Annotated in this window: 58 protein-coding genes and 2 tRNA genes (1 of these 60 only partly in view); 27 read left to right on the top strand and 33 right to left on the bottom strand. The window is 59.9% G+C overall.

The features are described from left to right. The 3 genes from HLG82_RS00300 to HLG82_RS00290 all read right to left on the bottom strand — a co-directional run. On the bottom strand, positions 1–2,501 hold the 5' portion of the coding sequence (locus tag HLG82_RS00300; protein ID WP_216858946.1) for a CLIPPER-2 domain-containing protein. Its footprint begins 112 nt before the window's first position; 2,501 of the gene's 2,613 nt are visible here — the first part of the coding sequence; the start codon lies at positions 2,499–2,501; its stop codon lies off the left edge, out of view. A 971-nt stretch (positions 2,502–3,472) separates the two neighbouring features. Next, positions 3,473–3,844: a hypothetical protein gene (locus HLG82_RS00295; RefSeq protein WP_193326786.1), complete on the bottom strand. Its 372-nt coding sequence runs from the start codon at positions 3,842–3,844 to the stop codon at positions 3,473–3,475. 9 nt (positions 3,845–3,853) lie between these two features. Further along, complete coding sequence (locus tag HLG82_RS00290) at positions 3,854–4,609, bottom strand: FMN-binding negative transcriptional regulator (RefSeq protein WP_193326785.1); 756 nt, start codon at positions 4,607–4,609, stop codon at positions 3,854–3,856. A 1,182-nt stretch (positions 4,610–5,791) separates the two neighbouring features. Here HLG82_RS00290 and HLG82_RS00285 point away from each other — a divergent pair. Then, positions 5,792–6,076, top strand: a complete 285-nt coding sequence (locus HLG82_RS00285) for a hypothetical protein (RefSeq protein WP_193326784.1) — start codon at positions 5,792–5,794, stop codon at positions 6,074–6,076. 311 nt (positions 6,077–6,387) lie between these two features. Here HLG82_RS00285 and HLG82_RS00280 read toward each other — a convergent pair whose 3' ends face one another. After that, positions 6,388–6,549 carry a hypothetical protein gene (locus HLG82_RS00280; RefSeq protein ID WP_193326783.1) on the bottom strand — a complete coding sequence of 54 codons (162 nt, stop codon included), beginning with the start codon at positions 6,547–6,549 and terminating at the stop codon, positions 6,388–6,390. A 17-nt stretch (positions 6,550–6,566) separates the two neighbouring features. Here HLG82_RS00280 and HLG82_RS00275 point away from each other — a divergent pair, with 17 nt between their 5' ends. From HLG82_RS00275 to HLG82_RS00235, 9 genes are all read left to right on the top strand, one after another. Continuing rightward, positions 6,567–7,442 (top strand): tyrosine-type recombinase/integrase, encoded by an 876-nt coding sequence (locus HLG82_RS00275; protein WP_193326782.1) that lies wholly within the window; start codon positions 6,567–6,569, stop codon positions 7,440–7,442. Continuing rightward, the gene (locus tag HLG82_RS00270; protein WP_129288874.1) at positions 7,439–7,750 is read left to right on the top strand and encodes a hypothetical protein; all 312 of its coding nucleotides are present in this window, start codon (positions 7,439–7,441) and stop codon (positions 7,748–7,750) included. The genes HLG82_RS00275 and HLG82_RS00270 overlap by 4 nt, the downstream gene beginning before the upstream one ends. A gap of 72 nt (positions 7,751–7,822) precedes the next feature. Beyond that, on the top strand, positions 7,823–8,596 hold the full coding sequence (locus HLG82_RS00265) for a ParA family protein (RefSeq protein WP_193326781.1): 774 nt from the start codon (positions 7,823–7,825) through the stop codon (positions 8,594–8,596). Next, positions 8,593–8,928, top strand: coding sequence for a hypothetical protein (locus tag HLG82_RS00260; protein WP_129288872.1), 336 nt, complete (start codon positions 8,593–8,595; stop codon positions 8,926–8,928). The genes HLG82_RS00265 and HLG82_RS00260 overlap by 4 nt, the downstream gene beginning before the upstream one ends. A 353-nt stretch (positions 8,929–9,281) precedes the next feature. Further along, positions 9,282–9,647 (top strand): hypothetical protein, encoded by a 366-nt coding sequence (locus HLG82_RS00255; protein WP_193326780.1) that lies wholly within the window; start codon positions 9,282–9,284, stop codon positions 9,645–9,647. A 238-nt stretch (positions 9,648–9,885) separates the two neighbouring features. Next, complete coding sequence (locus HLG82_RS00250; RefSeq protein WP_129288869.1) at positions 9,886–10,074, top strand: hypothetical protein; 189 nt, start codon at positions 9,886–9,888, stop codon at positions 10,072–10,074. A 2-nt stretch (positions 10,075–10,076) separates the two neighbouring features. Next, a complete protein-coding gene (locus HLG82_RS00245; RefSeq protein WP_216858945.1) occupies positions 10,077–10,838 on the top strand; it encodes a Fic/DOC family protein in 762 nt (253 codons plus the stop codon). 68 nt (positions 10,839–10,906) lie between these two features. Further along, complete coding sequence (locus tag HLG82_RS00240; protein WP_193326469.1) at positions 10,907–11,191, top strand: transposase; 285 nt, start codon at positions 10,907–10,909, stop codon at positions 11,189–11,191. After that, positions 11,161–12,042 (top strand): IS3 family transposase, encoded by an 882-nt coding sequence (locus tag HLG82_RS00235; RefSeq protein ID WP_193326778.1) that lies wholly within the window; start codon positions 11,161–11,163, stop codon positions 12,040–12,042. The genes HLG82_RS00240 and HLG82_RS00235 overlap by 31 nt, the downstream gene beginning before the upstream one ends. A 62-nt stretch (positions 12,043–12,104) precedes the next feature. Here HLG82_RS00235 and HLG82_RS00230 read toward each other — a convergent pair whose 3' ends face one another. Then, on the bottom strand, positions 12,105–12,272 hold the full coding sequence (locus tag HLG82_RS00230; RefSeq protein ID WP_193326777.1) for a hypothetical protein: 168 nt from the start codon (positions 12,270–12,272) through the stop codon (positions 12,105–12,107). A 323-nt stretch (positions 12,273–12,595) separates the two neighbouring features. Next, a complete protein-coding gene (locus HLG82_RS00225) occupies positions 12,596–12,970 on the bottom strand; it encodes a hypothetical protein (RefSeq protein WP_193326776.1) in 375 nt (124 codons plus the stop codon). Between the two features lie 315 nt (positions 12,971–13,285). Between HLG82_RS00225 and HLG82_RS00220 the strand changes: the two genes are divergently transcribed. The 6 genes from HLG82_RS00220 to HLG82_RS00195 are packed head-to-tail and all read left to right on the top strand — an operon-like array spanning position 13,286 to position 18,384. Then, a complete protein-coding gene (locus HLG82_RS00220) occupies positions 13,286–13,672 on the top strand; it encodes a MobC family plasmid mobilization relaxosome protein (RefSeq protein ID WP_193326775.1) in 387 nt (128 codons plus the stop codon). Next, positions 13,620–15,008: a relaxase/mobilization nuclease domain-containing protein gene (locus HLG82_RS00215; protein WP_193326774.1), complete on the top strand. Its 1,389-nt coding sequence runs from the start codon at positions 13,620–13,622 to the stop codon at positions 15,006–15,008. The genes HLG82_RS00220 and HLG82_RS00215 overlap by 53 nt, the downstream gene beginning before the upstream one ends. Next, positions 15,005–16,018: a PcfB family protein gene (locus tag HLG82_RS00210; RefSeq protein ID WP_193326773.1), complete on the top strand. Its 1,014-nt coding sequence runs from the start codon at positions 15,005–15,007 to the stop codon at positions 16,016–16,018. Before HLG82_RS00215 ends, HLG82_RS00210 begins: the two co-directional genes overlap by 4 nt. Next, the gene (locus HLG82_RS00205; RefSeq protein WP_193326772.1) at positions 16,015–16,308 is read left to right on the top strand and encodes a hypothetical protein; all 294 of its coding nucleotides are present in this window, start codon (positions 16,015–16,017) and stop codon (positions 16,306–16,308) included. Before HLG82_RS00210 ends, HLG82_RS00205 begins: the two co-directional genes overlap by 4 nt. Then, positions 16,301–16,714 (top strand): hypothetical protein, encoded by a 414-nt coding sequence (locus tag HLG82_RS00200; protein WP_193326771.1) that lies wholly within the window; start codon positions 16,301–16,303, stop codon positions 16,712–16,714. Before HLG82_RS00205 ends, HLG82_RS00200 begins: the two co-directional genes overlap by 8 nt. Further along, entirely contained in the window at positions 16,711–18,384 is a 1,674-nt protein-coding gene (locus HLG82_RS00195) for a VirD4-like conjugal transfer protein, CD1115 family (RefSeq protein WP_255313902.1), read from the top strand. Before HLG82_RS00200 ends, HLG82_RS00195 begins: the two co-directional genes overlap by 4 nt. Positions 18,385–18,433: 49 nt before the next feature. On the opposite strand, the gene HLG82_RS00190 is transcribed toward HLG82_RS00195, so the two are convergent. The 8 genes from HLG82_RS00190 to HLG82_RS00155 all read right to left on the bottom strand — a co-directional run bounded on the left by HLG82_RS00190 (position 18,434) and on the right by HLG82_RS00155 (position 26,218). Further along, positions 18,434–19,267: a VirB6/TrbL-like conjugal transfer protein, CD1112 family gene (locus HLG82_RS00190; protein ID WP_129288860.1), complete on the bottom strand. Its 834-nt coding sequence runs from the start codon at positions 19,265–19,267 to the stop codon at positions 18,434–18,436. Beyond that, positions 19,264–20,397 (bottom strand): CHAP domain-containing protein, encoded by a 1,134-nt coding sequence (locus HLG82_RS00185; protein ID WP_193326770.1) that lies wholly within the window; start codon positions 20,395–20,397, stop codon positions 19,264–19,266. The genes HLG82_RS00190 and HLG82_RS00185 overlap by 4 nt, the downstream gene beginning before the upstream one ends. A 521-nt stretch (positions 20,398–20,918) precedes the next feature. Next, positions 20,919–23,288 (bottom strand): VirB4-like conjugal transfer ATPase, CD1110 family, encoded by a 2,370-nt coding sequence (locus tag HLG82_RS00180; RefSeq protein ID WP_255313901.1) that lies wholly within the window; start codon positions 23,286–23,288, stop codon positions 20,919–20,921. Next, positions 23,227–23,607 (bottom strand): PrgI family protein, encoded by a 381-nt coding sequence (locus HLG82_RS00175; RefSeq protein ID WP_129288858.1) that lies wholly within the window; start codon positions 23,605–23,607, stop codon positions 23,227–23,229. Before HLG82_RS00175 ends, HLG82_RS00180 begins: the two co-directional genes overlap by 62 nt. A 14-nt stretch (positions 23,608–23,621) precedes the next feature. Beyond that, a complete protein-coding gene (locus HLG82_RS00170; protein ID WP_193326769.1) occupies positions 23,622–23,819 on the bottom strand; it encodes a hypothetical protein in 198 nt (65 codons plus the stop codon). Next, positions 23,800–25,137 carry a hypothetical protein gene (locus HLG82_RS00165; RefSeq protein ID WP_193326768.1) on the bottom strand — a complete coding sequence of 446 codons (1,338 nt, stop codon included), beginning with the start codon at positions 25,135–25,137 and terminating at the stop codon, positions 23,800–23,802. Before HLG82_RS00165 ends, HLG82_RS00170 begins: the two co-directional genes overlap by 20 nt. Before the next feature lie 33 nt (positions 25,138–25,170). Beyond that, positions 25,171–25,944, bottom strand: a complete 774-nt coding sequence (locus tag HLG82_RS00160; RefSeq protein WP_193326767.1) for a hypothetical protein — start codon at positions 25,942–25,944, stop codon at positions 25,171–25,173. Positions 25,945–25,990: 46 nt separating this feature from the next. Then, entirely contained in the window at positions 25,991–26,218 is a 228-nt protein-coding gene (locus HLG82_RS00155) for a helix-turn-helix domain-containing protein (RefSeq protein WP_193326766.1), read from the bottom strand. A gap of 112 nt (positions 26,219–26,330) precedes the next feature. Here HLG82_RS00155 and HLG82_RS10540 point away from each other — a divergent pair, with 112 nt between their 5' ends. Further along, positions 26,331–26,684 (top strand): helix-turn-helix domain-containing protein, encoded by a 354-nt coding sequence (locus tag HLG82_RS10540; RefSeq protein ID WP_193327669.1) that lies wholly within the window; start codon positions 26,331–26,333, stop codon positions 26,682–26,684. Here HLG82_RS10540 and HLG82_RS00145 read toward each other — a convergent pair. The 6 genes from HLG82_RS00145 to HLG82_RS00120 form a co-directional block, all read right to left on the bottom strand. Then, a tRNA-Thr gene (locus HLG82_RS00145) sits at positions 26,640–26,712 on the bottom strand. The two genes, HLG82_RS10540 and HLG82_RS00145, sit on opposite strands and share 45 nt — an antisense overlap. A gap of 69 nt (positions 26,713–26,781) precedes the next feature. After that, positions 26,782–28,320, bottom strand: a complete 1,539-nt coding sequence (locus HLG82_RS00140; RefSeq protein ID WP_193326765.1) for an alpha/beta hydrolase — start codon at positions 28,318–28,320, stop codon at positions 26,782–26,784. A 130-nt stretch (positions 28,321–28,450) separates the two neighbouring features. Continuing rightward, complete coding sequence (locus HLG82_RS00135; protein ID WP_193326764.1) at positions 28,451–29,653, bottom strand: DNA polymerase III subunit delta'; 1,203 nt, start codon at positions 29,651–29,653, stop codon at positions 28,451–28,453. Beyond that, the gene (gene tmk / locus HLG82_RS00130) at positions 29,650–30,351 is read right to left on the bottom strand and encodes a dTMP kinase (RefSeq protein WP_193326763.1); all 702 of its coding nucleotides are present in this window, start codon (positions 30,349–30,351) and stop codon (positions 29,650–29,652) included. The genes HLG82_RS00135 and tmk overlap by 4 nt, the downstream gene beginning before the upstream one ends. A 14-nt stretch (positions 30,352–30,365) precedes the next feature. Beyond that, positions 30,366–33,095, bottom strand: coding sequence for a type I DNA topoisomerase (gene topA / locus HLG82_RS00125; protein WP_193326762.1), 2,730 nt, complete (start codon positions 33,093–33,095; stop codon positions 30,366–30,368). An 88-nt stretch (positions 33,096–33,183) separates the two neighbouring features. Further along, entirely contained in the window at positions 33,184–34,707 is a 1,524-nt protein-coding gene (locus tag HLG82_RS00120) for a DUF7059 domain-containing protein (RefSeq protein WP_193326761.1), read from the bottom strand. A 225-nt stretch (positions 34,708–34,932) separates the two neighbouring features. Between HLG82_RS00120 and HLG82_RS00115 the strand changes: the two genes are divergently transcribed. The 3 genes from HLG82_RS00115 (at position 34,933) to HLG82_RS00105 (ending at position 38,229) form a co-directional block, all read left to right on the top strand. After that, the gene (locus tag HLG82_RS00115) at positions 34,933–35,526 is read left to right on the top strand and encodes a DUF2975 domain-containing protein (protein ID WP_193326760.1); all 594 of its coding nucleotides are present in this window, start codon (positions 34,933–34,935) and stop codon (positions 35,524–35,526) included. After that, the gene (locus HLG82_RS00110) at positions 35,516–35,767 is read left to right on the top strand and encodes a helix-turn-helix domain-containing protein (RefSeq protein ID WP_193326759.1); all 252 of its coding nucleotides are present in this window, start codon (positions 35,516–35,518) and stop codon (positions 35,765–35,767) included. Before HLG82_RS00115 ends, HLG82_RS00110 begins: the two co-directional genes overlap by 11 nt. Before the next feature lie 119 nt (positions 35,768–35,886). Continuing rightward, positions 35,887–38,229 carry a DEAD/DEAH box helicase gene (locus HLG82_RS00105; RefSeq protein ID WP_193326758.1) on the top strand — a complete coding sequence of 781 codons (2,343 nt, stop codon included), beginning with the start codon at positions 35,887–35,889 and terminating at the stop codon, positions 38,227–38,229. Here the strand turns inward: HLG82_RS00105 and HLG82_RS00100 are convergent. From HLG82_RS00100 to HLG82_RS00070, 7 genes are all read right to left on the bottom strand, one after another. Continuing rightward, the gene (locus tag HLG82_RS00100; protein ID WP_193326757.1) at positions 38,202–38,588 is read right to left on the bottom strand and encodes a hypothetical protein; all 387 of its coding nucleotides are present in this window, start codon (positions 38,586–38,588) and stop codon (positions 38,202–38,204) included. The genes HLG82_RS00105 and HLG82_RS00100 overlap by 28 nt on opposite strands. 78 nt (positions 38,589–38,666) lie before the next feature. Then, positions 38,667–39,035, bottom strand: a complete 369-nt coding sequence (locus HLG82_RS00095; protein ID WP_193326756.1) for a hypothetical protein — start codon at positions 39,033–39,035, stop codon at positions 38,667–38,669. A gap of 203 nt (positions 39,036–39,238) precedes the next feature. Next, a complete protein-coding gene (locus HLG82_RS00090; protein ID WP_193326755.1) occupies positions 39,239–39,424 on the bottom strand; it encodes a DUF4244 domain-containing protein in 186 nt (61 codons plus the stop codon). Between the two features lie 506 nt (positions 39,425–39,930). Next, positions 39,931–40,545, bottom strand: coding sequence for a type II secretion system F family protein (locus tag HLG82_RS00085; RefSeq protein WP_193326754.1), 615 nt, complete (start codon positions 40,543–40,545; stop codon positions 39,931–39,933). 7 nt (positions 40,546–40,552) lie between these two features. Beyond that, a complete protein-coding gene (locus HLG82_RS00080; protein ID WP_193326753.1) occupies positions 40,553–41,215 on the bottom strand; it encodes a type II secretion system F family protein in 663 nt (220 codons plus the stop codon). Beyond that, the gene (locus HLG82_RS00075; protein WP_193326752.1) at positions 41,212–42,450 is read right to left on the bottom strand and encodes a TadA family conjugal transfer-associated ATPase; all 1,239 of its coding nucleotides are present in this window, start codon (positions 42,448–42,450) and stop codon (positions 41,212–41,214) included. Before HLG82_RS00075 ends, HLG82_RS00080 begins: the two co-directional genes overlap by 4 nt. Continuing rightward, positions 42,447–43,418 (bottom strand): CpaE-like family protein, encoded by a 972-nt coding sequence (locus HLG82_RS00070; protein WP_193326751.1) that lies wholly within the window; start codon positions 43,416–43,418, stop codon positions 42,447–42,449. The genes HLG82_RS00075 and HLG82_RS00070 overlap by 4 nt, the downstream gene beginning before the upstream one ends. A gap of 153 nt (positions 43,419–43,571) precedes the next feature. On the opposite strand from HLG82_RS00070, the gene HLG82_RS00065 reads away from it, so the two are divergent. Both HLG82_RS00065 and HLG82_RS00060 read left to right on the top strand, forming a co-directional pair. Then, positions 43,572–44,762 (top strand): hypothetical protein, encoded by a 1,191-nt coding sequence (locus HLG82_RS00065; protein WP_193326750.1) that lies wholly within the window; start codon positions 43,572–43,574, stop codon positions 44,760–44,762. Next, positions 44,762–45,676, top strand: a complete 915-nt coding sequence (locus HLG82_RS00060; RefSeq protein ID WP_193326749.1) for an alpha/beta fold hydrolase — start codon at positions 44,762–44,764, stop codon at positions 45,674–45,676. Before HLG82_RS00065 ends, HLG82_RS00060 begins: the two co-directional genes overlap by 1 nt. Positions 45,677–45,704: 28 nt before the next feature. Here the strand turns inward: HLG82_RS00060 and nth are convergent, their stop codons facing one another. Continuing rightward, a complete protein-coding gene (gene nth / locus HLG82_RS00055; protein WP_193326748.1) occupies positions 45,705–46,346 on the bottom strand; it encodes an endonuclease III in 642 nt (213 codons plus the stop codon). A gap of 220 nt (positions 46,347–46,566) precedes the next feature. On the opposite strand from nth, the gene HLG82_RS00050 reads away from it, so the two are divergent. Beyond that, positions 46,567–47,244: a Crp/Fnr family transcriptional regulator gene (locus tag HLG82_RS00050; RefSeq protein ID WP_193326747.1), complete on the top strand. Its 678-nt coding sequence runs from the start codon at positions 46,567–46,569 to the stop codon at positions 47,242–47,244. 457 nt (positions 47,245–47,701) lie between these two features. On the opposite strand, the gene HLG82_RS00045 is transcribed toward HLG82_RS00050, so the two are convergent. The 3 genes from HLG82_RS00045 to HLG82_RS00035 form a co-directional block, all read right to left on the bottom strand. Next, positions 47,702–48,157: a RidA family protein gene (locus tag HLG82_RS00045; protein WP_193326746.1), complete on the bottom strand. Its 456-nt coding sequence runs from the start codon at positions 48,155–48,157 to the stop codon at positions 47,702–47,704. A gap of 2 nt (positions 48,158–48,159) precedes the next feature. Next, positions 48,160–48,315: a Sp36 family protein gene (gene sp36 / locus HLG82_RS00040; protein ID WP_193326745.1), complete on the bottom strand. Its 156-nt coding sequence runs from the start codon at positions 48,313–48,315 to the stop codon at positions 48,160–48,162. A 278-nt stretch (positions 48,316–48,593) separates the two neighbouring features. Beyond that, entirely contained in the window at positions 48,594–48,932 is a 339-nt protein-coding gene (locus HLG82_RS00035) for a WhiB family transcriptional regulator (RefSeq protein WP_193326744.1), read from the bottom strand. Between the two features lie 257 nt (positions 48,933–49,189). Between HLG82_RS00035 and HLG82_RS00030 the strand changes: the two genes are divergently transcribed. From HLG82_RS00030 to HLG82_RS00015, 4 genes are all read left to right on the top strand, one after another. Then, complete coding sequence (locus HLG82_RS00030; RefSeq protein ID WP_255313900.1) at positions 49,190–51,589, top strand: penicillin-binding protein; 2,400 nt, start codon at positions 49,190–49,192, stop codon at positions 51,587–51,589. 85 nt (positions 51,590–51,674) lie between these two features. Next, complete coding sequence (locus tag HLG82_RS00025; RefSeq protein ID WP_216858944.1) at positions 51,675–52,787, top strand: metallophosphoesterase; 1,113 nt, start codon at positions 51,675–51,677, stop codon at positions 52,785–52,787. A 223-nt stretch (positions 52,788–53,010) separates the two neighbouring features. Then, positions 53,011–53,084: transfer RNA gene (locus tag HLG82_RS00020), tRNA-Pro, on the top strand. A 456-nt stretch (positions 53,085–53,540) separates the two neighbouring features. Continuing rightward, entirely contained in the window at positions 53,541–54,749 is a 1,209-nt protein-coding gene (locus HLG82_RS00015; protein ID WP_193326742.1) for an alpha-amylase family protein, read from the top strand. A gap of 135 nt (positions 54,750–54,884) precedes the next feature. On the opposite strand, the gene HLG82_RS00010 is transcribed toward HLG82_RS00015, so the two are convergent. Next, positions 54,885–55,256 (bottom strand): YccF domain-containing protein, encoded by a 372-nt coding sequence (locus HLG82_RS00010; RefSeq protein WP_193326741.1) that lies wholly within the window; start codon positions 55,254–55,256, stop codon positions 54,885–54,887. Then, positions 55,253–55,978, bottom strand: coding sequence for a helix-turn-helix transcriptional regulator (locus HLG82_RS00005; RefSeq protein WP_193326740.1), 726 nt, complete (start codon positions 55,976–55,978; stop codon positions 55,253–55,255). The genes HLG82_RS00010 and HLG82_RS00005 overlap by 4 nt, the downstream gene beginning before the upstream one ends. Positions 55,979–56,253 lie beyond the last annotated feature (275 nt).

Here is a 56,253-nt window from a genome sequence, read left to right as displayed (position 1 = left end):
GTTGGGCCGTTGCTGCCTGCTTTTGGTAGTTCGCCGGCAGTCGGGTCGGTGATGCGGAGGTGGAACGCGTTGTCGGGCGCGACGCTCGCATTCGCCGTCGTGATCAGCTTGATCCCGTCGAAGCCGAGCTCGAATTTCACTGGCTCCGCCATGAGCACGTGGCCGTTCGGGGCGGCGGTCTCGACGAGCCAGTACGTTCCCGCGATGAGTCCCTTCGAGGTGAAGCGTGCCGCGTTCTCCCCTACGGTGATGGCGTCAGCCAGCGGTTTCGCGTCAGCCGAAGTCGGGTCGGCGTCGTAGAGGGAGAAGGACGCGCCGGGCAGTTCGCAGGAGCGCTGGTCGGTGTCGCAGTTGTCGCCGAGCTTGGTCACGCTCACGGTCAGGAGCGGCGAGGTGACGGGGACGCAGGCGTCGTTGTTCTCTTCACCGTCCGCGTCGCGAGGCATGGTCACGCGGTTGAACAGGCCGAACTCGGGCTCGCCGCCCTTGTCGGTCTTGCACTGCCTGGCCTTCTCCCAGTCGACCTGCGTGGCGTCCTCGACGCTGACCTGTGCGGTGATCTCATAGGTCTTCGACGCATCCTTGGGAATGCGGACCTTCGGCAGCTCCTTGTCCTTACCGAGTGGGTTCGGCTTGCCGGCGTGGCCCGCCTCGTCGACCTCCGCCCAGCTGAGCCCCTCAAGGACGAAGCCCTTCGGCGTCGGGAAATTATCGGTGATTGCGGGCGCGAACATCTCGATCTGGCCGACGTTGGTCACCTTCACGCGGTAGGTGGCCGTCCCGCGTAGCTTTCCGTCCTCCGCTTTCTTCAGCTCAACTGGAGAGCCGGTTGGTGCCCAGGTCACGACGCCGTCAGCACCCGTGACCTTCGCGGTCTTCTCAATCTTGAAACCGGTTGGCTCGACCGTCCACGTATCCGTATCTTCTAGCGGAGTCTTGGACTGCACGGAAGTGGCGGTCACTTTAGCTTTGTTCGTCGTGACCTCGTCGAGCGGCAAAGTCTGCCGGCATCCGTATTGCCACGTCTCGTTGCTTTGCAAGATGCCGTCCGAGTTGCGGTCGCCGATGTTCTTGTCCGTACCCTCTTGGTAGATGGGTTTAAGATCGCGGCACTGATCGTCCGTGACCTGAATGTTCGTCAGGTCTTCGGTACCTACCTTCGCCTCGGGTTGCTTGACTAGGCCCTCGACAAGGAAACCATTCTCGTCGCGCTTCTCGGCCATGCCCTTCGGCTGGTTGGGGTTGACGTTCACGTAGTACAGGTATTGCACCTGGTCATCGCCTTGCGAGACCGTCGTCTTGGGTTTGAACGTCCCGCTCTCACCCTGCGTGAAGTCCGCGCCCTTCTTGTCGAGGCCGATGGCCGGGGTGTAGACGGGCGTACACGTCGGATCGTTAGGCTTGGGCGTGCTCGGGTCGTCGGTGAGGATGCCGTTTCGCGCCGGGTTACCAGTGAAATCCACGACCGCCGAATTACACACCTCGGTTTGGCCAAGGTTGTTGCGGACCTTGAACGTGATCGTGGCGGTTTCGCCAGCGGCGACCGTGCCAGGGAAGGCGGCGCTCGGCGACTTGACCAGGGCCCACCCCGTCGTGAAGTTGGCGTCCCACTTCTGGCCGTTAAGCGTGGCCGATCCGGAGATCATGGTCATCTTGTGCGTGGCGAGCTCGTCCTTGAAGTTCACACCCGTGGCCTCGAGGTTGCCCGTGTTCTTAATCGTCACCGTATATTCAATCTCACCGCCGTCGACGACGGCCTTGCTCGGCTTGGCCGTCTTCTCAATACGCAGCTCCGGCTTAGGTAACGAACAGGAACCCAGGTCTTCCGTCGAATAAGGCAAGTTTGCTAAACGTGTAGCTTTTCCTGTTTTCTTATCGATAAGGTGCAGGCCACCTTTATTTACACCCTCGTCACGAGTTGTACCATACAGTTGACCATCCGACCCGAAGGCGATTCCATTAAATCGTCCTTGACCCATGCTGCCGACCATAGTGGCGGAAATAGGCTTTTCTTTTTGTTCTAGCTCTGTACGCGGGATTGTGTAGAGGAAGGCTTTCTGAGTCTTTGCATCCGATCCGATGATCCACATGTTTCCCAAACCATCAAAGGCAAGGTCCCCAGAATCAAGGGAATTATTGCGCCCAGGTTCAAAAGTATACTCGACAGCAGTTTCGCCGGTGCCACCAATCTTACCGAGGGTAACCTTCCCCCGGTCTGTCCATGTCTTCTTCTGGGAGTCATATCGATGTAAGTGACCATTGGATGCGGCCGACCAAAGAACACCCTCCGGCGAGACTCCCAAGCGAGCAGTACCCGGAGTTCCATCCCATGTTGTCAGCTGCGTATTAGCGCCAGTTTCGGCGTTATAAACCCACAAACCACCGGGAGCATATTCGGGTTCTCCAAGCTTACGCTCGTTTTCAGCTTTCCTCAACCGTGGCACATAGTAGACGTTCTCCGGACTTTTCGGATCAACAGCCAGGGCCGCAGAACCATTCATAGAAACTGACTGTCCACCAGAAAATTTAGTAGTGGCTTTTATATTCTCAAAGTTCAACTTTGGCTCTACCGAATACCCCGATGAGTTAATCGTCCCCAACACTCCATATGACTGCATCTTTTGTTCTGGCGATCCAGAGGAGAACCACAAGCCATCGCACGATAGTCCCACCGCATCTCCTGAATATTTCACCTGAACCGCTGTGGATGCCGTCGCCTTGGAGATATTATGGTAATAATCGTAAAGCTCCACCATGAAAGTGTTCGTTGTATTCTGAGTGATCGTTGTTTTGCACGTTCCAGTGACTGTAGCACCTCTTGGAAGCAACCATTCGCCACTATCCGCTTGAACGAATCCACGCTTAAGATCCCAGTCAATGCTGTTACATACATCCGATTGCGTAAGCCGGAAATACATACCATCTGCTGCCAACCCCAGACGGCCGCGGTCTTCTTGCGAAGCTTCTTCCCTCGAATTAGTAATCTTATACGTGTATGTAATTTCGCCTCCGCCGGAGGGAACACTAGACGAACTAGCCTCAACACTGACGGAAATGCGCTCATTGGCAGAGTCGCTAATACGGGTCGCCGGGCTGAACGCGGCGTTCACTCCCGCACCCGTAGCGGACGCTGTATGCACTCCCGACATAAAACCGACGATGAGCGCAATAGATAACGTCAGCCCAAAAATAGCCTGAATGGCACGGCGTGCTGATAATGCGCGTACAGGTCGCACGTAATTCTCCTTAAGCATGAGACGGCGTGCGTGGCACCGTCCCAACAAATTTGGCAGCCCGTGATAACCGGGAAAATGCAAGTACCGTATAAAGATAACAGGTACTTTAAGTGTCACCTATACACCCCGAGCATTATGCCTCGCTTCACAAATAGGTGCACTTCATCCACCCATCGGCAATTACGCCCCAACCGTCGGCTTCACGCCTTTCGCACATATCTGAGACGCTTCTCCGACTAGCAACCTTCCCGAGGGAGTTGCTCCCACGTCACCTCAAGATCGGTGCCCTCAATAACCGCGCGGTAGGCAGCATCGGTGCCGTCATCAATTCCGTCAGCAACGTCCTCACCACCAGAGGTAATCTCGAGGACGACGCTCCGCCGCCTTCTCTCCTTCTCAACCACGACCCATCCGGCCTGCCCGTACATCCCGTCCTCGGCAGGGCCCAGGCTCGCAAGCCATGCGTCGACGGCGTCGTGCGCACGTGATCCACGGCCATCCGTCAGCGTCAAACGCACGGTGGCCGGCGTGCCGTCGTTGTGAGGGGGCCGGGTCCAGAGCCAGTCGTAGTCGACGGAGTACTTGCGAGGGTCATGAGAAGCAGTCATGCCTCCATGCTATAGCGAGCCACGCTCCGCACGTTCCATACGCGCTTCGCGACTTCGCGCCCACGGAACGGCCACCTCGTCCATCAGGTCGGCCACACGCGCCGCCGACCCATCACGCGCACGCAATCTGTCAGCCGTGTACGCGATGTTGGCCGAGGACATGTTCTGCCCCAGCTTGGCCTTCCCGACGACGTCTCGCACCTTAATCTCAACCCCGACCATCGCGGCAAACGCCGCCTCAATCAACTCCATGCGCGAATGCGTCCCCATCCGCCACTCTTCCTCGTGTTGGTCAACGAGGCGTTCGAGGTGGCGTAGCTTCCAATCGGCGTCGTCGTGGAATGTGAGCGTGCCGCGCAGATGGACCGTGACGTAGTTCCAGGTCGGCACGGTGGGAAGCTTCTGAGTGGGCTGCTCGGGCGGAAAGTCAAGACCAGATATGCGCGCATTCGGCCCATGGACGACCAGCAGTGCTTCGCCTTCATCGCGCCACTGCGGGTTGACACGATTCAGATGAGCCTGAACCACGACGCCGCCGGCCGAGTCGGCTGGGCCTGTGGGGGTCGCCGGGCCGACAGGGTTGGTAGAAGCAGCCGGACTGACGGTGGGGGCCGCTATTGGGCCTAATTCGCCGACGACGTTAAATGGCACAAACGTGGCATTGGGTCCGCCCGACCCAATCGTGATCAGCTGACCAGCGCCAATGCTCGTGGCGATTTCTAGCGCCTTGTGCGGGGCAATTTCATGTTGTTTAGCGACGTACATCTTCCCTCACTGAGTCGATACCCCACTACGCTACGCGTCGAGTCGCTGCCACACCAGCTACCCCACCGACTTGGCGGACTCCTGCCGCCTGGTCTGAGGCTCACGCCCCGTGCCGCCGAGCCTTGCTGCCGAGCCTCGCTGGCAGCCCTCGCTCCGCGCTGCACTAAGGTGTCTCGCGCTGTATTAACCTGCGCCAGATTACTACAGCGCGGATCAGCTTAATGGTGCGGGAGCAGCGGATACCGGCGCCGCAATAGCCGAAATCCCCGCGACCACTTTTCGTTGTGATCGCGGGGACTTCCCTCTGGAGCCGCCTGAGAGAATGGAACTCTCGACCTTCCATACCGCTCTCGTTCAATTGCTCCCATTTCACACGACTCGAGATCCTCATGAACGTACTGCTCACTCTCTGCCTTGTCACAGCACAGTTCAAAGCCCAGCACACTCAATAGCAACAACCTCGCCCACGAGAAAACCCCTCATCTCGCCACCAACGAGACACCCCAGACACATGTGCGGCGAACAACCAGGCCGTTACTTGCCGCACCAAAACGATGTACGACGAACACGCGGGACACCCCAAATGGGCGAACAATGCTCACAAGGATTGTAGGGACAGCTGGACTTTCGACACAATCTACCTAATAAGCCAACTACAGTAACACCGGCATACACAGACTTCTTGCATATTACTGTTATTACACACGAATACTTACTAAAGGAGTCACATATGTCCATCATCACTCTAGCTACCGTAATTGCCCTTTCTTTGACTACATCCAACGTTGGGAGTTAACCAAGACCCGTCATCTGACTGGGACCGAAGCAAGTCGAACATCGAGTTGTTCCAGGATACTTCCCTCTATTCCCAAAAACTGATTGGGGATGGCAGTAAACCAGCATGGCCAGAATCCATCAGAACATCGGCTACCGTAATGGAACCGACAACGGAGGGCGGAGGAAGAGTTATTCGAAACTATCCTCGCGTATCAACAGCCCAAGGTTGTTGGCGAGCGAGGCTAGGCGTGCTCATTTGGAGCATTGGTTGGGACGGTTTGGTATGCATCCCATTTTCTGCCGCCACAGGCGGCGTCGGCGGGTTCGCATGCGGCGCGGTCGGGAGCGTTGCCTCCACCTATATCCCGTTCAATAGCGTATGCAAATAGGTAAGGATAGAAACTCATGTCAGTCACATTGAAACGTGCAACGTACTTCCTTTTACTTGCCTTAGTTTCGCTGGCTATCGTGGTATCTAAACCATTAGCCGCCGGAGATAGCCTAGCTACCGCACTACAGGGCAAGACTTGGCTAATTGTGTGCGTCCTCTTGGGCAGTGGCCTCATTTCTGCTGCATACGATCCAGAAAGAGATGCACACAATACGCCCCATAGAAAACGGCTATTCATCTTCTCCGGGCTTTCTGCCCTACTTCTCATCGCCGCAACACTATTCATCGTTTTTGTCTAGCCGGTCTATACATAAGATCTCGCGTTGAGCCTCGCCCCGAAGCACTCCCTTATCCTAGGAGCGAGAACCGGCACACCAGCGCGGAAACCGCTCACACGCCCGGGTAAAGCCGAATGGCTGTCCTCATGGCTGTCAAATCCGCGTTTGGGCCTCGATATGAAGAAATCCCCGCGACCACTTTTCGTTGTGATCGCGGGGACTTCCCTCTGGAGCCGCCTGTGGGAATCGAACCCACGACCTTCTCATTACAAGAGCAACCCTTCGTGGGCAGTATGGGAAATCATATGGGATATCTGGATCTTTTTCGTTAGTCATGTGCCAGCACCTACGGCACCGCTGGCACTGACAGCACTGACAGCACTGACAGCACTGACAGCACTGACAGCACTGACAGCACTGACAGCACTGACAAGTGCAGCAATCATCGACATCGAAGGCAAATGCATATCTATAGCCGCCTTGGAGGCCTTCATGGGCGCAATCTTGGAACATGGAAATACACAACCAAATTCAGACCGCTCACATCTGCCGCGACTGGACAACCGCCATGCACGCACAAGCCTTGAGTCTTAAAACCATTGAGGAGCGCGTGCGCATCACGCAAAGAATCTGCGAAGCGCAGGATCGCTCCCCTTTGTCATTGACCACAAGCGAGATCGTTGAATGGATTTCTGTCCAACCCAGCGCAGAGACGAAGTGGACTTACTTTACTCATTTACGCGCGCTCTTCAGGTGGCTAGAAATCACAGGCAAACGCAAAAAGAACCCTCTTCTCGGTATGAGAGCACCAAAACGCCCTAAGTATCGTCCAAGGCCCATTGCTGCGGAGCATATTGCGAGAGTACTTGCTGGCGGACTCCGCAAAACAACACGCTGCATGATCGTCCTCGCTTTTAACTGTGGCCTTCGAGTATCGGAAATCGCTAAAGCTCGCGGTCAAGACTTCGACTTAGTCGCCAAACAATTTACCGTTGAAGGCAAAGGAGGACAGCTATCGCTCCTCCCAATCAATGATGGATTAATCCCGCTCTTCGAAACGATGCCACGATCTGGATATTGGTTCCCTTCACCAGTAGGGGGACACGTCAGGCCAGCATCAGTCGGCGCGACAATTCAGCGTGCATTTGCCAAACACGGAATTTCCATGACCGCACACCAACTCCGACACGCGTACGGTACTGAGCTACTTCGCCACGGCGCAGACATACGCGTTGTTCAAGAACTTCTTCGCCATGAATCTATTCAAACCACCGCGCTATATACCCGTGTAGCGCACAACCAGGAGGCTGAAGCAACCAACCTCCTACCAGTATTCACCACGACCGATTCAAATCCTCCAACTTCAGCTAACAGGAATCCCTCATGACATCAATAAAACAACTCATCGCTTATACCCGTGATCCCAAGCATGGAGACGTAGCTCGTAAGCTCTTGCGTGGCGATTTAACCAACACCTACTGGCAGATACCCAACGTGCTGCTCGCGGCCGAGCTCGATCTTGCTCACGACAAAACCCGTGAGCACTTCCAAGCCGTGCTTGACACCGACGACATTGAGGCAATGGTGCGCCTCGTATCCAAAGGACAGCACGTCTCAAAAGCGATCCTCGCCTACCGTAAAGAGCTCAACACAATCGCACAAAAATACTCTTTACCAACATTCCGCACCAAATAACCCGCCAGCACTGCCAGCAGTGCCGTAGGTGCTGGCACCAATTCTTTAACGAAAGGACATGGAGGCCCACAAATGATTATCGCGGTATGTAACCAAAAAGGCGGGGTTGGCAAGACCACGCTATCCACGAACCTCGCCCATCTATTATCCAACAGTGGCGAGACGACGTTACTTGTGGATGCTGATCCGCAGGGCAACGCGACAACCGTGACGAATGTACGCCTTGGCTCTAGCCAACTCACTCTCAATGATGTTTTGGCAGCTATCGCCACAGGCGCATCCGGAGACGTCGCTCGTCAAGCGATATCCCCATCCAGCGAGCATCGCACCTGGAATATTGATGTACTTCCATCGGATCGCCTTCTGGCCTCCAGAGAATCTGACACAAGTCTTGGGCGTGAATCACGGCTCGCAACTATGTCATCTGCCATGAGCACCAGCTATGACCATATTGTCATTGACTGTCCACCCTCTCTGGGAATGCTTACAACAAACGCGCTCGTCGCTGCCGACGTCGCACTGATCGTGACCACCACACGCGAAGCCTCCTTTGACGGAGTAGCAGAAATGGTCAACACCATCGCCACCGTTCGCGCACACTACAACCCGCGTCTTAGACTGTCTGGCATTGCAGTCAATGAATGGCGACCAGATCGCACCGACCGTCAAGAATGGGCACGCGCATTGCGCGAGCACTACGGTAGATACCTCATCGAGCCCTTCATTCCAGAACGCGAAGCCATCGCCCGAGCAGCCTCAGCACATGAACCTATTGCCACCACTGACGACGCTGTTATAGCCGCCCTTACAGCCATCACCACAACGCTAAAGGACAATCTCCGATGAAAAAACCAAACCCAGAATTCTTGACGACCCTGTCGAAAGCACCCGTTAACGACCCAATCATAGCCGGCACCGCCAGCACTGCCAGCACTGCCAGCATCGTTAACAAGGATGCTCGCACAAAACTAACCATCCGCCTTGACAATAACCTCCATGGAAGAATCAGGGCAGCTTTCCTCGCTGACCTATCAGCCGGTTCAGGAATAACCTCACTATCAGCCTGGGCCACACACCACCTCGAGCAGGCCGTCCTTGAAACCGAGCAACGACTCAACGATGGTGAGCAATTTACAGCCGTGAAAGCCGGAGTGGTACCAAACTTCCGCATCGTATAAGACCAAATCGGGTCTTCTCAGTGGCCGCCACCTTTGTGGCGGCCACACTTTCTTTTGCCACTATCGTGGCTACGGAATCCGCAAGCGGACCCGGTTTTCTTCTATTTGTTGTTCCTGCTGGCTTTCAAGGCTAGGGCCTGTGCCAGAACGTGCAAGCGCTACGCGCCTTCGGTTGCTAGCCATGGGCTAGTTCACGACCGTTCGCTGCGCTCTCTTGCCATGAACTAGCCCACCGCGCTCCCTTAGCCCTACGGGTTGCACAACCTGGCAACAACAGCCCTATTCCTTTCAATCGCCAGCAGGCAAAACAAAGCCTCACACAAGGCTGGCATTCACCAACTAAGGAGACAACCATGACAACCACTGTCACCCACGCTGACGCACGCCAACTCACTGCGCAGCGTCCCACGGCCGAGAGCCGTATTGGTGTCGGTACGATTTTCGTTTCTTCATGGGGATGGGAACAAACCAACGTTGACTTCTACATCGTCACCAAAGCAACCGCCAAAATGGTCACGCTGCTGCCCATTGGCAAGCGCGTACACGAGACATTAACCTGGGCATCGGAAACCGTTACTCCCGACCCCGACAACATCTTAGGCGACCCAATCCGACGCAAAATCCACACATACGCAGGCCACCCGAGTGTCAGCATTAATCAATGTGAAGAAGCGAGCATCTGGAGCGGTGAACCCGTTTTCCGCTCACAATGGGCCTAGATAGTTGGCCTCACCAAGCCCTCGTACTGGTGAGGCCAACGCCCCCGCTCGCACGTGCGACGCGATTGCCGCACGTTCTCAGGAACCTCAATGGGGAAGTCTGCGGTGGGTCCGTCTAAGCGGGCCCACCGCAGACCGTTAAATGACGTACTAACTGCTCACATCATGAGTTTTCTTCTCTATTGTGACGGGTTGGCCGCTGGTAGAATTGGTGGTGTTAGAGAGGGAGGAGATTGCTATGTCTACACCTATTGCACGTGTGCGGTTGAGTCTTGAGGCAGCCCTTGAGGAGGCTGGCGCGGCTGTGCGTATTGCTGGCGGTAATGAGCTAAGCCCTCAAGCACGTGACCGCATCCTCCGCTCTGCTCGCGGTGAGATCACCGACGAGGAGTACCTTACCGAGGTTCTTGCCGCGGTTAAGCGCTGATGATGGACTTCCAAGCATCTTCTTGGGAATCGTATTTCTACCCTGAGACTATCGGCATTGATGGGAATGGTGTTCTTATCAATCATCTTGGACTTCGTGATAGTCGGATGCTGGCTGCCGCCGAGGATGAGTTAAGCGCTTGGCGCATTCTCCAATGGATTTCCCGACCACTGGCGAGCGATTTTTCGTATGCACACTTCAAGGCTGTTCATCGTCATATTTTTCAAGACATTTACCCGTGGGCAGGCCAAGAGCGCACTGTCGGTATGCAGAAAGCTGGTCACCCCTATTATCCGCCCGGACCTGGGCTCACCGCGGCGGCCGAGGCCCAGTTCGCTAGCCTCGCACAGGCAGACTTCCTCCGCGGCTTACCCCGTGACGAATTTGTCCTCCAGCTAGCGGAGGCATGGGGCGAGATCAATGTTGTTCATTCTTTTCGTGAAGGCAACACTAGAACTCAGTCTGTTTTCTTCGCCCAGTTGGCAGAAATGGCAGGCCACCCGTTGCCACTGCACAAACTGGCTAGGCAACCACTAAGGGATAAATTTGTTCAGGCACGTTTTCATTCCCAAGTAAGCGGGTCAAACGCACATCTAGCTGACGTTCTTGATCAAGTAGTTGTTCCGGAAACAGACCCCGCACAGAAGATGAGCGCCGTCGAGGTCCGTACTTACATACAAGAACGTATTGGTGAGAAACTTTCGGCACGGTTCATTCCGAAGAATTCCTCCAAACATTTACCCAAAGGCCCTGGAGTGCCCTAGGTTTTTAGGTCCAGGTGACTTGAGTGTTGTCCGTTGATCCCCTGCCTGTGGGTGGGGAGAATGGATGAATGGTGAAGAAGTTCAGTAAGCATACTCCTGAGCAGATTGTTCGTAAGCTTGATAAGGCGCGGGAGATGAAGGAATCAGGCTCGACGACGGCTCAGATCCTGACCGAACTTGGGATTAGTGAAGCCACGTTGAATAGGTGGCAGGCAACCTATGGGTCGATGACCAAGAGCGAAGCGAAAGAGCTCCAGCGCCTGCGCGATGAGAACACGCGCCTCAAACGCCTCCTGGGTCAGGCAGAGCTGGAGAAGGCTGCGTGGAAAGAATTATCGGAGGGAAACTTCTAAGCCCAGCTCGCCGCCATGATGCCGTCTGGCATCTCGTTGGGCTGGGCTATTCCCAAAGACTTTCCTGCCAGATCGTTGGGCTCTCTCGCAGTGCTTACCGGCGCGCTAGGACCCGTGAAAGCACGCCGGATAAATACGCGGACTTGCGCGAGTGGATGCACGAGTTCGCGCGTGATCACCGCCGGTGGGGACACCGGCGTGCCTGGAGAAACGCCCTCGCCGAGGGTTATGGGGTATGCCGGGAAACTTTCCGGCGCTTGTGGCGTGAAGAAGGTCTACGCGTGTTGCCGCGCAAGAAGCGTAAACGCCTCAGTGGTCACGGCCAGCGTGATGTTCCTGCTGGCCAGTACCCGAACGACGTGTGGGCGTTGGACTTCCAGTTCGATTCAACCTGGCATGGCAAGATGATCAAGATTTGCAACATTATTGATGAATACACCCGCGAGCACGTCGCCTTCGCGGTCGATAAAAAGCTTGATGCGGGCTCGGTGATCGAACTGCTCGACGTGGCTTGTCTGGAGCGCGGAGGACGCCCTAGGGTGATTCGGATGGACAACGGGCCTGAGTTCATAGCCCACGCCCTCGAGGCCTGGGCGGCCGAGGATAAGACGATCCAAGCGCTCATTCCGCCAGGCCAGCCATGGCATAACGGGTTCGTTGAGTCGTTCCATAACCGGATGAGAGACGAACTCCTCGAGGACAACAGTATCGAGAACCTTGAGCATGCCCGCCTACTCGTGGCCCAATGGTCATCACGTTACAATAACTTCCATCCGCACTCCGCACTCGGCTACCTCAGCCCGCGGAAGTATGCGGAACAATGGAAACAAGAAAACACGGTCAACGCTTAAACCAAGTGGACCTAATTCTTAGGCCACCCCAGCCCTAAGCGAAACTGATGTTGCCGCGCTTTCTACATTCGGATCAGGCCGATGGTGATAATAACTAAGGCAAGCTTAAGGACGAACAGGCACAACCAAATGTAGAGTTTGATGGCAAACAAGATGAGGCGGCCAATAGCTTTAATCAGTTCCCACACTATTAGGCCAAACGCAGTTAGAAACGTAATGAGTGCGGCCACGATGCCTCCTTTCCTCGTCTGTGATTGTATTGGTGCCCTCCGACATTATTTGCGTGTAGGCTAAACACTACAGACTCTGGTTACCTAGCGTGCTGACATCGGTGAAGCGCGCTAGGAATGGAGAAGGGCGGGGACGCGCACAGCCTTAACCAACAAGGCTAGTTGCGCGTCCCCGTTCCATCACTAACGATTCTCTCTCGTCGTGTCCGGTAGTTTTGGCTGGTAGTTTTCTTCTGCCAACCAAACCATTTCTCTCCATCTACCCACCGCAAGTGTCCTTTAGAGCTGACACACGATGAGCGCTGGTGAGGACATGTGTGCAATCAATATTCGTGGTGCTCGTCAACGCTTTCACTACCTATACCTTCATGGGTTTCTTCATGACTGACAGATTCTTGCTTTTCATTTTGTTCTTCACCACGGCGCGATCTGCGCACAAGATCATCTGGTTTTGCGCGCAAGACTTTCTCACTAAGGGCAGAGACGTCAAGCATTTTAATAAGACGGGCGCGCGAAACTCCAAGGCTGATCAGTTCATCTCTGCGCTCACATAGTTCACTATGGAGCGGTTCGATAGTCTCAATCAATTTGATGATTTCTTGGGTCGCAACACGCTTCCGTTCTAGGCAGCCGATCTCGTCTGCGAATAGATCCTTTGTCGTCGCATCCAACGCCTTTTGACTCATCTTCGTAGCCATATAACTATCCTTCGTCATCAACGATGACGGAAACTCCATCAAAAACATTACCACGCCCCCGCGAAAAACAACGCTCTTCCCCCACCATTTTCCCGGCCGTTATTCAGTTTCCAACGCCGGAAACTGAACCATAAGAGCGGTCCAACCTCGAGGTTGGACCGCTCATTTATCAATGCCCTAAAACACAAACCCGCTGGGCTTTTAGTCCTAGGGTGATTTGGTAGCAAGCATAGCAGTTGTCTAGACACAACTGCTTGTCTTGCTCTGCGAGGCCAGATAGAATGGGTGAACCCAAACCCCTTAAGGAGACCACAAGTGTCAGCCACAAGGAGGCGGACGGTACAAAAGAATGTGTACTTTTCCGCCGTGGAGTGGGATCGGATTTTGCGCCGGATGCGCACCAACGACATCACGAATTTTTCGCAATACGCTCGTGACGTGTTATCAACTGGACGCGTCGAAGTGGTCTATCGTCCCGAGTCTGATCAAGCTCTGCTCGGGCAGATAGGCCGCGTAGGCAATAACATCAACCAGATCGCTCGATGGGCCAATACTGAACGTCACTTGACGGGAGATATGGCTTTGGAGGCTCTGGATCTCTTGCGAGAAATTCGCCGTCTCGTGGCGGAGGATAAAGCTGGGAGTATCCATGGCGATCATCAAGATTATGCAGGTGAGGACGACCCTCAAAGCGGCGATTGAGTACATCTGTAATCCCGCAAAGACTAATGGCGGGATCATGGTGTCCTCAAATTGTGCCGCACCGCAATTTCCTTCAGATATTGCTATGGCCTTCGGGTGGACGGTCGAGCTTGCGGAGCGGATGCGCCGCTCAGGCGGATCAGCCACACCCATTCTTGCTCATCACATCATCCAGTCCTTCGCCCCCGGTGAAGTCTCACCCAATGATGCTCACGATCTTGGCGTTGAGCTCATTGAGCGCATCACCGGGGGCGAACACGATTACGTTGTTGCCACCCACCAAGACCGATCCCACATCCACAACCACATCATGTTCAATCCCGTTAACAAGACAACCCTCAAGCGTTATCGCATGGGGAAGTCTCGTGTGTTCGAATTCCGAGAAATCTCCGACGAATTATGCCGGTCGGCTGGTTTATCAGTGATCGAGATTCCCCAACGCGGCGCCCGAAATCTTCATGAAATCTACGCTCGCGCACACGGAAAGTCTTCCGTGCAACTTCTTGCTTTGAAAATAGATGTTGCCGTAAGAGATACCGCGGCTTGGCCAGACATGGTCACCACGTTGTCTGAGATGGGAGTCGAGGTCGAGCTCAAAGGCGAAAACGTCCTGTTCAAAGACACGACAACCATGCAGCGCCCCATCCGCGGCCGTCGGCTGGGTCCTGCCTACACCCAGTCAGCGATCATGGCACGCCTAGGCAGAGAGACCGTGTGCGAGTTTATTGCTCAGCCCTCTCTCATCACCACGCTCGACGAGGAACGGTTGCGTATACGCCTTCCAGGTAAACGGCCGGCGACATTCTTCACCGTGCACTCTGAGCAGGTCAACTCCTTGGGCAAGACCAGCCGTATTTTCTTATCGGAAAGCTCCGAGATCACGCTGACCGACAAGCATGGAAATTATGCCGGTCAGCTCACCGCACCGGAACTCTATGAATACTTCTCCGTGCCAGACCCACTACGCAACATCAATCCCACAATGCCATCCCAACACACCGAGCGCGGCCTAACCGAACGACAGAAGAGCTACTACCGGTGGATCGATTCACGCGTGGAAAAGCTGCGTAGTGAAGCAGCAGTAGTCAATCTCCGTACCGAATATCGATCGCTCACCCCTGAGCACAAGGAGCTCTTCCGCCAGGCACTCAATCAGCGCATCGAAGTTCAAAGCCAAACCATTTCGACCATGATCTTGGACCGACAGCATCGCGAAGACCACCACCTACCCACAGGCGACCTTGACTATGACATCACCCAAGCAAGCAAAGACCTTAACCATCTGAAAACAGCTCGCAATCAGATCACACCACCAGAAAGGAAAAGACGTCGATGAGCGTTCTCGGAGGCGAACAATTCGCCCAACAAATCACTATCGCATTGACCCAAGCTGGCATTAAAGTCAGCGGAGCCCTATGGAATGGCACCGCCAGATCGACTTCCGCTGTTTTGAAAGCCAGCGGACGGGCCTTGAAGAAAGTACCCGGCATCCATACCGAGCCACAAGGGAAAATGAGCCTGAAGAAACTACAGCGCTCTTCGGGCGGTGACCTACATGCCCAAGAAATCGCCCCTGAACTTGTCTCTCGGCTCAAGAAAGACCTCAAACGACGTGGGCTGGACTTCTCCTTGGAAAAGGGCAAAGACGGGCATACATACTTCCACTTCAAGGGTGCCGACGTCGACACCGTCCGTCACGCCATCGCACAAGTAGCATCAGCAATCGACCGGCACTATCCCGACCGCGATGATCCCGACACCTCACTTAAGTCTACCGAGATTGAAAGGGCAAGCGAGATTGAGATCGAAGACCATCCTGGTACAGCATCAATCGACGTTGACGCCGTACTTGACGAGCCTAGAGAGTGGACGTTGGCTGATGATGGCATCGTGGCCGGGGAAACCGAGATCGTTGAAGAAACCGTCCTGGAATGGATCAACGACACCGACCTGGCCCCAAACGTCAGCCTCGAATCAACGATCCCTGCCCACATGATGACCTATCTTGGCCGCGACGCTCAAACCCAAGCACGCATCCTTATCGGCCAGGCAGCAGATAAAGGCTGGAAGAGTTCGCAGATTAGCCAACGGCTCTCAAGCCGGCCCCTGCCGCCAGCCGAGAAGATGTTTAATCCCGCCAAGCTTATCTTGGCCCGCCTCGATGATATAGCGTCCACGACCCCACCTGGCCTTGACCGAACTGAGAAGATCCTCCATTCCTTCGAGGGCACGATCACCCCAAAAATGATCAAAGACAGGCTCACTTCCAAGATCGAGGCCAAGGTAAAGCAGCACAATACTCGCCCTGCCCCAGCACCAGTGAAGACGAGAGGACTGAACCGATGACCTTCATCGCTGTGCACGGAGAAGTGTCCTCAGTGCCCATTGCCTCCAATGACGGCCACAGTTGCATGTTCCGAATCAAAACCACAGGCCCAGCAGAAGAGCCGATCACGACAACGGTCGCCGTGGTCGATGAGCAAGCCCAGTGGCTCCTCACCGAAGACTATCTCCATCCTGGCACGTGGATCACCGTTCATGGGCACCTTAGCCAGCAAAGCTTGACCGGCTCCTACATTATCGAGGCCAAGGTGGTGGCATTCGATGCCTACCGCAACCGGAGCGAGCATGACTAACACTCGCATCCTCGCCTTCTGCCAAGATGTGCCTGAAGCTGACAGGCTCGCGTCCTACGAGACTATCGCCGCCGCCACCCATATCTCTCTGATGGGCAACTCCCACCCGTATCTACGACGCCTTGGCTTTCCTGCCCACGATACCGTGGTCTATTCCTCGCCCTGGCTCATAGTGGCTTTCCCAGGCTTACCAGACGCTACCGCCATTGAGGACTTCTTTACTGGCATCAACCAGCCCGAGGCGGCACCGCCAGCATCTGAGGAAGATGACTCCTCGAGCAATGACTCGGCCCTGACTCGCGTGACCACGGCCTCCATTCGGGCACGCCTGAAAGAAAAGATCGCTAGTCATCACCAAGCACGCACAGCCCCCACCAAGGCAAGCAAAGAAAGAACACTACCGTGAGCAAAGTATTCTCCCTTCTCCTTACCCTCGTAGGCTTTTGGGCAGGTAATAAGATCACCTGGCAGGTACGAACCGACTATCTGGCCGGCCGTGAGATGTCCACCATCGTGGATCGATGCCTCGATGACCTCACCGCCGACCCCACACATCTGTCCTTCGAGCTCATCGACCTCGCCGGCGGCCTAGGCCTTGTCCTGACCGGCCTACTCATCTGGCTCTACAACAACGCCACAAAGAGCATGCGACGCCAGAACGTCGAGCACGGATCAGCCAAATGGGCACGCCCTAGCGACATCAACCCATTCAAGGATCGCCACAAGGCCAACAACCTGCTTTTTACGCAAACCGAGGCCCTCTCGCTTGACTCAAGGAAAACTCAGCGTAATCTCAATGTCCTTGGCATCGGCTCCTCTGGCTCAGGAAAAACCCGCTACTTCGTCTTGCCCAACATTGCTAATGCCTCTACCTCTCTAGTCATCACTGATCCTAAAGGAGAGATCTACCGCGCTAGTGCTGATTCACTGCGTCAGCGCGGCTATCAGGTTCGTCAGCTTAATCTGATCGACTTTGCTAACTCTGACACATTCAATCCACTGAGGTATTTCAACCCCGACCAGGCCGAAGTTGGCTGCACGATTCTGACAGAAAACTTCATCGCTAACACCACCGGTAAAAAACCTGCCACCGGCCAAGATTTTTGGGAAAAGGCCGAACGCGCCCTACTTAACGCTTTAATCTCCTATATCTACTTCACCAAAGGGACCCAAGGCACGCTGATCGACGTCGTCGATCTGCTTGCAAAAATGAGCGCTTCAGAAGAAAATGAGACCGCCCGCAGCGAGGTCGATCTGATCTTTGAAGCCCTCAATGAACTCGTCAGCGAGCTCGACCAGGCAGACCCGGCGCGATTTACTGCCGACGCATCCCAGCTCCACTCCGGTCTTCGTTTCGCCGCCGCCCAATACAACACCTACACCCAAGGAGCAGGAGAAACGAAAAAGTCAGTCATCATTTCCCTTGGTGTGCGTATGGCCCCGCTCCACATGGGCCAACTACGCCGCCTACTCTCCTCAGATTCAATTGGCCTCGACCAACTTGGGACAGAGAAAACCGCGATTTTTGCGATCATCCCTGACACTCATGCCGCATTTAACTTCATTGTCTCCATCTTCTATGAACAGCTCTTTGAAACCAATCTCTACATCGCCGACCATAAAGATACCGGCCGTCTCCCTATCATGGTTCAGTGCTTCATGGATGAGTTTGCCAACATCGGCCGCATCCCATCCTTCGAACGCAAAATCGCTGTCATGCGGTCGCGTGGTCTGTCAGTATCGATCCTCATCCAAAACTTTGCCCAAGGAAAAGCCATATACAAAGACGATTGGGAAACCATCGTCGGCAACTGTGACTCATTCTTGTTCCTAGGTGGCAACGAAAACTCTACAACCAAATACGTCTCGGAACTCCTCGGTAAACAAACCATCATGGGCACCGATAACTCACGCTCCAAGGGTCGCAACGGCTCCTTCTCCACTTCAGATCGCCGCCTCGGCAGGGAACTGCTCACCCCAGACGAGATCGGCCGCCTCCCAGCCTCACAGTGCATCTACGTCCTACGAGGTGTGAGCCCCTTCCTCTCGCACAAACTCCCCTCCCCGCGCTTTTAAACAGTGGTGGGCACCCAAAATCGGGTGCCCACTACTTCTTCTTCAGCTATCAACCGTCTCCGAGCATTGACCTGGCCAGCTTTCCAGAGCCGAAGATCAAGAACAAGAAGAAGACCGGGCCTGCGATTAGTGCCCCGATGTTGCCGGTGACCGTGCTGAGCAAGGTATCACCGGTGACGGCTGACAAATCGATCGCATCAAGTTGGAACATGGAATAAATAGCGACAATGATGATGATCATGACTCCGTGCAGGACAGCCCCGCCGTACCGCTTGAGATAGCCAATCGAGATCCCCTTTGTATCTTGGTTGCCCAAGAAGGCTAGAGGTAGTGTGGCGGCCGCAGAAAGGATATAAAGTTCGGCAAATCGGATAAAGACTACGATCTTAACCGCAATGCTCCCTAGCGTGGCCAGCAGCCACGGGACAAACAACACCAGCATCAGCCCTGCTTTATCGATCGTGTCCATATCCTCAACCGCGCTTGATACTGCCTCAGATAGCTCTCCTGCCTTCGCATCTGGGGTTAGTGCAGATGTGGCACCGATGATCTTTTCTCCGGCCTCGTTGATCGCCCCCAGGATCAGATCAACATTTTGGATGGCAACAATGAGGAGCACAGCTTTCAACACTGCTGCAGCCACCACCTGAGTGCCCGTCTTTTGATCGCCCTCATATCGTGTGGTGATCCGGGCCAGCTCAATGACTAACACAATCGCCACAATCGAGGCAGCCACCGGCTTAACGGCCAACGAGTTCACTGTGTGAGCAAACTCAAACGCCGTCGCGTTATAAGAAGAAACCGACGTTTTTAGCGCCTCCGCGCCCGTAGCAAAGGATGAGCCAAGGATAGCGGTGAGCATGGAGATAATGATGTCTTTCATGGAGCCACCCTCATCACCATCGGCTCAATATCTTCCGTGTACCGGTATGCACTCAAATCACGCACACCCACTCCGCCGGCCGGAATAGCATCAATGATCTTTCCCCCACCAGCAAAGATTCCCACGTGAGTGAGGTTATCTTGACGCTTCGAGACGCCCTTTTGCTGCATGAAGACGATGTCACCAGGCTGCGCCTTGCTCAACGGAACGAGAGTCCCACCAAACGTGTGCCCCTGAGAATACATGGCATATTCACACTTGGCAGTTGCTGGAGGATTACCCGGCACTGACAGCGGTAAGCTAATTCCCCGCGCGTGCTTATAAGCGTTGTGGACTAGCCAGCAACAATCAACAGACCCGTGTCCACGACCTCGCCCATACTTCATCCCCACCTGGGACATGGCATACTTCACGACGTCATTACTGCTCCCAAAACCCCCATTAACACGATCCTTTAAGGCCGGATTGCGCTTAATAACAAGGCGACCCGCCCCGATCTCGCGAACCGCATCAGCTTTGGAGATCGTCTCGACATAATACTGGGCAACACCGTAGTTCTCGGTGGTGATATTTCCATTCTCAACGCTGGCCACATAGGCCACATGTCCAAATTCTGAGGTGTGCCCCAGCACTCCACTTTCAAACGAGACGATGTCACCAGGCTGAGCCTTATGTGGGTTGGTGATGGTTTCCCACCCGGGCAAGTTACCTTCCTTGCCCCACTGGCGACCGTTCCCACCCAGCGGAGTTAAATCCTGGCGCGTGTAGACCCACGCACCCAGGCTCCCGCCCATGTCACGGTTCACGCGCCAGTAGACGAAATCGGTACAGTTGCCGAAATAGTAGCCGGTGAACGGGTTAGGTGTGTTGTAAACGTCAGAGGGTTTACCATCACCAAGGCGCACATCGGCTGCCCATGGGTAGTCATCTCCCACCATGAAGGACACGTTCCCACTTTGCTCCCCAGCAATGATATTGACCAGCCACGACGGTAAGAAAGACATCACCACAAGAACAAGGGCAAGCAAAGCTGAGACAACAAGGACTGCCGGCCCGCCGATGGCTCCAGCCATGCCGGCCACAGCCGTAGCAATATTAGTCGCCACCCCGCGCACAACACGCACGGCCACGTCTCCTACCCGCCTGGCCCCACGGGCCTTTTGACGAGTAGGGGTAGTCGGCCGACGTCGCACCCGCTGCCCAAATCCACTACTGCGGTATGTCCCAGCGCGCATCACTACTGGCCGACTACCCGAGCCTGCATAGGACGCAGAGGCATATTCAGCACGTTCCCTGACACCCCGCACACCACGTCCCAGGACGTTAAGCACCGCCCGGCCACCTCGGTAGCCAACACTGCGTCCGGCCGCCCAAGCAGCCTTACGCGTCACGATTCCAACTGCTTCACCACCGTCCTCGGCTCGAGCAACCTCACCTGCTTCTTCCAGACGCCTACCGAGCTGGCGGCCCTTGGCCCCCACCAAGCGGCCCCCACCATACGTGGTAATCTTTTTCGCCATCTCATCCCCATCACGGGACTGAACGATTTGCCCACCCTTATGCAGCACGCGTGCAGAGCGGACAAAGCCATGGTCACGCTTGACGTGAGCGGAAACCAGATCAACACTGCCTTGGTCACGAAAATGACCCATTACTGCTCACCACCTTCACGGAACTTGGTGGAGAAGACCTTGAAGATACGTGAGGAGGTGTCCATCGTGTTATCAAACGGAACGATCGCCTCACCAATCCTCATCAGTCCACACCCGGCTGTCACATTCGTGAAGTAGCCGCACTGCTGAGTAGAGAGCTTAAGGAGTTCGGCCAGAGCCTCAGCATCGGTAGGTTGCTGGTTAAGCAAAAACAGCCCATTGGAGTTAGACAACATCAACCGGGCATGATCATTGGCCAACAGCTCTTCAATGTTCTGCGTAATCCCTGTTGCTGCGGCCCCATACTTACGCACGCGCTTAAACATCGCCTTACAGTATTGTGCGGCAAAATCGTTACCGAAGAGGAGATGGAACTCATCAATGTAGACCCAGGTACGCACACCGCGAGCTTTGTTGCGCGTGATACGCGCCCAGATTTCTTCCAAAATGACCATCATGCCGAAAGTTTGAAGGTCGTTAGAAAGATCTTGAATATCAAAAATCGTCACCCGGTTCGTGCGATCAACATTAGTTTGCTGAGCAAAGGCCGAGGCCGATCCACGCGCATAGAGCTCAAACGCAGTAGCCAATTCACGAGCCTGCGGCTCGGGCTGAGCACCAAGAAGACGGTAGAGCGTCTCGAGTGTGGGAGGCTGTCTATCAGCACCGTTCCAATACTCGCGATACATCTGCTGAGAACACCGATCAAGAATCGAGCGCTTTTCAGCACTGAGCCCGTCAGCGCCGCCCACAAGCACCTCAGCAAGAGACAAGACAAAGGAGCACTTCTCACGTACCGGATTAGTATCTGTGTGAGCATTCTTGTCCAGATCCAACGCATTGATCGTCTGGTTTGACCCCGCAGAGATCACCACACGTGCAGCGTTAAGTTCCTCAGCCAACGGCCCATATTCACGTTCAGGATCCACAATAAGAATCTCGTCGTTAGGACGACGCAAGAAGGTCTGCTCAATTTCAAATTTGGCGAACTGTGACTTGCCTGAACCTGTCGTACCTAAGATGAACCCGTTAGAGTTCATCCCCTTCAACCGGTCAGCAACAATCAAATTCTTCGACAAGGCATTGACGCCATAGAAATTGCCGGAGGGCTGGAGAATCTCCTGAGTCGTAAACGGCACCAGCACTGCTGCCACCGCTGTAGTGATCGTCCGGCGAACCGGCAACGCTGATACACCCAACGGGATCAGCGCATTAAGCCCATCAAGCTGCATATAGCGCAGAATTTCCAGCTGACATGAGTGCTTTCCGGCCACACGCAACACACGCTTAGCAGTCTCAGTTAGCTCCTCAACCGTCGCACCGGCCACCCCGATAACAATCGTGGAGGAAAACAACTTCTCATTCGTTTTCTCCAACTGATCACGCAACGCAATGGCTTCTTCATGAGCAGCAGCCAATTCATGAGGCATCAAATCATACGACAGATTCTGCTTAGCCAGCTTGCGCTGCTCATTCGAGCGCTGAATATCCATACCAGAAATCTGCTGCTTAACCAGACGCAGCCCTTCAGCTTGATCTTGCGGATCAAGGTGGATCGAAATCGCTAAATCAGCAGGAATATCCGCAAGCTCGCTCACCAATCGATCACTCATCCATGGCGGTAGCTTGCGCAGCACGAACGTCTGCCAATACCGGGTAGACCCGGAGGTAAGCTTGACCCAATCACGATTTGAAGCATGATCAATCGACCACGGTGCGACCGCGTCCTTCGTCGTGAGCTTCTGCCCAATCAAATCACTAAAAGAAAAACCATGTGGCTGACCTGGGCGAAGAAAACTTTGCAAGATCCGCACACGCTCTTCACCATTCATTTGACTCGCTCGACATCCACCGACCTCACGAAGCACTGCCGCATCCTCGGCAGCCACACGGGCAAGCATGCTTTTGGCTTCTTCAACCGATTCCGCCTCCACCGTCACAGTCAAGAACTTTTCCGTTAACGTGTTATTACGCCCAGTTTCAAGCCGAGAGGTAATCAACGAGTTATACTCGCTCCTTGCCTCATCATGCCCGTCCTGACGCGGCCTCAAGGCCACATCCTCAGATAACTGCTTCTTATCAAGCACACGATTCAAAATCGTGATCTGAACATGCTGGCCAGCCAAGTGACCATTAAGGAACTTGGCATACTTTTCAACAAGGCTTTCTTGAAGACTCGAAGGCGCTAGCTGATAATCAATATCTGACAGTCTCAGCGAGATCGAGTACTTCTTCCCACCTAGATAACACAACCCAGATTCAGCCATGGCCTCGTATGCAATCGCATTCTGCGAGGCTTTACGCGGCCTAGTTGGTTGCTTCGAAACGGCGCGTGCGTGCTTTGCTTTCCCGCCGCGTGCCTTTCTCATCCGTATCCGCATGGTCGACCTTCATTTCTGCATAAACAAATGGAGAATGAGTTTGTTGGTGTGCCCACCAATAACCCACATACTGTTCGAACTTGATACCCATCGGCCGAACCCAACCGACCGCTATAGCGGGAATGGCCCCCAATACCACGAGAACCACACCTAGATCCTCGAGCCCGGCAACATAACACGCCGCATACAGACCGCCGATAACCGGCAAAGCCACCAAAGCCACGCCAGCCTGCCGCCACGACAAACCAAAAATAACCTTTGGCTGATAACGGTTAATCTCGCCGAAAACTTGAACCTCGAGAGCCATCCCCGCACGCCCCCTTAGAGCTGGACCTGTGAAAACAGTGCAGCCGCCGCGACAATCATGCCGCCACCAATTGCCTGCCACATGCCAGACTGAATCTGCTGGCCGTTTTGTTCCTTCAGACCACCAGCAAGAACGATCACGCCCCACACCGTCCAAATACCACCACCGATGATGGCGAACTTTGTGAAGAGCTCAATTGCGCTTTGTAGCATGGAATTTTCCTTTCAATGGAGAAACTGAGGTGCCGCACACATGCTTGGCACCCTCCCCCGTCGGGGGAGAAAACCGGTCACAGCCCGTGGAGTTTCCGTCATCGGTACTAGCCGAATACGGCGGGATATGACCGGAAGATCTAGGCTCAACGGAGCCATTAGCGGCCTTCGCCACCTCATACGCTCTTTCAGCAAGTGCATTCAGCGATCCGTCACTCTGAATGTCAAACTCGTTCCAGATCCCTAAGACCCGAAGCAATTGAGCACGAGAGTTCAAAGGTGATTGGCCTTCGGCAATTTCTTCGAGGGCAGCAGCCATGCGCGCCACCCGTTCAGACCGAGTCTCGTGGCGGGTAGCAGTAGGCACACCTGCTTCCATCACGCTCCGCACCCGGGAGATAATCAAACCTTCAAGGTTGCGTACCTGATCACGCGGAGGCAACGCATTACCCGCAAGACGCGCACGGATCGCCTCAGGCGTCCAGCCGGCTGACAAGCCGGCCTGGACCACCTGGACCACACGCTCACGCGCACTCCGCCCTAGCCAACCCCACCACACCTCAGGAAGAGCAGCCCACACCACACCATCACCGACCACACGGCCCGCGCTGGTTTGGTTGGAGTTATCCGAACGTAGTGAGGATTTGGATATAACTTTAGTTATATGTGCCTCGGCTGACCGTGCCACGGTAGACCGCGGCACGGTACGACCTGCGGAAACAGTGTATTCACGCAGGTCAGCACCTTGAACCTCACAGTTATCCACAGGCAAGCGTTTGTGCTGGTCACACCGTGCGGTAACAGGTACCGCACGGTGGTTATCCACAGGGTCCGCGCTGGTTTCTTGCGCACTTGTGGCGCTCATGGTCACCGCTTCTGCGGCTACTTCAGGCAGCGCATCTTGTGGCGCTACCTGCTCAATTCCAGCGTCTTCGCCCGGGTGAGATACACAAGCTAACACCTCGCGCGATGACAGTGCCTGATTACTGACCCGCTGCACAATCTCAGCCCGCGCTTGACCAACAGTTAACGGCACATCCGATACCACCGTGACATCACGAATCTTGCCTTCATGACGCGTACGGAACCGGAATCGCAAATGATGCTCTTCAAGCTCAAGAAGCGCTTTGCGCGTAGCAGCCTCACCCAGCCCGCGCCCCTTCAATTGCCGGTAGCCCACCTTAGACCCAGCAGGCATCGACAATGACACCAAGGCAAGCGCTAGCGCCTGATAAGACAAATACTTATTGTGAATCAGTGAGTTAGGAACCGCTGTCGCACCCTTGCGAACAACAAAGAAATCCCCTTTATCACTCATAATTCACACCCCTCATGCCCGCCCATGTCACGGTTAACCCGCATTCTGATCAGTATCCAGTTGCAGGTTCTTCAAATCCGGGCGCACACCAGGCCACGAGGCCAAGAGCTTTCCAGCGTCTTCCACACGCGCCCGCCCATGAGCAAGAGCAGTGATCACATCACGACCTTCGGTGATACGGATATCCTTCTTACGGCCCTCCACATCCTCAATCAGCTTCTGCAAAGCCGCCACCCGCCCTTTAACCTTCTCAGCTACCGCACGGCTATCGTCAGACGCACCAGCAAGAACATCCCGCGCCGTGGTGATCATCTTCCGCCCCCGCTCAAGTTCGGGCTCAAGAGACTCAACACGGAAGGTCTTTGACGCAAGAGCAATCTGGGTCTCAATCTTGTCCAGGTCAACCACGTACTTGCCCACGAGGCCATCTATCTCGCCCTGAGCCGCCCGCAAAGTCTTTTCACTCTCCCTCGCCTTATCTGCATCAAGGGACCGTGAATCAAGACCCGGCACACGCGGCACGCCCTCATTGGCATCAGTGATCCACGACAAGGCAGAACACACCGCAGGAAATGCGCCGACATCCACTGCACAATCAGGCCGGAGGTTATTTGCACGCTCGACCAGCCCATCCCACTTAGCCAAGCTGGTCTCATAATCAACCCTCGCGGTAGCGTAATCAGCCCGCGCCTCACGCTTGGCCTCCTGACCGCCACGAACGAGCCACAAAACCACACCAATAACCACTGACGCAGCGACCACCAAGGCCACAAGCAAAAGCAGACCACGCCTCTCACGCCAACTCACCGCACCTCACCCCCGCGCGGCCACACACACGACAAACAATTAACCATCAAAACAAGCCCTCCTGACTAGGAAAAGACTCACCCTCATCAGCGGAACGCTCAGTCGCAATCGTGGGAGTCAGCATCGCCTCAATATCCTCACGGGCAAAGCGCAGCTGACCCCCAGGCAGGGTCACAGCCGCGACTTTGCCGTCCGCAACCCATCTCGCAACAGTCTGACGCGAGACTTTCGCTAGATTGGCAACCTGTCGGGTAGTCAGTAGTTCGGTAGCCATGTGAATATCTCTATTCCAATTAAGTCAGATTCAACTTACATGCCATGTTAGGCATAGGAAATTAATCTCGTCAAGATATTCCAGTTGCACCAGATTAATCTGCTCCGGTAGAATGCTAAGTATGACAGCCTCTATCGACACTTTCGCAATGACTCAAACGCTTGATGAGAACATTGGTGAGCGGGTGCATATTTGGCTCCGGCGAAAAGGGCTAATGCAACGCGACCTCGCCGCTCTTCTGGGTATCACGCCCGCGGCCGTCTCCCATAAGATTGCTGGCCGAAGCACATGGTCCGCTACAGATCTCGTCAAGGCAGCAGCCTTTCTAGACCTTCCACTGGCAGAGTTGCTCTCCGACGAAATGGTCGCAGTTGAGCAAAAGAAATTGGCCCCGAACTCTTCCGAGTCCGAGGCCAATCTGAGCCGCCTGTGGGAATCGAACCCACGACCTTCTCATTACGAGTGAGACGCTCTACCGACTGAGCTAAGGCGGCGTGCTTCAGCCAATTCAATGTACCGAACTGGGAAGCAGTTTTTCAAATAGGCAAACGTGATCTATGACGCTACTCTTTCGCGTTGCAGGTCAAGCCGTCTTCGGGGGCCTCGCCGGTCAGCAAGTACTTGTCCAGAGCCTTGTTAATGCAGTCCCCCGCACGCCCATATGCCGTATGCCCCTCGCCCTTCCACGTCACAAAACGGGAATTCTCTAGAGTCTTGGCGAACGATTCGCCCCATTCATAAGGGGTTGCTGGGTCGCCAGTCGTTCCGACGACGACGATCGGCGCCGATCCAGCAGCAACGTACGGACCTAGAGGGCCCTTTTCACCGCCCGGCATCAGCTGGCAAGCATACTGCGAATACCCCAAAGAAGCACCAAAAATCGGCGAAATGTTTTTCAATTCTTCAGCCTTCTTATCCCAGTCGGCCTCCGTGCCTTCGACGAAAGTGTCATCACAGGTGATAGCGAAGTTCGCTTCATACATATTGTTCTTGAAAGTTTTTCCTTCACGCCCCACGTATTGGTCGAAGAGGAGCGCGAAAACCTCGCCCGAGCCACGGTTGATGAGTTCCTCAAAACCACTATCCAAGGCGAACCACGTAGAGTCGTCGTACAACGGCGCGATAATGCCGTAGAAAAGCCCCTGATCGCCAAGCACGCGGTCTGCGCCTGCTGGAACAGGTTTGTTCTTAACTTGCGCCACTAGCTCCTTCAGCTTCGCCCAGCCCTCATCCACAGTCTTGCCCAGTGCACACGATTCACCGGCGACGCAGTGTGCCAAATACGCGCCGAACGCTTTCTCGAACCCTTTTGCCTGCGCCTTCGTTTGCTCAAAAGAGGGGATAGCAGTGTCGACAGCGCCATCTAGGATCATTCGCCCCACATTGTGAGGGAACAATTCGGCATACATGCCACCCAGACTTGTACCGTAGGAATATCCCACATAGTACAGTCTCGGATCGCCTAATACCTGGCGAATGACATCCATATCCTTCGCCGCTTCGCGTGTGCCGACGAATTTCAGCAGATCGCCCGACTTATCTTTACATCCCTGGACAAGCTTCGCCTTATCAGCCTCCGCATCTGCTTTACCTTCGAGCGTGTCAGGGTATGATTTGTCGAGCATCGCGCCCAACTCGGCGTCGTCCAAACAGTCAACGGGGCTCGAATCACCCACCCCGCGCGGATCGAAACCCACGATGTCGAAGCTGTCACGGATCTTGTCGGAGAAGTAGTGGGTTGCGGAGTCCACCATCTCCCTGCCCGACGAGCCCGGACCGCCCGGATTCACCAGCAAGCTCCCCAGCGCCTTCTTACCGGCACGCGCCTTCTTGAGAGACAGGTTGATGCTGTTGGCCTGCGGATTGTCATAATCCATGGGGACGGTGATCGTTGCGCATTCAAAGCCCGAGCCGCACTCAGTCCACGCGACTTCCTGCGCATAAAACTCTTCGAGCCCTGCCGGGGCCGCGGGCATCTCAGCCTTGATAGGCGTGGCACCCGAGGCTCCCGCCGTCGTTTCCGACGAGGTACCAGTAGACGTACAAGCGGCGAGTGCCAGAGTCACAGCCGCACACAAGGAAAGGATCTGTAGCTTCTTCACACATTCAATCTATTCCATCCCCGCACACTTCTCCGAGCGGGGCGATCATCTTCGGGGCTGAGACACCATCCAGCATTATGTGGAAAACTATTCGCCCGCGGATGTAACGACGCCGTCTGCTCGCGGCCGCCTATCTCTCCCGCAACGCCGCCAGCCCAGCCTCCATGAGCAACTGCGGCGCGACGTTGCCACGCAGACGCTCACGCGCCTGCCCGAGGGCGTCGATGCGGGCCAGCGTCAGGCTCGGACTAGTGGTTGCGGCAATGCGCTCGATCGCCTGAGAATAGTCCGCGTTCACGAGGCGAACGTCCGCCTCGAGTTGCGCCACGAGCACATCCCGATAGAAGGAGATCATGTAGGTCAGCTCGCGGTCGATCATGTCGTGAAGATTGCGTGTGGCCCGGCGCTTGACGTCCACGCTCGCCGCCTTGACCTGACTACGCACGGCCGCCGGCACGCGCGCCCCCGGCTCCAGGCCCATCGCGGCCAAACGCTCGGCCTCCTCGCGGGCCTGCGCCGCCTCTTGTTCCTTCTTTGACTCGGCGGTGGCGCCCGTCATCTGTTCGGGATCAACCAGCATTTGGGCTGCCAACGCCGCATCCCCCACCCCGCGCAGGGACACGACCGCATCGAGAGTCAGCTTGCGCACGTGCGCCGCCTGCGGGTCCGTGGCAAGCGCGGTGGCGACGCCGATGTGGGACTGTGCCGCCTGTGCAGCAACAAGCGCCGCATCCAGATCCACACCCTGGCGCTCGACGAGAAGCCGTGCCACATCCTCCACGCTCGGAGTCACAAGGTTCACGTGGCGGCACCGCGAACGAATGGTGGGCAACACGTCGGCAACTGCCGCAGTACACAGGATCCACACCGTGCGCGGACCCGGCTCCTCGATCGCCTTGAGGAGCACATTGGTGGTGCGCTCAACCATGCGGTCGGCGTCTTCAATGATGAATACTTTCCACGAACCCGTGCCCGGCGCTTGGTAGGAGCTGGCCACGTAGGCGCGCACTTCCTCCGCCTTGATCGTCACAAGGTCGGTCGAAAGTGAACTGACATCCGGATGATTGCCACCCATGACGGCCTTGCACTGGGCACACTCTCCACACCCCGGGGTCGCGCCCGTGCACTCGAGAGCAGCGGCAAACGCACGCGCAGCCGACGAACGCCCCGAACCCGGAGGACCCGTGAACAGCCAAGCATGGCTCATCGCGGAGTTGCCGGGTTGAATATCTCCCTCGAATCCTCCCCCGGCGATATCTCGCGACGCCCGAGCCGCCCGGCTCAAATCCGCCACGGCCTCCGCTTGGCCAACCAGATCGTCAAAGACACTCACGCGTGACCGCCTTGCGCAGCCTCCACCGTGTCACCTGACTCGACGAAGGAGCCGTCCTCCCGGCGATCGCCACGGCGGCGCTCCTCAAACATGCCGACCACAACCTCACGGATTTCGTGGGCCAGGTCCTCGATCGGACGCGTGGCATCCAACCGGTAAAACCTTTGCGGTTCGCGCCGGGCGAGGGCACGGAACTGGGCGCGTACGGCGTCGTGAAATTCTGCACCAGCGCGTTCGAGCCGATCGAGCTGGCCACCGCTTCGCCGGCTCGCACGTTCGGCGGCTGCAGCGGCGGGCAGGTCAAGAAGGAAGGTGACGTCGGGCAGGAGGCCACCAACTGCCCAGAGCGAGAGGTCGCGGACCTCATCCGTGCCCACGTCACGCGCGGCGCCCTGGTAGGCGACCGACGAGTCGAGGTAACGATCCGTCACCACCACCGCCCCGCGCTTCAAGGCCGGACGTACCAGCGAATCCACGTGATGGGCGCGGTCCGCAGCGTAGAGGAGGGCCTCGGCGCGCGCACCCATCTCCCCACCATGGAGGAGAAGATCGCGAATCGCGTTGCCCATAGGCGTGCCGCCCGGCTCGCGGGTCGCCACCACGTCATGCCCGACCTTCTCCAGCCATTCGACCAGCGCGCGCACCTGGGTGGACTTGCCAGAGCCGTCTCCGCCTTCGAAGGAAATGAATAAGGACATGACTCCTGCTTTCGCTACTTGTCTGCCGGCTTAGCCGTCTTCTTCGCCGGGGCTTTCTTTGCCGTCGTCTTCTTGGCCGTCGTATTCCGCCCACGAACCGTCTTCGCCGTCTTGTTACGCGCCTTCGGGCCGCCCTGCTCGGCGATCTTCAAGCGCCGCTGAACCAGCAGCTCCTGCGCACGCTCGGGCGTGATCTGATTGATGTCCTCCGAGCGCGGCAACGACGCGTTCGTCTCACCATCGGTGACGTACGGGCCGAAGCGCCCATCCTTGAGCAGGATATTCCCACCCGAGACCGGATCCTTGCCCAGCTCCGCCAACGGCGGCCGGGCTTGACGCTGACCACGCACCTTCGGCTGGGCGAAGATCGCCTCGGCCTCCTCGAGCGTGATCGCGAAAATCTGCTCCTCAGACTCGAGCGAACGCGAATCCGAGCCGCGCTTCATGTAGGGGCCGAACCTACCGTTCGTCGCGACGATCATCTCCCCGTCCGACTCGCCCACCTCACGCGGCAGCGAGAGCAGCTTCAGGGCGTCATCGATCGTCACCGTATCCGGGCTCATCGACGCGAAAAGCGAGGCCGTACGTGGCTTGGGCTTGACCTTCGACACCTTTCCGGTGGGAGTGTAGGCGACGGCGTCGTCCGGAAGAACCTCAGACACGTAAGGTCCAAAGCGCCCATCTTTGACCACGATCGAGTAGCCGGTCTCCGGATCCTTGCCCAGCTCGCGGTCCTCCTGCATGGCCGAGTCCAGGATTTCCTTGGCCTTGGCCAACGTCATCTCATCCGGGGTCACCTCCGGAGGAATGTTGCCGCGCCGGAGCACGGTTCCGGCCTGATCGGTCTCTTCGAGGTAGGGCCCGTAGCGTCCCACACGCACGGCGACCGCCTCCGACAGGTCGATCGTGTTGACCGCACGCGCATCGATGTCGCCGAGCCCGTCAACCTGCCCGTGCAGGCCCGAGTTCTCCCCGCTTCCGTAGTAGAAGCCCTGGAGGTAGTCGACTCGCCCCTTCTTACCTGCGGCGATATCGTCCAGATCGGATTCCATGTCCGCCGTGAAGTCATAGTCGACAAGCTCAGGCAGGTTGTCCTCAAGAAGGCGCACCACCGAAAACGCCGTCCATGTGGGGACGAGCGCCGAGCCCTTCTTATCCACATAGCCGCGATCAATAACCGTAGAAATCGTGGAGGCATACGTGGACGGGCGGCCGATCCCGCGCTCCTCGAGCGTGCGCACGAGCGACGCTTCCGTGTAACGCGGCGGCGGCGTGGTTTCGTGGCCGTCGGCCTTCGCCGAGGCGTTGTCCACCATCTCACCCTCGGCCAGATCCGGCAGGCGCGAGTCCGATTCCTTGTCCTCGTAACGCTTCGTGTCCGTGCCCTCTTCGTAGGCGGCTAGGAATCCGCGGAACGTGATGATCGTTCCCGACGCCGACATCACCGCCTCCTGCGCATCCGCCGCACCCTTGATATCAGCGACGAGCCTGACCGAGGCTGTGGAGCCCGTGGCGTCCGCCATCTGCGAGGCGACCGTGCGCTTCCAAATCAGTTCGTACAGCTGGAATTCACGCCCACGCAACTGGTTGGCCACCTGCTGCGGGGTACGGAAGGAATCGCCTGCGGGACGGATCGCCTCGTGAGCCTCCTGGGCACCCTTCGCCTTCGACGCATACAAGCGCGGCTTGTCCGGTAACGACGCCGAACCATACAGTTCCTTGATCTGCTTGCGGGCCGCCGCGATCGCCTCGCTCGAGAGGTTCGTGGAATCGGTTCGCATGTAGGTGATGAAACCGTTCTCGTACAGGGACTGGGCAACTCGCATCGTGTCCCGCGAGGACAGGTGGAGTTTGCGGGATGCCTCCTGCTGGAGCGTCGAGGTGGTAAACGGAGCCGCGGGACGGCGCCGGTAGGGCTTGGTTTCCACCGAAGACACCCACGACTCCGCCTTCTCCAGGGCCTCGGCCACCGCCGTGGCCTGCGCCGAATCGAGCGTACGAACACCGGCCTTGACGGACTTGGGCGTCAATTCGCCGTCGTCACCATAGTCCTTACCCGAGGCGATGCGAGCGCCGTCAAGCGAATACAGCTTGGAGTCAAAGCCCTCCTCGCCCTTGACGTGGTGGACCGACACGTCCCAATACGAGGCGGGCACGAATGCCATGCGCTCACGCTCACGCTCCACCACAAGGCGGGTGGTCACGGACTGCACACGGCCCGCGGACAAGCCCGGGGCCACCTTGCGCCACAGCAGCGGGGACACCTCATAGCCCACGAGGCGATCCAGGATGCGGCGGGTTTCCTGGGCGTCCACCAATTCCGCGTCGATATCGCGAGTATTTTCCAGCGCGCGGGCGATCGCTTCCTTCGTAATCTCGTGAAAGACCATGCGCTTAACCGGCACCTTCGGCTTCAACGCTTCGAGAAGGTGCCAGGCGATTGCCTCACCCTCGCGGTCCTCATCAGTTGCCAGATAGAGGGCATCGGCGTCCTTGAGGGCCTTCTTCAGCTCCGCGACCTTCTTTTTCTTGTCCGGGTTGACCACGTAGTAGGGATCGAAGCCGTTTTCCACATCCACAGCGAATTTGGAAAATGGGCCCTTCTTCATCTCGGCAGGCAGCTCGGATGGGCGCGGGAGATCACGAATATGGCCAATCGACGCCTCCACCACGTAATCGGACCCCAGATAGTTCCCGATCGTGCGCGCTTTAGCCGGAGACTCGACGATGACAAGCTTCGTCATGTAATCCTCTTTCCATTCCCATGCCCGGTGGCGAGAGTTTTAGTGTGGCAATCCCACATTATGTGTACGAGTGTTGGCCGCAACCAAATCAGGCCCGCACCGGTTCTTCGAAAGTCAGCATACCCAAACGCTTCATATGTTGGATTTGCGGTTCCAACTTCTCCATCAGGTTACCCGCCTCCTCCGACAATAATTGTGCGAGCGCGTTGGCGATCTGGGCGGTGGTCAGTTCGCCATCGGCCACCGACACGAATCCGGCCAGGGCCGTATCCGCCATCACCTCTTCGCCGAAACCGTTGGTCTGCGTGAATTTGATGATCCATGGTTCTTCCTCGCCCGGATGGTAGAACCGATGCTCGACGACGTCGGTGGCCACCGGCGCCAGCCCCGTCAAGTCGGTCTGTGTCCGGCCAGCCCAGATGCGCTCCATGTAGTCGTGCACGTTTGCCGGGGCCAGCCCGCGAAGCTCTTGCCCGATCACGACGCCGTCTCCCCGGCCCGCAGCCAGATAGCCCAGTCCGATGTGGGTGACGTGTCGGGTGTCGAAATCCGCGAGCCACGCGCAGTAGGAATCGGCATAGTCCGGATGGGCGGGCGTGAGGCCCCCGTCGCGTAACCACATCTCTATATAAGAGGTAACGGGAAGTTTCTCGCGCATGACGAGGTGAATATCGAGGTCAGGGCCAGCCCAGGTACGCACCGGCGCGAAGGGATCGACCTCGTCGGAGGAAATTTCCCAGTTGGTGAGCATCCACGCCCGCCCGCCGGGGGTGAGGTGACTCGACAGGCCGCCGACCACCTGCGCGGAGAGCTGGTCACCCTCGAGGCCGCCGTCGCGGTAGTCAAGCTCGCCGACTCGAGCGCGCGCAGCCGCCGGCGTGATGACGAAGGGCGGGTTGGAGACGATGACGTCGAAACGCTCGGGCCCGCCCTCGCCCGTGACGGGTTCGAAGAGCGAGCCGAGCCGGAAGTCGATCGACGGTGCCACGCCATTAAGGGAGGCATTGAAACGTGCCATGTCGAGAGCTACCTCGGAGATATCCGTGGCCACGACCTGCGCGCCGGACAGCGCCGCGAACACCGCATGTACGCCCGACCCTGTGCCCAGATCGAGAACTCGCTGACCCGGCTCGTAGGCCGCGAGCGCCGCCAGCGTGCGAGTCGCCCCGCCGACACCCATGACAAAGTGCTCGCCATGGCGTGCCCCCTGCAAAGTCCCATGCGAGGAGGCAATCCACACCGTGTCAAGATCGGCGTGACCGCCCTTGGTGAGGGGAGCGCCCTCGACCCTCGCCAGGTGTGGCGGGATGTCAATCGGGACGACCTGCCATGGGCTGCGCCAACCACCATCGCTGGGGAGGAAGAACCGCTGGGCAGCGGCACTGGCCGTGGCCATAGTGCGCGGGAGGGCGAGGGCCAGTTCGGCGTCGTCAAGCGCCTCCCCCAGCCAGAACAGGCGGGTGAGGAGGGCGATGCGGGTGCCCGATTCGGCGGCGACGGCGGCCGGGACGGCGACGTCACGCTCGAGGGCGGCCAGGGCACGCGGGCCAAGGTCGGCGCGGATGGCTGCGCGGGTCCAGCTTGAGAGGTCTTCGCGGAGGGAGTCAATCATGGTCCCCATTGTGGCACGGATCGGCGCGGTGGCCGCACGCTTCCCCACAGGGCCGGGTTACCGAGAAGGCCGGGTGGCCGGCAGAGCCGGCTTGCCCACAGGTCGGCTTGCCGAGCAGGCTGGGAGTCGCGCCCCGACTGCGACCGCGGCCGGCTTCGACTTGCGAAACCCTGCCGGCTGATTTATCGTTTATCGATAACATCGAATATCGATATAGGAGATACCATGACTCGTTGGGAGAAAGTGCCTCTCTGGGGCGCGGTCAGCCTCATTTGGCTCGGCGCACTCGTCCTGATCGCCGGATTCATAGACCACATTCTCGCGCTACTCACGGGAACCCACCCCCTCGGCCTCATGCCGGTCAACGCCTGCGACCTGTCGCACTTCTGCACGAACGGCGAGTCATCTGTGCCCATGAGCTGGGTGTCGGCGGCGTCGCGCTACTGGACAGTCACGTCAGAAACCCTCACCGTTCTCACCCTACTTTCGGCGCTCATCCTCGGCACAGGAATTATCCGGTCAATCAGCCACGGGCGCGGGTTCGCCGCACAAACCGTGCGCCGCATGGGGATCGTCGCGAGCATTCTCGTTGCCGGCGGCATCCTCAGCTACATCAGCGAGGGCTTCGCCGACGACGCAATCTCGCGCGACTCCATCGCCTTCCAAGAAGCCACCTATCCCGACGGCTTCGGCATCGCACTCGGAGGCATCCCCACCCTGCCCGCCGCGTTGATCTTCGCCGGCATCCTCGCATTCGCACTGTGGGCCGCGTTCCGGCAGGGCACCCGCATGCAGGAGGAGCTCGACCATGTCATCTAACCGCCACCGGCCCGGCGACTCCTCGCCCAACGACGCCGACCACCGCATCGCCTGTGTTCTCGACGCCGTCCTCGCCGCCCGCGGCATGACCCTCACCGAGCTTTCCGAGAAGACCGGCCTGACTATGGCCAACCTGTCAATCCTCAAGACGGGCAAGGCCCGCGCGGTTCGCTTCACGACGCTGACGGCGATCTGCGAAGCGCTCGACTGCCAGCCCGGCGACCTGTTCAAACTCGGGTAGCGCCCAGCCCGGCGCTTTTCCGGGTAGTCTCCAACCCGGCGACCTGTTCGGGTAGCGCCCAGCCACGCCGTGCCACACTGCTTGGGGGTCACGTCGGGAGCGAGTGGCACACTGGTGGCATGCCTTTGCTTGACGCCTTCATTGCCGCCGACCAGCTCACTGGTCACATCGTGGTTCCCCCACGCGAGGCACGTTTGGGCACGTGGGGGCCATGGGTTCCACAAAAGGTTCGCGCCGCTCTAGAGAGCATCGGCGCTGGCCAGCCATGGATTCATCAAGCCGAAGCTGCTGACGCCGCCCATGGCGGCAACAACGTCGTCGTCGCCACCGGAACGGGCTCAGGCAAGTCGTTGGCGGCGTGGGTTCCCGCGCTCTGCGCGATTGTGAGCGCCCGCGAGGAGACGACGTCGTTGGCTTCGACCCGCTCCCATCCCACCGCCCTTTACCTCGGCCCAACCAAGGCGCTGGGTGCAGACCAGGAGGCGTCGCTGACGCGCCTGGCCGCCAAAGTGGATCCGCGCATCGCGGTGGCCACCGTGGATGGCGACGCGGACAGCCCTACCCGCACGTGGGCTCGCCAAAACGCGGACATCGTCTTGACGAATCCGGACTTTGCCCACTTTGGGTTGCTTGGTCGCCACGAGACCTGGCAACGCCTGTGGCGGGGTCTGCAGTTCATCGTTATCGACGAGTTCCATTCTTACCGGGGCGCTTTTGCCTCGAACGTCGCGCTCGTGGTTCGGCGCCTGTTGCGGGTGGCCCGCCACTATGGCGCCGAACCAAAGGTTATCTTCCTCTCCGCCACCGCCTATGAACCGCAGATTTCTGCCCAGCGCTTCCTTGGCCAGGCATTTGGCCCGGTCGTGGCCGTGTGCGAGGATGGCTCGCCCGCCGGCCAGCGGGACATTTGCACGCTCGCCTGCCGCGAGGTACCCCACGAGGGCGAACCGGTCGTCGACGAGGAGGGCAACGTGGACGTTCGCCGACGAGCAGCAAATACCGAGGCCGGAGAGCTGACGGCCAAGCTCGTCGCCGGCGGCGCACGGGTGCTCACCTTCGTCCGGTCGCGCCCGGGAACTGAGCGGGTCGCGGAGGTCTCTCGAGAGTACTTACATGAACACGCCCCGCATTTGGAGGGGACGGTCGCCGCATATCGTGGCGGCTACCTGCCCGAGGAGCGGCGCGAGCTCGAAAAGGATCTCCGCAGCGGGGACCTGCGCGGCCTTGCTACCACCTCCGCGCTTGAGCTCGGCATCGACATCTCTGGCCTCGACGCCGTGGTGGTAACGGGTTGGCCGGGCACTCGCGCGTCGTTCCAACAACAGATCGGCCGGGCGGGCCGCGCCGGAAGTGGCGGCCTGGCGGTCCTGATCGGGCGGGATAACCCGCTCGACCAGTTCATCCTCGCCCACCCGGAAACTCTCACCACAGGCAGCCCCGAGATGAGCGTCTTCGATCCCACGAACCCGTGGATCCTGCCGGGCCACCTCTGCGCCGCAGCAACGGAAGTGCCGCTCACCGCCGCCGATGTGGAGATCTTTTCTCTAGATTCCCTGCAGCCCATCACCGATCTTGCCGACGCCGAACTGCTCAAGGAGCGCCCGAGTGGCTGGTACTGGAACACCTCCCTTCGGGTCAATCCACACGACATGGTCGATATCCGCGGCGGCGGCCATTCGGTGTCGATCATTGATTCGGAGTCGGGTGCCCTGCTGGGAACGGTCGATGAGGCGCGAGCCGATTCCACCGTCCACCCCGGCGCGATCTACCTCCATCAAGGTGCGGCTTTCATGGTGGAGTCGTGCGACGGTGAGGTTGCGCTCGTGCACCGCCACCGGGAAGAGGAGATCCGCACCTTCCCACGCGAAGAAACGCATGTGGAGATTCTTTCCACCGATGAGGAGGTCACGCTTGAGCACGGTTCGTGGTGCCGCGGGCAGGTGGTCGTGCAATCTCGAGTGGTCGGCTACGACGTGCGGCGGATTTCCGACGGGATGTACTTGGGCACCTTCCCTCTCACCATGCCGATACGCACGTTGCAGACCGCCGGAGTGTGGCTGACCATCAAAGACTCTGCTGTCAAGGACGCCGGAATCCGGATCGCCGATGTTCCTGGCACCCTTCACGCCGCCGAGCATACGATGATCGCCCTGCTCCCGCTTTTCGCCACCTGTGACCGCTGGGATATCGGCGGGCTGTCGACGGCCGTGCATGCCCAGACCGGAATGCCAACCATCATCGTTCACGATGCCATGGCCGGCGGGTCTGGTTGCGCCGAACGTGGCTTCGATGCCGGAATCAGCTGGCTCGAGGCCACACTTGACGCCCTCGAGTCTTGCGACTGCACCCACGGTTGCCCGCGGTGCGTGCAGTCGCCCAAGTGCGGGAACAATAACGAGCCACTCGACAAGCATGGCGCCACCAAACTCCTTCGTTACCTCGTGGGTAGCTGGAGGTTCTGAACGCCATCGCGCTCCGACGGCCCCGCCACTGCTGTTGCTTTATAGGATCGCGTGATCCATCCAAATCTCGCTTCCTTCCTGACACTCACACGCACACGCTCGCCCTCGACCACGCAATCAACGGAATACCCCTCCGCGATCTGAGCTGCCCGGCTACATGCTTCCCCCTGTGATCCCTGATCCCGATAAATGATCGCGGCCGAAATCGCCGCCGAATCAGCCACGTCCCGTGCGTGAACCTGCTGTCCTGCGCTGTAGAACAGCTGGAACATGAGCGCTGCAAGACTTGCAATCGTCACCATCGCCAGCGCTACCAAGACCGTCGCGGAACCTGGTTCTGCGTGTTTATCACTCTCCATCGCCTTTCCTCCTTTCTTTAGAACTCACCGCATCTCCTGCCCGTGGGTCCCGACCTCTCACCCAAGGGGCCACCGCTCTCATCCGCGGCGCACACCTGGCTCCACCACCATTTCGTGGGTGCCAACGAATTCAATGCCCAGCCAGTCATAGACACCACCGCCCGCCCTGTGGACAGTGACGCTGACGATGTTCCCCTCAACGGAGACATCAACGTCCGCGCCGGTGCTTTTGGCACGAGCCGCCAATGTGGTTTGTCCGTCAATCGAGAACTCGCGAGCAATCTCCTTGGCCTCGGTAGAAACATGCATGACCTGCCAACCGGAGACGATCGCCGAGGCAAGTACAAACCCAAAGAACAGGAATATCGGCAAGACAATGGCGAATTCACTGGTGACCATGCCCGCCTCGGTCGATGCTGGCTTGGCCAATATCGCCGGCTTGGCCAATATCGCCGGCTTGGCCGATATCGCCGGCCGGAAGCTGATAAAAGACTCCCGGACCGGCTTTCGCAACGACGCGTGCCGCATCACCCCACACATCACTCCCACACCCCCAACCGCGATCTGCTTAAGATTCCGCCGTATCACTGACATCACCTCTCCCCGAGTTGGGGGTGGCGGGTCGCTTGCCCGCCACCCCCAACGCTCGATCAGTTGAAGCTGAAGATCAGCTTGAAGATGCCGACGATGGCATCCCGGAACCATTCCTGCTGGACGAGCCATACAAGAATGCCTGCAAGGCTCGTGGTCGCGACCGTGCCGACGGCATATTCTGCCGACACCATTCCCGACTCAACCTTCGGAGTGAGCGCCTTGGTGAGTACGCGCTTGATCATGTTGTCCTACTTTCTCTTCACAACCCCGCGGGGTTTTTCTTGGCCCCGCCCTTTGCGGGACCCGTCACCCTGTGTGACACCGCTAGTTTGCGAAATTCGCGTCACAGCACGACGCCGATAATTGTCAAAAGTGGACGCAACTCCCGGCGAGAGGCATGTGGACAGAATTACTAGAACCAAACCTGAACTGAGCTACGGGAGTTATCACCCAAACAAATAAGACCGTCCCCAAATCCAGCAAAAAGGACGCCAGCCAGGCTTACGGGCTCTTTTCCCCTCACAGCATCAGCCGGGTACTCGCCACCCCCGCCAAATGCTGTGACTTTTCGCCCCAAAACGCCAAGTGCGTTCACCAAAAACCAAATATTCACAGGATTTGGCACGAGCCCGGCAGCACGAGCCCGGCAGCACGAGCCCGGCAGCACGAGCCCTGCGGCGCGGACCCGATGGCGCCCGCGCCACAAGACCGGATCCGGCAGCGCGGTCCCATCAAAGACCTGTAGGTACTAAAACAGGCTCCCGGCCGCGCCAGCCACCACCGGCACGATCCCGACGAGGATAAATGCCGGTAAGAAGCACAGTCCAAGCGGCATCACCAATCGTGCACCAAGCTTGGCCGCCGCCTCCTTCGCGTTGCGCTGGCGCCGAAGCCTGAGTGACTGTGCACTGCGCTCAATGAGTGGCACGGGCGCAGCCCCATCCGTCCATGCGGCTCGCAAGGCCTCACGCAACCGCTCCTGGCCCAGGCCCTCCCACGCCTCGTCCCATCGCGCTCCCATGAGGAGCATGTTCGCGGCGCGCGTCCGTTCTCCACCGGAGCCGTAGCGCGGAGCCGCACCTCCGGTTGCCACATCCAACGCCTTGAGCATGCCAGGAATCGACATACCCGACCCCAACGCTGCTGCCGCCAAATCAAGCACGACGGCATTGTCCAGGGTTCGGGTCCCGGTCCTCGACGTTCCCCGCAGTCGCCCGATGGCCTGCCAGCGCCGAAGCAAAACCCCGCGAGCCCGAGTAACCGAACCGCCACCGACCCCGCGGCCGCCCGGCCCACCCACCGGGCGCGGTGTCAGCCACACCCATGCCAGCACGGCCGCAAGAATGATCGCCACCGTCGTCATGCTTCCTTCATTCCTCCTCCACGCGGGCCCGCGCAACCATCTGGCTCGTCCACACCATGCCCGCAGTCTCGAAGGCGAGGCCCGCTGCCAGGGCTATCCGCCCCGGCGTGGTGGTCAAGAGGAAACCGATGGGATCGGCGCCGAGGCCAATCCCCAGCAGGAGGCCGATCGCAGGCAGGCCAGCAAGCATCCTCGCCGACGAGCGCGGCCCCGCCAGCGCGACCTCGCGCGCACTAGCCGCCTCACCGGATTCTGTGATGCCGGCGGCACACGCCTCGAGCACTTCCGCCATCGGCGCACCGGTCCGGTAGCTCATCACGCACACGGCGACGGTGGCCGGAATCGTATGAACCACGACCTCATCCACACCCGCCCGACGCCTCTCTAACCAGCCCATACGTTCGATCCGTCGGAGCGTAAAGGGCACGCCCGATTCGTCAAGCACCGGCTGGCTGACGTCCAGACCGGCGTTCGCAAGGGTCTGTTCCCACGCGCGCTCCGGGCTCGATCCCGACCGCAGACGCGTGGCAACCTCTGTCACGATCGCACCCATGTCGACCGTGCGGCGTTCGCGCCGCGGTCGGCGTTTTCTTTGACGACGCCGTCTGGTGACGTTGCGTCGTGGCACGGTGAGGTAGCCGATCGCCGCGATCACGAGTAGCCAGATCATTGCGCGCCCCGCCCAGCCGAGCCACCCCACCCATCCGGGCCAGGCTCGACGGGCAGGCCGAGGCGCTCGGCTAGGGCCGGCCAACCGGCACCGAGGGCGACTTCCCCGCTATGAGGGCCGCCACTTCCGGCAGGCCCTTCACACCCAGCGCGACCCGCACCAACAGCCCCTCTCACCCGCATGGCAACGGGCGCAAACAGTTCCCCACCCCGCCGTTCAAATACGGAAATCTCGGAAACGAATCGGTGCCCGCCTTCGCGCCGCACGTGGATGGCGGCGTCAAGGCCGGCCGCGGCCTGCGCGGCCACGGTCGCCTCGCTCATCCCAGCAAGGGCGCCGAGGGCGACGAGCCGGGCGGGAATGTCGGCAGTCGAGTTGGCGTGAATGGTGGCCCACCCGCCCTCGTGGCCAGTGTTGAGGGCACCGAGGACGTCGCGCACCTCGGCCCCTCGGCATTCGCCGAGCACGATGCGGTCCGGGCGCATGCGCATGGCGGCGCGCACGAGGTCGCTCATGGTGACTTCGCCTGCGCCCTGCACGTTGGCCTTGCGCACCTGCAGGTGCACGACGTGCGGGTGGGCAGGCCTCAGCTCCGCCGACTCCTCGATAATCAAAATCCGTTGCTCCGGCCCGATGAGGGAGAGCATCGCGTTGAGAAATGTGGTTTTCCCGGCGCCCGTTGCCCCCGAGACCAGCACGTTCGCTCGCTGCGCCACGAGCTCGCGCACGACCCGCCCAATCACGTCTACCACAGCCCCTCCCGCCTGCAGCTCATCGAGCGTGAACACGCGGGCGCGATGCGTGCGTAGCGAAATGAGCGTCCCCTCGGCCGACAGCGGTGGGATCACCGCGTGCAGCCGCACCCCCGACGGAAAGGTGCCGTCTACGATCGGGCTCGCGTCGTCCAGCCGCTGCCCGCACGACGCCGCCAACCGCACCGCCAGCGCACGCGCGGCCTCCTCACTCTCGAGCCCCTCCCCGACGGGCTCCATCCCGCGCCCGCGATCCACCCACACGGCCGTCCCATTCACAACGACGTCGGTGACGTCCGCGTCCTCCAACAGCGGCGCCAACACGGGCCCGGCGCCGACTATTTCGCGCCGCACCTGCATGTCCACCGCCGCCACGTCGGAGGTGAAGATCGCCCCGGGAACAGCCGCGAGCGCCCCGCGCAGGTTTTCCCCGGCGGCGAGCCGGCGCCGTATTCCCGCCAGCTGCTGGGCGGTGAGCGTCATGAGAGTGCCTCCCGCACGCGTTCGACGACGACGCGCACATCCCGATCCACCCCGGATTTCTTGCGATCTCCGGGCGCCACCCCGTGGTCGACGTCGCCACGCGGGTTTCTCACGGCGCGCATGGGGAGCACCTGTGTGGCCCCGATCGCTTCGGCGATGTGTGCGGCCTCGGACTTGGAGCCAACCGTCATCGCCACCACTATCGGCGCCTTTCCGAGCACCACCCGGCGGGCTGCGGCGTGGGCGAGCGAGACGGCGTCTGGCCTTGTGACCAGCACCAACGCGTCGCACCAGTCGATGAGGCCGCGGTCGGGCGAGGAGGCGAGGCTGGCACTGGCGGGCAGGTCTAGCACGGTCCACGCGTGAACCTGGGCCAGCGCCCCAACGACGGCGATGCCCTCGTGCGCTCCCGGGACGCCCCCGCGGTCGTCGGCGGAGACGACTTTGACCCCGTGCCACTGCGGAAGTACGCCGGCCAGGCGCCCGGCGAGGATGGCGCCACTACCCGTGAGGTCGGCCCAGCGTTGGCCCGGTTCGGCGTCGATGGCGAGGAGGTGATCGATGCCGGCGGAGGCAGGATTGACGTCCACCAGCGCGCACTCTTCCTCTTCCGCGAGAATGCGGGCAATCCACGCCGCTAGCGTGGAGGTGCCGGCGCCGCCGTGGGCGCCGATCACGCCAAGCACCTTTCCGCGAACCGTCATACCCACCGCGGCCATGAGCTCGAGGATGTCCGCCGATTCTTCCTGTGGGTTGACCCGCACCCGCCCCCGCGGGAAATACGGGCTGAACATCTCGTGATAGTGGCCGTGGACGACGCCGGCCTCGTCGGCGTCGTCAAACATGAGCACCCCGGCGGCGCGGGCGCGGGTGAAGTCCACGCCGACCAGCTCGGCCAGCCGTTCGAGTTCGTCGCCGACCACGCGGTCAGCGCCCGTGTAGACCACGGAGTACATGTGTGTTTCCATGCGCCGAGTCTGCCAATTGGGCTGCGCGCGGGCCCGGCAACCGCCCTATCTGTGGAGAAAATGGCGTTATCCACACCGGCACGCCGGAAAGTTCCGGCTAAATGACGCCATTTGTCGTTACGCTGGGGCCAGAACTGTCGATAGGAGATCACCGTGTCTACGCCCACCGATCCGTACAACTCCGGCGCCCGCCGCCCCTTCGAGGACGAGGACTCGATCCTCGAACCGTTGCCCCAGACCGACAACGGCCCCGAGAACCAGGACGCGTGGGACCGTTTTTCCGACGCCTCCCCCTCCGCCGAGACCGGCCTTGAGCCCGACGACGCCGCACCCGGCTCTCCCGCCGAAGCTCCCGGCGCAACCGCCACGCTAGCCGACGACGACACCGGCGCGGCACCGAGCGACGCCGCCTTCCCGCCCGCCGGCACCGACACCCATGGCACCGACACCCATGGCACCGACACCCACGGCGCCGCTCGCGCAGCCAGCGACCCGGCCGAGCACTCCGACAATCCCACGCTCGCCAGCTACGTCTCCGACGGCGAAACGGGCGCCGAGCCCACCATCGTGCGTATGGACGCCGAGCACAACACCGGCGAGCGCCGCGGCCCCACCCGCACCTCAGTCATGGGCGCCGCCGCGACAACCGCCGCCACCGCTACCTACCCCACGCCCGCGACGACCACCGCCCCGGCAGCAGGCGAGACTGTCACCAGCGAACCCATCGAGACCGGCCCCTTCATGGCCGCCTCCCCGGCCGAATCGGAAGCCCGCCGCGAGCGCTGGGCGGAGGACCCGGGCGACGTCGTCGTCGAAGAAATCCCGGCCGAACCCGAGGGCCGAGCCTGGGCGCACGTAGGCACCTTCTTCCTCACCCTCCTTCTCGTCCCGGTGGCCTGGTACCTCATATCCGACGCCGGCGCACGCCTCGCGGCCCTGCCCACCAGCCCATGGGTGACCGGCAACCCACAGCTCATGCCGCTGGGTGAACTGGCGGGCGGCATCCTCGTCCTCGCCGTCATCTGGCTCGCCGCGCGCGCGTCGTCGCTGGGCGCGCAGGTCATCGGCTGGATCGTCTTCCTCGCGGGAACCGCTGCGGTTGTCCTGCCGCGACTGGCCAAGGACGTCGTCGAGCAGCTCGGCGACCTCATCGGCGGCTACAACGACTTCACCGGCAACGTCGTCTACCACCTTGGCAACGACCTCGGTACCGGCCGCATCGCCCTCCTCGGCGCGTTCCTCCTGCTCACCGGGCTGGTTTCGCACGGTGCACGACGCCGTGGCCAGGCTCGCGCCGCCACCCTCACCCAGCGTCAGTACCTGCTGAGCGACCGCGAGGCATAATGCCAGCCGACACCACCTGCGTCACGCTTCCCGGCCCCTGGCGTCACGAAAAGATCCAGGCCAACGGCGCGCAATTCCACGCCGCCGTGGCCGGATCCCACACCCCCGACAAGCCGCTCGTCCTACTCGTGCACGGCTTCCCCCAATACTGGTGGGCGTGGCGCAACCAAATCGCGCCACTGACCGAGGCCGGCTATCACGTGGTGGCCATCGACCAGCGCGGCATCGGCGGCTCCGACAAGACCCCCGGCGCCGAAGACGGCCTGACCCTCGCCTCCGACCTCATCGCCGTCGTGCGGGCGCTCGGGGTGCGCAAGGCCGTCGTCGTTGGCCATGGGCGCGGCGGGGCCCTCGCTTGGAGCGCCGTCTCCATGGAACAAGACCTCTTCGCCGGGCTCGTCACCATCTCCTCCCCGCACCCGCGCACGCTGCACCGCATCGGCACTCACGTCACGCTACGTACCTGGCGTTACGTGCTACGCTCCATGCTTTCCCCGCATTCGCGCTACGGCCTTGCCAGCGGCGAGTCGATCAGCGCCCTCCTGTCCGAGTGGTCGGCACCCGGCAACGACGGCGCCTCCAGCCAAACCGACATCTACACCCAAGCGCTCGAGTTGCCCGGGGCTGCCAAAGTCTCCCTCGACCAACTCCGCTGGACCTGGCGCGCCCAACAAAGCCCCTCCGGCCGGGCCTACCTGCGCGAATCGGCCAACACGATCCACATTCCCGTCCTCGCCATTCGCGGCGACTCCGACCCACTCCTCCCCGACCGCGCCTGGCACAAGGACCTCGAGTTCGCCGCCGGCCCCTACCGCAAGGTTCGCGTTCCCGGCGCCGGACACTTCGTCGCCGAAGAGCAGCCCGAGGTCACCACGCGCCTCCTGCTCGACTTCCTCGCTGACATCACGATCTAGGAACGACGCCGGCGAGGCGGCGTCGTTCCTAACCCGCCGACGGACACACGTCCGCCAGCACACACGCCCCGCACTCGGGGGAACGGGAATGGCACACGCGCCGGCCATGGTAGATGATCCGGTGGCAGTCAATCGTCCAATTCTCCTCCGGCATCACGCCCATGAGCTCGCGCTCGGCCTTGACCGGGTCGGTCTGCTCCGTCCACCCCCACCGCCGCGTCAGCCGGCCGACATGCGTATCAACCGTAATGCCCGGCACACCAAACGCATTACCCAAAACCACATTCGCCGTCTTACGCCCGACCCCGGGCAACGCAACTAGCTCTTTGAGGGTAGCGGGCACGACGGCGTCGTGAACCTCCACCAGCGCCCGCGCCAGGCCGGACAACGACTTCGCCTTCGCCCGGAAGAAACCCAGTGGGCGCACGATCTCCTCCAACTCAGCCAAAGACGCACCAGCAAGCACAACCGGGTCAGGGAAACGAGCAAACAGCGCGGGCGTCACCTGGTTGACGCGCACGTCAGTCGTCTGCGCCGACAATACCGTTGCCACCAACAGCTCAAACGAGTTGGTGTAATTCAACTCGCACGTCGCATCAGGGTATAGTTGCGCAAGGTGAGACAAGATCAGCGACACCTGCTCCGGCGAACCCGGCGTCATCGTCGTCATCCTTTGGTCCCTCCCCACACCAGTACTGTATGCTCACCACCAGATTAGCGCGAAATTCTACGGCCAAGACCGTGCGTTTACGCTCGTAGCATGGCAAGATAGAAAGCGTATGACCTCGGACACAAGCCCGGCTCCCCGCTTGGCCTGTCCCCACACGGCTTCGGCCAGCGCGAAACCCGGCGCAACCCGCCGCGGCAACCCTTAGTAGAAAGGTATTCGGATGGAATCCAACATCCTTGCCAACGTTGAACTTTTCAAGGAGCTCGGTGACGACGAACGTGACGCCCTCCTCGACCTCATGTCGGAGACCAGCCTCAAGCGCGGTGAGTCCCTCTTCCATGAGGGTGACGCCGGAGACCGCCTTTACGTCATCGTCGAAGGCAAGGTCAAGCTCTCCCACACCTCCGACGACGGCCGCGAAAACCTCATCGCCATCCTCGGCCCCGGCGAAATCATCGGCGAGCTGACGCTCTTCGACCTCGGCGCCCGGTCCTCTACCGTCACCGCGATCGCCCCCTCGAAGTTCCTCTACCTGTCCCACAAGGACATGATGAATTACATCGACGAGCATCCGAAGATGGCCAAGGGCATGCTTCGCGAACTCGCCACCCGCCTGCGCAACACCAACGACCAGATGGCCGACCTCGTCTTCTCCGACGTCCCCGGCCGCGTCGCCAAGGCCCTCCTCGACCTCGCCGAGCGCTTCGGCGAGCGCACCCCCGAGGGCATCTACGTCGCACACGACCTCACCCAGGAAGAGCTCGCCCACCTCGTTGGTGCGTCGCGCGAGACTGTCAACAAGTCACTGGCTGACTTCACCGCCCGTGGCTGGATCCGTTTGGAGGGGCGCGCCGTGTTGCTCATCCAGGTTGGCCGCCTGCAGCGCCGCGCACACTAGGCTCGGAGCGGGGGCGAGACGCTGACGCCCGCCGAAACCATATTAAAGTGGTTGCCGCTGTAGTAATCTGGCGTAGATTGCTACAGCGGCAACCACTTTAATGGTGCGCGAAGAAGGCGGTTTAGCGCCCAGCCCACCGCCAGCCTGCCTCGGCAGCCCGATTCGGGCGTCATCGGCGCCGACGATGCCGCACACGCCTCAGACGACGTCCTTCGATGTAGGAATATGGACCGATCCTCGTATATATGAAGATCGGTCCATATTCCTACATCGAACGTCACCAACCTCGAGGGCACTCTCGCCGAAACACGGCACGCAACGGGCAAATCGGTCGAGATTCGAGCAAGTGGGTCGGCACCCCGGCCGGACAACAGGCCCCACCAGCCGACCTCATCGAGCACCGTCAGACGTCACATCGGCCCCACATCAGTCGGCGAAGTCGCCGACACCGACGGGACTATTCGGCGATAAACGTGACTTCCACTTCAACGGGGGCATCGAGCGGAAGAACCGCCACACCCACGGCGGAGCGAGTGTGCGCACCCGCCTCTCCAAAGATCTTTCCCAACAGTTCCGAGGCCCCGTTGACAACCCCCGGCTGACCAGTGAATTCGGGCGAAGACGCCACAAACCCGGTCACATGTGAAACTCCCACAAGGCGGTCAACGCCACCAACGGCATCCGCGGCGGCCGCCAATGCGTTGAGCGCGCACTGCGCAGCAAGCGAGTTCGCGATTTCGGGAGTGACGCGCGAACCGACCTTGCCAGTCGTGAGCTGGCCGTCAACAAACGGAAGCTGGCCGGAGGTGCGCACCTCGTTGCCGATCCGCTGGGCGGGAATGTATGCCGCCACGGGCGCGGCGACGGCCGGAAGCTCGATGCCAAGCTCGGCGAGGCGATCTGAAACCAACATGATTACTCGACCGGCCTCTTCATGTATGCGACCGGGTTGGTCCCGTTCGGCCCGGGGATGACGGCAACAAGCTCGTAGCCGTCCTTCCCCCACGTATCCAAAATCTGCTTCGTGTTGTGCGCAAGGAGCGGCACAGTGACGTATTCCCATTTAGTCATACGCCCAGCGTAGTGAGACAACGCCAGCTCCGGCAAGAAATTACCACACTCTTAGGCTTTCGTTTCCACCGGAGAGCCGGGTATCCGACGCAATCCTGAGGCAGGGATGTACGGGCCTGGCTAAGGCCTAGACCACCCGGCAAAGGCCAACCAGCAAAGGCCGATACCAGAAGTTCTCCACAGGGGGCACCCCGAAGGGAAGACGCCCACGACGGGAAGGACCCCTCACACGAGCTCGGATGTAGAAGGGGGCACCATTGACCCCACCATCACCAACCCTATCGCGCAGCGGGACGACGCGAAAGACGCGGAATGCGGCCGGCGCGGAGCTCACTCGCGAGCCCGTCATTCGACTGCGTGAGGTACTCCCACCAATCCGTCACGTTCGGGAACCGCCGAACCAGAGCGCGGCGCTCGCGCTCCGTCATTCCGCCCCACACACCGAAAACCATCTGCGAATCTAGGGCATCCGCAAGACATTCGATACGCACTGGGCAGGAGAAACACATTTGACGCGCGTCTGCCTGGGCCGAGCCCCGAACGAAAAGAGCATCTGGATCGGAATCAGCACAGAGAGCCTGCACTGCCCATGTCTGATCCTCGTAAACTTGGGTCATATCATTCTTTCCCTTCTCCGAAAGCGCCTTTGCTTCCGGACCGGCGTGACCGTGGTCACCTGATAACCATGTTACCGAAGCCGACCGACAAAATCACATCCAACATTTCCGCGCCCAGCGGCGCGCTCCCGTCCAACGCCACCCACACCCCCACCCGCCACGCCAACTTCACCACTCTTGGCACAACATGGCCCAGTTCACGCCATTTCGTTCGCGCCACCTATTATTGTTGAAACATGCAGACTTCTGGCCGGAATATGACCATTCGACAGCTCATCGTTGCACTCTTGAGCTTCTTTTTGCTGACCGGAATTGGCGGCGGCATCCTTGCCGCTGCCGCTTTGCCGATCGCAGCAACGACGGGCACTGTTGCCAACGCGGGCACCCGCGTCTTTGACGATTTGCCGACTGACATCGACTTCACCAAGCCTTCCGAACAGTCAGTCATCCTCGCCTCCGACGGCAGCCGCTTGGCAACGTTCTTTGCGGAGAACCGCATCGTCGTCGCTTCGGATCAGATTTCGCCGCTCATCAAGCAGGCCGCCGTCGCCATTGAGGACGAGCGTTTTTACTCCCACCACGGCATTGACGCCCAGGGCCTGATCGGCGCGGCGCTCAACAACTTCACGGGCGGACGCCTCGCAGGCGGTTCCACCATCACCCAGCAGTACGTGAAGAACGCCATCATCGAAGAGGGCCGGGTACTTGGGGACGCCTCGGTCATCGCGTCGGCCACCAAGCGATCCATCTCACGCAAGCTCAACGAGGCACGCTACGCGATCGCCGTCGAGAACAAGCTCTCCAAAGACGAGATCCTCACCGGCTACCTCAACCTTGCCCAGTTCGGGCCGTCGCAGTGGGGCGTGGAGGCCGCGGCGCGCTACTTCTTCGGCGTGTCAGCCAAGGACGTTTCGCTCCCGCAGGCGGCCATGATCGCGGGCATCACGCAGGCGCCCGGAAAGTGGAATCCCGTCACTGCCCCCGAGCAGGCCAAGAAGCGCCGCGACACGGTGCTGGGCCAGATGTACAAGCTCGACATGATCACCCGCGAGGAGCTGGAGGCCGCCGTCGCCGTCCCGATCGCGGACATGCTCAACGTCACCAACGTCCCCAATGGTTGCGCAGAAGCCGGCATCTCCGCCTACTTCTGCGAGTGGGCCGTCAAGGACGCCCTCAACGACCCCGCCCTGGGTAAGACGCGCGAAGAACGCACGCAGGCTCTCTACCGTGGCGGCATCGTCATCCACACCACCATTGACCCGACTGAGCAAAAAGCGGCGTTCGACGCCGTCGTGAACTCGATCCCCGTTGACGATCCTTCCTCGATCAACCTGGCACTATCCTCGATCGAGCCCGGAACCGGCCACATCCGCGCCATGGTGCAAAACACTGCCTACGGCAACCCCACGGCGGAACGCCCCAACGACATGACGCTCAACCTTAACGCCGGCATGAACATGGGTGGCGGCTCGGGCTTCCAAGCCGGTTCAACATTTAAGCTCTTCGCACTCATGGAATGGCTTAACGAGGGGCACAGTCTGATGGATCGCGTCAATGGCGCGCCCATGAAGTTCCAGCCCGGCTCGTGGAAGATCAGTTGCGCCCCCGGCGCGCGCCCCGGCGAGGCGTGGGGCCCGGGCACGCTCGAAGGCCTGAGCACGGGCACGATGACCGTTCTTGAGGCGACGAAGAAGTCCGTCAACCCGGCGTTTGCCCAGATGGCGAACAAGATGGACCTGTGCAAGATTATGGACATGGCCTCCAAACTCGGCGTCGAGCGCGGCCGCATCGCCCTCGACGGCGATAAGGAATTCGAACAGGTCGTCAACCTTGGCCTGCCCAACGAGAAGGGCCAGCCCCTCCCGCTCGTCCCCAACCCGGCAGCCATCATCGGAACCAACCCGGTGACCCCGCTGTCGATGGCATCGGCCATGGCGACCATCGCCGCTGACGGCAACCGCTGCGAGCCGCAGTCCTACACCAAGATCGAGGACTCGAAGGGCAACGTCCTGTCCGAGCGCAAGCCGCAGTGCCGGCAAGTGATCGAAGCCGACCTCGCCCGTCAGACGACGACGGCGCTACAGGCCGTCGTCTCCCCCGGCGCCACGGGTGCGCGCGCAATGTTGGCCGGTGGCCGCCCGGCAGCCGGCAAGACCGGAACCGCGAATTCGGACACTAACGCCTGGTTCGTGGGCTACACCCCGCAGCTGGCCACCGCCATCTGGCAGGGCCACCACGAGGGTTACGTGTCGATGTTCGATTCCGTCATCAAGGGCGTCTACCACAAGGAAGTCTTCGGCGGCCTTTACCCCGCCATGACGTTCAAGGCTTTCATGGACGCCGCCCTCGCCGACGAGCCGGTCATCCCCTTCAAGAAGCCAACCAAGAGCATACGCCCAGCATCGCGCACCGACCTTACCGAGCCCGACGCCGCCGAGTCACCCGACGCGAACAACGCCAAAGCGGCCGCCCCGGCGCTCGTCGGCAAATCGCAACAGGAAGCTCAGGATGCGGCGCTCGTCGCGGGCTTTGGCTACGTCACTCGGGCCGAGCGCTCCGACCAGCCGGCCGGCACGGTATTGCGTCAGGTGCCCGCACCCGGCGAGCCCGCCACCCCGGGCCAACGTATCGAGATCTGGATTTCGGCCGGGAACTAGCCCTGGCGGCGGAGTGCCCGGCAAGCAGCCAACGCGACACGCAGCGCCACTGGGGCTGACGGCGTCGTTGGAAAAGAGGAGAAAAATGCGCAAAACTATCGCCGCACTCGCAGGAGGCGCGAGCGTGCTGGCCGTGGGCCTGGGGTCGCTGGCCTACGGGCTGATTCACTCGCACAGCTACAGGTTGCGCCGCCGTTCTGTGCTGTTACCCAGCAGGGACGCGAAGCCGCTACGCATTCTCCATATCTCGGACGCCCACACGCTCGCGCGGCACACGAAGCGGCTCGCCTTCCTGCGCGACCTTGCAGATACCAAGCCGGACCTCGTCGTGCTCACCGGCGACATGATCGCCCAAGCCGAGGCCATCGCCCCCGTGCTCGACGCCCTCGACGGGCTGCTTGACGTCCCAGGCGTCTTCGTGTTCGGCTCGAACGACTACGTCGCGCCCACGTTCAAAAATCCGTTCCGGTACCTGCGCGGGCCATCCAGCAAGCAGGTCGACGACGCCGACCGGGCGCGCGTCACCCCCCTTCCGTGGCGCGACATGCGGGCCGCGTTCAAGGCGCGCGGCTGGGTGGATCTGACGAACACGCGGGCCACCATGCGCGTGGCCGGTTGGGACTTGGACTTCGTCGGCGTTGATGACGCCCACATGGGGCTCGACCGTTTTCCGCCGCCCGCGGCGCGCGGTGTCGGGAGCGACGCCGAGGCCGGGGGCGCGGCTGGTGGCGGTGCCGGTCTGGCCGGGCTCGCGGGAAATGGCGGCGGGGCGTCGTCAGGCTGGGAGCGCGAAGCGGCCACTGTCGAAGGTGCACAGGCGCGGCCGTATGCGCGCATCGGCGTCACGCATGCGCCATACCAGCGCGTGTTGTCGCGCATGGTCGACGACGGCTGTTCCCTCATTTTCGCCGGTCACACACATGGTGGCCAGGTGTGCCTGCCGCCGCACAACGCGATCGTGTCGAATTGCGACCTGGATCCGGCGTTGGCGTCGGGGCTTTTTGAGTGGCCAAGGAATGAGCAATCCGCGCCCGCCATCAAGGGCGACGGCGCGGTGATCGCCAAGGATGAGCCGCGCGCCGCGTGGGTGCAGGTTTCGGCTGGCATCGGGTCGTCAACGTACATGCCCGTGCGAACCTTCTGTCCGCCCGAGGCCATCATCATCGATGCAATTCCGCTCGCCGGCGCGCATGCCTGAGGAGGGCTGGGCGCTGGGCTGGCGGCTTCGGGCCAGCGCCGATTGGCAAAACCAGGCCCCATGCCCAGCTACGCTAAATAGCTGACAAACTCACCTTTTTCTCCGGCGTCGACAGTCCGCCTGAACCTGCACCGGCCACGAAAGAGTGTGAAGTCCGGCGCAGTGATTACCCCAATTTCAAAATGGGGGCAGTTTTGGTTAGGATTAATCAGTCGCAAGACACCGGGGTGTGGCGCAGCTTGGTAGCGCGCTTCGTTCGGGACGAAGAGGCCGTGGGTTCAAATCCCGCCACCCCGACTCTTAGGATGTCTCGTGTCACAGGTTCGCCTGTGACACGAGACATTTTCTTTTTTGGCACACTCCTGGCCTGATTTGCGCGATTTCTGGAAGCGTTTTCACACACGGAAGGCCCACCCCTCTACGGCGGCTCGGGAGCACACACTTTTTGCCGCCCCGTTTTGCTCGCGCTGTATTAAGGTGGCCGCGCAGCGCGGTAGCGCCGGGCCCGTTTTGCTCCCGCTGTATTAAGGTGGCCGCGACCGCACTAAATTGCGGACATTTCACACACGTTTTTGCAGGTTAGTACAGCGCGGGCGCGGCCGGCAGGCTCGCGGGCATGGCCGGCAGCCTAGCGGCGGCCGGTGGCGGGCGGGCGGCGGGCGGGGCAGGCAGATTCGCGGGCGCGGCCGGCATGGCACGCGCGCGACCTGCCCCAACGGAGTACGCTGGAAGGCACCAAACGAAGGAGTTACCGTGCTAGAACATGCGATCTGGTGGCAGGTTTACCCGTTGGGCGCATTGGGCGCCCCGATCCGCTGGGGGTGGAAGGACGACGGGCAAGCCCATCGCCTGTGCAACCTGGAGCCGTGGCTCGATTATGTCGTGGAGCTGGGTTGCAATGGCATCCTGTTCGGCCCGTTGTTCGAATCGACCACGCATGGCTATGACACGACGGATCACCTGAAGATCGATCGTCGCCTCGGCACGAATGAGGACTTCGATTGGCTCATCGCCGAGTGTCAGCGCCGTGGTCTCCACGTGATCCTAGACGGCGTTTTCAATCACCTGGGCGTCCAGCATCCGCTCACGCTCGCGGCGCAGCGCGGCGAACCGTCGCCGGTGATCATGGCCGCAGACGGCTACCCCCAGCACTGGGAGGGCCACCTTGACCTGGCCGAACTGGATCACAACGTCCCCGCCACGGAGGATCTTGTGGTGGAGGCGATGGAGTTCTGGCTGGCGCGTGGCATCGCTGGGTGGCGCCTGGACGTGGCGTATTCGGTGCCGAATGATTTCTGGGCGCGCGTGACGCAGCGCGTTCGCGCCGATTACCCCGGGGCGGTCTTCCTCGGCGAAATTATTCACGGCGACTATCTTGGCCTGATCGATGAGGGCCACCTCGACACGGTCACGCAGTACGAGTTGTGGAAGGGCATTTGGTCGTCGCTCAAGGACCGCAACCTGTGGGAGCTTGCCCACGCCCTCGAGCGGCATAACGAGTTTTCGGCGCACCACCGTATGCAAATTTTCGTAGGGAATCACGACGTCGATCGGATTGCCTCGGTCGTCGGCGACGACGGCGCCGCGATCGCCGCCTCCATCCTCTTCTCGCTGCCGGGTATCCCGTCGATATATCAGGGTGATGAGCAGGCATTTCGCGGCGTGAAGGGCGAGGGCGCCTCGAGCGATGATCAAATCCGCGCGCCCCTACCCGCCTCCCCCGCCGAGCTGACGGAGTTCGGTTGGTGGATGTATCGCCACTATCAGGCGCTGGTGGCGGCACGGCGTCGTCATCCGTGGTTGGTCGACGCCCGGGTCGAGGTGCTGGAGAAAGCCAACGAGCAGCTAACGTACCGCGTCAGCGGGCGCGGGGACGGCTCCCTCACGGTTCAGATTGATCTGGTCGCACCGTCGATTCGCCTCGAGTTCGACGACGGCGACCTGGTCGAGTATCGTCCCTGAACTCTACCGACGCCCGGTTCACGACGCCGGAGCCGCCGGTCGCCCAGGCGGGCGAGCCGCGTCGGCCTTGCAGTTAATCTATCCGGCCGAACGCAAGCCTGCGCTCGTGAGCCGGCCGACCGTGCGTCGTCGGCCCTAACGCGTGAGGACTCGCTTGCCGAAGGGGAAGCAGGTGACGGGGACGAGTTTGAGGTTGGCGATCGCCAGCGGAATGCCGATGATCGTCAACGCAAGCCCAGCCGCGGTGAGCACGTGCCCGACGGCGAGCCACAAGCCTGCGACGAGGAACCACACCACGTTCATCAACCCCGAGCCAGCGCCCGCGCCGGGCTTGTCAACCACGTGGCGGCCAAACGGCCACAGCACGTATCCCGCGATGCGCAGGCACGCAACGCCGGCGGGGATCGTCACGATAAAGATGAAGCTGATCAGGCCAACGATCACGTACCAGAGGAAGAGCGGGATGCCGCCGAAGATGAGCCAGATGACGTTGAGCAAAATGCTCATGCATTCACGCCTTCACGGATCGAGATTTGGCAGACGCCGGGCTCGCGCATGGGGCTCAGCTCGCCTTCGGCCCTGAGCCCGCAGGCGCATTCCATCACGCTGTTGATGAAGCCGGCGTGCATGTGGCAGATCAGCGGGTCGACGGTGCCGGCACGGTTGACGAAAGGGCACGAGTGCAGGTCGATGACGTGCGAATCATCCTTGTTGATCGCCGCCGAGGTGCCCAGCGAGGTGAACAGGACGCGCATTTGCGAGATGCGGGCGTCGATGTCGATGTCGGCCTGAATGCTGGGGTCGATGCAGGATTCGCCGTTGATCTGTTCGACGATCTTGTCTCCCCACGTGTGGCCGATCTTCCGGGCCTGCTCTTCGGGATCCTCGAAATTCTCGCGCAGCGTGTCACAGAAAAGCGTGGTGAGTTCGACGAGCTGGGTGGACGCGTACGTCTGTGTATCCGGCGCGAGCGTGAAGTATCCCCACGACGGGCGGCCGCGGCCGCCGCTCTTGATCACCTGGCGATCGATGAGGCGCACCTCGATGAGCGAATCGAGGGTGGTGCGTACGGAGTTGGGATGAAGCGTGAGGGCGTCAGCCAATTCGGTGACGGTGACGGGCTCGGCATGTTTGGAGATCTCGGTGAGCATCGTCTGCTGTGCGGGAGATAGAGAGGCAATGGCGGCATAAATTGCGCCTGCGGTCACGGGCGCCCGGTTCTGTGGCATGTGTGTCTTCTCCTTGGCCGATGAATACAAATGTCGCACTAAGGGACTCCTTAGATGGTAGGCATCCCCTGAATAACTTCTAGCGGGACTTTCGGGCAAAAGCCCAGATTATTCGGTGCTAATTGTCATTAATTCACAGTGCGTACGCCCCTGGTATGACCCGCACGCGTCATAACCCCCCGGACGGTATGCCCAGCCTTTGTGGGAAATTAACACCACCAGCGAAAATAAAGCACAGCCGCGGTGTTGAACAAATGTCGCGATCACCGTAACGT

The sequence above is a fragment of the Trueperella pecoris genome (genome assembly GCF_014926385.1).
Taxonomy (GTDB): Bacteria; Actinomycetota; Actinomycetes; order Actinomycetales; family Actinomycetaceae; genus Trueperella; species Trueperella pecoris.
Note: the sequence above shows the minus strand (reverse complement) of the source record. Positions and strands in the feature narration are given on the sequence as shown.

Excerpts from the sequence above, each read along its gene's own strand:
- HLG82_RS00295 (WP_193326786.1), bottom strand. The coding sequence starts at position 3,844 with ATGACTGCTTCTCATGACCCTCGCAAGTACTCCGTCGACTACGACTGG.
- HLG82_RS00290 (WP_193326785.1), bottom strand. The coding sequence starts at position 4,609 with ATGTACGTCGCTAAACAACATGAAATTGCCCCGCACAAGGCGCTAGAA.
- HLG82_RS00285 (WP_193326784.1), top strand. The coding sequence starts at position 5,792 with ATGTCAGTCACATTGAAACGTGCAACGTACTTCCTTTTACTTGCCTTA.
- HLG82_RS00280 (WP_193326783.1), bottom strand. The coding sequence starts at position 6,549 with ATGAAGGCCTCCAAGGCGGCTATAGATATGCATTTGCCTTCGATGTCG.
- HLG82_RS00275 (WP_193326782.1), top strand. The coding sequence starts at position 6,567 with ATGGAAATACACAACCAAATTCAGACCGCTCACATCTGCCGCGACTGG.
- HLG82_RS00270 (WP_129288874.1), top strand. The coding sequence starts at position 7,439 with ATGACATCAATAAAACAACTCATCGCTTATACCCGTGATCCCAAGCAT.
- HLG82_RS00265 (WP_193326781.1), top strand. The coding sequence starts at position 7,823 with ATGATTATCGCGGTATGTAACCAAAAAGGCGGGGTTGGCAAGACCACG.
- HLG82_RS00260 (WP_129288872.1), top strand. The coding sequence starts at position 8,593 with ATGAAAAAACCAAACCCAGAATTCTTGACGACCCTGTCGAAAGCACCC.
- HLG82_RS00255 (WP_193326780.1), top strand. The coding sequence starts at position 9,282 with ATGACAACCACTGTCACCCACGCTGACGCACGCCAACTCACTGCGCAG.
- HLG82_RS00250 (WP_129288869.1), top strand. The coding sequence starts at position 9,886 with ATGTCTACACCTATTGCACGTGTGCGGTTGAGTCTTGAGGCAGCCCTT.
- HLG82_RS00245 (WP_216858945.1), top strand. The coding sequence starts at position 10,077 with ATGGACTTCCAAGCATCTTCTTGGGAATCGTATTTCTACCCTGAGACT.
- HLG82_RS00240 (WP_193326469.1), top strand. The coding sequence starts at position 10,907 with ATGGTGAAGAAGTTCAGTAAGCATACTCCTGAGCAGATTGTTCGTAAG.
- HLG82_RS00225 (WP_193326776.1), bottom strand. The coding sequence starts at position 12,970 with ATGGCTACGAAGATGAGTCAAAAGGCGTTGGATGCGACGACAAAGGAT.
- HLG82_RS00215 (WP_193326774.1), top strand. The coding sequence starts at position 13,620 with ATGGCGATCATCAAGATTATGCAGGTGAGGACGACCCTCAAAGCGGCG.
- HLG82_RS00210 (WP_193326773.1), top strand. The coding sequence starts at position 15,005 with ATGAGCGTTCTCGGAGGCGAACAATTCGCCCAACAAATCACTATCGCA.
- HLG82_RS00205 (WP_193326772.1), top strand. The coding sequence starts at position 16,015 with ATGACCTTCATCGCTGTGCACGGAGAAGTGTCCTCAGTGCCCATTGCC.
- HLG82_RS00200 (WP_193326771.1), top strand. The coding sequence starts at position 16,301 with ATGACTAACACTCGCATCCTCGCCTTCTGCCAAGATGTGCCTGAAGCT.
- HLG82_RS00190 (WP_129288860.1), bottom strand. The coding sequence starts at position 19,267 with ATGAAAGACATCATTATCTCCATGCTCACCGCTATCCTTGGCTCATCC.
- HLG82_RS00180 (WP_255313901.1), bottom strand. The coding sequence starts at position 23,288 with ATGAGAAAGGCACGCGGCGGGAAAGCAAAGCACGCACGCGCCGTTTCG.
- HLG82_RS00175 (WP_129288858.1), bottom strand. The coding sequence starts at position 23,607 with ATGGCTCTCGAGGTTCAAGTTTTCGGCGAGATTAACCGTTATCAGCCA.
- HLG82_RS00170 (WP_193326769.1), bottom strand. The coding sequence starts at position 23,819 with ATGCTACAAAGCGCAATTGAGCTCTTCACAAAGTTCGCCATCATCGGT.
- HLG82_RS00165 (WP_193326768.1), bottom strand. The coding sequence starts at position 25,137 with ATGAGTGATAAAGGGGATTTCTTTGTTGTTCGCAAGGGTGCGACAGCG.
- HLG82_RS00155 (WP_193326766.1), bottom strand. The coding sequence starts at position 26,218 with ATGGCTACCGAACTACTGACTACCCGACAGGTTGCCAATCTAGCGAAA.
- HLG82_RS10540 (WP_193327669.1), top strand. The coding sequence starts at position 26,331 with ATGCTAAGTATGACAGCCTCTATCGACACTTTCGCAATGACTCAAACG.
- tmk (WP_193326763.1), bottom strand. The coding sequence starts at position 30,351 with ATGTCCTTATTCATTTCCTTCGAAGGCGGAGACGGCTCTGGCAAGTCC.
- topA (WP_193326762.1), bottom strand. The coding sequence starts at position 33,095 with ATGACGAAGCTTGTCATCGTCGAGTCTCCGGCTAAAGCGCGCACGATC.
- HLG82_RS00120 (WP_193326761.1), bottom strand. The coding sequence starts at position 34,707 with ATGATTGACTCCCTCCGCGAAGACCTCTCAAGCTGGACCCGCGCAGCC.
- HLG82_RS00115 (WP_193326760.1), top strand. The coding sequence starts at position 34,933 with ATGACTCGTTGGGAGAAAGTGCCTCTCTGGGGCGCGGTCAGCCTCATT.
- HLG82_RS00110 (WP_193326759.1), top strand. The coding sequence starts at position 35,516 with ATGTCATCTAACCGCCACCGGCCCGGCGACTCCTCGCCCAACGACGCC.
- HLG82_RS00105 (WP_193326758.1), top strand. The coding sequence starts at position 35,887 with ATGCCTTTGCTTGACGCCTTCATTGCCGCCGACCAGCTCACTGGTCAC.
- HLG82_RS00100 (WP_193326757.1), bottom strand. The coding sequence starts at position 38,588 with ATGGAGAGTGATAAACACGCAGAACCAGGTTCCGCGACGGTCTTGGTA.
- HLG82_RS00090 (WP_193326755.1), bottom strand. The coding sequence starts at position 39,424 with ATGATCAAGCGCGTACTCACCAAGGCGCTCACTCCGAAGGTTGAGTCG.
- HLG82_RS00085 (WP_193326754.1), bottom strand. The coding sequence starts at position 40,545 with ATGACGACGGTGGCGATCATTCTTGCGGCCGTGCTGGCATGGGTGTGG.
- HLG82_RS00080 (WP_193326753.1), bottom strand. The coding sequence starts at position 41,215 with ATGATCTGGCTACTCGTGATCGCGGCGATCGGCTACCTCACCGTGCCA.
- HLG82_RS00075 (WP_193326752.1), bottom strand. The coding sequence starts at position 42,450 with ATGACGCTCACCGCCCAGCAGCTGGCGGGAATACGGCGCCGGCTCGCC.
- HLG82_RS00070 (WP_193326751.1), bottom strand. The coding sequence starts at position 43,418 with ATGGAAACACACATGTACTCCGTGGTCTACACGGGCGCTGACCGCGTG.
- HLG82_RS00060 (WP_193326749.1), top strand. The coding sequence starts at position 44,762 with ATGCCAGCCGACACCACCTGCGTCACGCTTCCCGGCCCCTGGCGTCAC.
- nth (WP_193326748.1), bottom strand. The coding sequence starts at position 46,346 with ATGACGACGATGACGCCGGGTTCGCCGGAGCAGGTGTCGCTGATCTTG.
- HLG82_RS00050 (WP_193326747.1), top strand. The coding sequence starts at position 46,567 with ATGGAATCCAACATCCTTGCCAACGTTGAACTTTTCAAGGAGCTCGGT.
- HLG82_RS00045 (WP_193326746.1), bottom strand. The coding sequence starts at position 48,157 with ATGTTGGTTTCAGATCGCCTCGCCGAGCTTGGCATCGAGCTTCCGGCC.
- sp36 (WP_193326745.1), bottom strand. The coding sequence starts at position 48,315 with ATGACTAAATGGGAATACGTCACTGTGCCGCTCCTTGCGCACAACACG.
- HLG82_RS00035 (WP_193326744.1), bottom strand. The coding sequence starts at position 48,932 with ATGACCCAAGTTTACGAGGATCAGACATGGGCAGTGCAGGCTCTCTGT.
- HLG82_RS00030 (WP_255313900.1), top strand. The coding sequence starts at position 49,190 with ATGACCATTCGACAGCTCATCGTTGCACTCTTGAGCTTCTTTTTGCTG.
- HLG82_RS00025 (WP_216858944.1), top strand. The coding sequence starts at position 51,675 with ATGCGCAAAACTATCGCCGCACTCGCAGGAGGCGCGAGCGTGCTGGCC.
- HLG82_RS00010 (WP_193326741.1), bottom strand. The coding sequence starts at position 55,256 with ATGAGCATTTTGCTCAACGTCATCTGGCTCATCTTCGGCGGCATCCCG.
- HLG82_RS00005 (WP_193326740.1), bottom strand. The coding sequence starts at position 55,978 with ATGCCACAGAACCGGGCGCCCGTGACCGCAGGCGCAATTTATGCCGCC.